Source organism: Galbibacter marinus (assembly GCF_000300875.1).
Taxonomy (GTDB): Bacteria; Bacteroidota; Bacteroidia; order Flavobacteriales; family Flavobacteriaceae; genus Galbibacter; species Galbibacter marinus.
The window spans coordinates 57,672-115,342 of sequence record NZ_AMSG01000007.1 but is presented as its reverse complement, the minus strand read 5'-3'; the positions used below and the strand labels follow the sequence as shown (position 1 = coordinate 115,342).

The window sequence follows — 57,671 nt, the reverse complement described above, 5'->3', positions numbered from 1 at the left end:
ATTGAAACCGTACAACATCTTAAAAAAGCAGGAATGAAACCACCTATTTGTGTAGGCATTCACGCCGTTTTTTCAGGAAACGCCTATCAAGATTTATTGGATTCCGGAGTAGAAAAAATAGTGACTTGTAATACCATCCCACACTCTTCAAATGGAATAGATTTAAGTGATATTATGGCAAAAGAGGTAAAAAAATTAATGCACCATATATGAGAAAACAAGGCTTTATAGTACTAATCACTTTATTCAGCATCACAATGACTGGACAAACTGAAATGCTCATTGGGCAGATTTCAGGCAGAGTTGTTATTCGGGAAAACTTTGATGAAAATGGTTCTTTTTTAAATAAACAAACTTTCAAAGCCAGTGAAACAATAAAGAAAAATGGATACTATGAAATTGAGGTAGTTACGGAATTGTTTGATAAAGACAAAAAATTGACCGATAAATACACCACAACCTATCGCTGTAAGCCTGATGAAGCAAGTGTAGTGGTAATGGCTTTCCCGTTTTCCAATCCAAAATCAAAGAAAACAGAAATCAACACCACTTCAAAGAAATTTAAAGAACTATACAATTTGGATAATCTGAAAAATATTGAATTGGAAATGAGTTTTGACTCGGGCTTGTTGAATTTTTTCGGTTCAAAAAGCATCATAAAAATTTACGATCGAAAATTAGAAGCTGGCAAAAACACTATTAAATCAAAAATAAATATTAAGGCCTATGCCTGGGGTATTCGCATCAAGCAATTCAATTATACTGTTATTGAAAAATTAAATGAAAAAGGATTATTGACTTTTCAGAAATTTTCAGAAGCAGATAACAGCTATTTTACAATAAACTATAAATAAAGACAGATGAAAAATTACGATACACTTTCTGAAGCCATAAACGATTTACAGGGAAATAGCTATACATATGATTTTAACCTAAAACCAGAATGTTTGGAGTGTGCCTCACTAAAAATTGAAATACACCCAGAAGATTTTAATGTTGACGAGATGCATCGTTTTGAGGGTATGAGCAGTACCGACGATAATAGTGTGCTTTATGCTATTTCATCAAAAAATGGGATTAAAGGACTTTTGGTAGATGCCTATGGCGTCTATGCCGAAAACATTTCGGAAGCTATGAGAAAAAAATTACGATAACACTTAAACAAGACAATAATGGAAAATCACGAACACCACAATCACGATGAAATGGACCATTCTAAAATGGACCATTCGAAGATGAAACACAAAAAAGAAGACCATTCTAAAATGAACCACAAAGGTGGGGACCATTCGGGTCACAATCCGGGTCACGGTCAAATGGGCCACGACCATCATAAAATGATGATTGCCGATTTCAGGAAACGGTTTTGGGTAACCTTAATCTTGACCATTCCCATCCTCATCATCTCCCCGATGATCCAAGGGTTTATTGGGTATGAGTTCCTGCTTCCCGGAAACCAATATATATTATTTGGCCTTTCTTCTGTAGTGTATTTCTATGGCGGCTGGCCATTTATTACCGGATTTTGGTCCGAAGTTAAAAAAGGTGCACCAGGGATGATGACCCTTATTTCTATGGCCATTACCGTGGCTTACGTTTATAGTTCGGCAACCGTGTTCGGCTTAGAAGGAGTTGATTTTTTCTGGGAACTGGCTACCCTTATCGCTATTATGTTGGTAGGACATTGGATAGAGATGAAAAGCGTCTTGGGAGCATCAAAGGCCTTACAGCTTTTGGTAAGTATGATGCCCGCAGAAGCCCATAGGGTAAAGGGTGATACCATAGAAGATATTCCGTTGGAAGATTTGTTAAAAGATGATGTCATATTAGTAAAACCAGGTGAAAAGGTGCCTGCTGATGGTATTATAACAGAAGGCACCAGCTACCTGAATGAATCTATGCTTACTGGGGAGTCCAAACCAGTTAAGAAAGAAATAGATGATAAGGTTATTGGAGGTTCGGTAAACGGTAATGGCAGCATAAAGGTAAAGGTTGAGCATACAGGAAAGGACAGTTATCTCAACAAGGTGATCACAATGGTTGAAGAAGCACAAAAGTCCAAATCAAAAATGCAAAACCTCTCGGATAGAGCTGCAAAATGGCTTACCTATATCGCATTAGGTATTGGATTTGGCACATTGGCGGTTTGGCTAATTTTAGGCTTCCCTTTTGTGTATGCTTTGGAGCGTATGGTAACGGTAATGATTATTGCGTGTCCGCACGCTTTAGGTCTTGCCATTCCATTAGTGGTCGCTATTTCTACTGCGGTTTCTGCACAGAATGGATTATTGATTAGAAATAGAACAGCTTTTGAAGAATCCCGAAAAATAACGGCATTATTATTCGACAAGACTGGAACATTGACCAAAGGTGATTTTGGTGTAACAAGGGTTGAGTCGGTCAATCAGAAATATCCACCTAAAGAAATTTTGAGGCTTTCAAGTGCATTGGAACAGAGTTCTGAACACCCTATTGCGGTTGGAATAATTAAAAAAGTAAAAGAAGATGAAGTTATTATTCCGAACCCTGAAAACTTTAACGCAATTACCGGTAAAGGAGTCGAGGCGAACGTAGAAGGGAAAGAAATAAAAGTTGTAAGTCCCGGATATTTAAGGGATGAAAAAATAACTATTCCAGAGGATGCCTATAGCGATGCCGCAGAAACTGTTGTTTTTGTCTTGATTGATGGAAAACTGGCAGGATACATAGCATTGGCGGACGAAATTAGACCGGAATCTGCCGATGCCATCAAAATTTTCAAAAAGAATAATATAAAAGTTTTAATGGCTACCGGTGATAATGAAAGAACTGCCAAAGCTGTTAGCGATAAACTCGGCTTGGATGGATACTACGCCGAAGTTTTGCCACATCAAAAAGTGGAAATAGTAAAAGAATTGGAAAGTAAGGGAGAGTTTGTGGCAATGACAGGAGACGGAGTGAACGATGCACCGGCTCTGGCTCAAGCCAATGTAGGTATTGCAGTAGGTTCTGGCACAGACGTAGCCGCTGAAACCGCGGATATTATTTTGGTAAACAGCAACCCACAAGATATTGCTAACTTGATTTTGTTCGGTAAGGCTACATACAATAAAATGATCCAGAACCTTGTTTGGGCAACGGGATACAACGTTATAGCCATTCCGTTAGCTGCTGGAGTGCTTTATTCTACCGGTTTTGTTTTGGGCCCAGCCGTTGGAGCTGTACTTATGAGTTTAAGTACGATTATAGTGGCTATCAATGCGCAATTATTAAAGCGAAAAATCGGTAAAAAATAAATGGACAAAAAAGAAAAACTCAACAGGATATTTTTAATCCTGTTGAGTTTATTTGTAGTGATGTTGGGCTATGGTATTTTATTGCCAACCCTTCCCTACTATACCGAAAGATTAGCTTTAGGAGATAACCTAGATACTGATTCGATTAACTTTCATATTGGTTTTTTGACCAGTATTTATCCGCTCTTCCAGCTTCTTTTCGTTGTACTCTGGGGCAGGCTATCCGATAAATACGGCCGTAAACCCATTATCATTGTTGGGCTAATCGGCTTTGTAATTATGCAATTACTTACCGGTCTTGCTACATCATTGACGATGCTATATGTTGCTCGCATCTTTGGTGGTATTTTCACGTCATCAGTTATTCCAGTTAGCAACGCATATTTGAGCGACATTACTTCTGAAAAACGAAGAACAAAAATAATGGGTTGGTCGGGTGTTGCCATTAGCTCTGGTGTTATTTTTGGCCCTGTCATTGGTGGCTTTCTGTCTCAAACTGACCTTCATTTAAAATATACGATAGGTCTGCTGCATTTAGACCGATTTTCAGTACCCTTTTTGTTTGCCGCTCTTCTAGGACTTATAGTCTTATTTGTAGTAGCAAAATGGTTAAAAAACACCACTCGCGTACATACGTTCACAACACAAAAAGCGAGCTTGCGATTCACATTTACCAAATATTTTGTCGTATTACTTGGTCTGTCGTTTGTCATCCAATTTGTAGTAACGCTGTTTGAAACTGTCTTTTCAATATATGGGAAAGATGAATTAGGATTTAACAGTAACCAAATAGGTATTGGTTTTATGCTATGTGGTTCAATAATGGCTGTTTTACAACCTTTGTTCGCTACTTACGGAGAGAAGTTTTTATCCACAAAGAAACAAATTGCATTAGGGTTGTTTATATCTGGATTATCCTTAATTGTCTTTCCCTTTTTTAAGAATGAATACTTGGTATATGTGTTAATCGTTGTTTTCGCTGCTGGAGGTGCTATGGTAACCCCAAATTTACTTTCTGCGGTCTCATTAATATCAAAGCAAAATACTGGCAGGAACATTTCTATTCAGAGCTCTACTAATAGCGTTGGTCAAATTCTAGGGCCTGTTTTAGGGACTTGGTTACTCGCAGGTGGTTTTTACTACCCTTTTATAATTGCTGGCAGCATTGTCTTGGCTGTTATTGGTTTTTTATTCTTTTTCAAAAATCCACCATAAAAAAATAAGCACATAACCATATTTATTGATAATTAACCCAAATCTAAAGCCCCAAATATTTTATTTTAGCCCCCAATGAAATCGTCATTTCGCCATCGCGGACAAAGTGTTTGAAACCGTCAATCAATCCAGCTAATTTTAAACGCTGTCTGATGAAGTTATCCGTTCTACCCAATCGCTTCGCAATTTCGGTAGGTGCATATTTCTCACTTAGGTAAGCAATCGCCTCGGCTTCTTCGGTAGGCTCGACATCCTGCCTTTGCAGGTTCTCGATAATCTGAACTTCCAGAACATCATTGTTATCATAAGTTCTAACGATACAGGGTACGGTCTTTTTTCCTGCCAGTTTGCTTGCACGATATCGGCGTTCGCCCATCACGATGACGTAATGGCCATTTAGTTGCCTTACCGTGATTGGCTGCAACACACCGTGCTTTTCGATACTCTCAGAAAGCTGCTGCAAGGCATCATCATTAAAAGTTTTTCTGGGCTGTTCAAGGTCAGGCTAGATGTTGCCCAATGGTAAGTTCTGAATTTGAAGTGCGGATGTTTTCTTTCCACTCACTTCTTTCTTGGCAGTAGATTTCGCTCTACTGCGCTTCTTTGTGGTACTCGCTTTTGTTGTCATAATACTCAAATTTTTGATTAAACAATATTTGAGCAGAAACCAAACGGAAGATAAAATCTTGGCTCAAAAGGAAACGGAATAAATAAGTAGAGGAAGAAGCGTTGGCTTTATGCCGTAGTCTTTTGATGGAAGTATTTTACGAGTTTACCTTGCGTGTATATTGTATGGTAATATACCCCTCTAACGAAGAACAGAGGTTGAGAAAACCTAAAATTTATTGATCCCCAATACGGAAAATAGGATTTGGTATCAAATGAAAGGATATAGTATTAAAGTCAATTCGGTTCTGAAAAAAGGTAAAATGTTGTACCTATGTTGTACCCAAGGTCAAAAAGCGTGAAGAAAACCCGCATTTATAAAATGAAAAAGCCGAAGATTTCTCTTCGGCTTTTTGTGCGGGTGAAAGGAGTCGAACCTTCACACCTTGCGGCACTAGATCCTAAGTCTAGCGTGTCTACCAATTCCACCACACCCGCCTGTGTGTTTTGTGGGTGCAAATATAAATCTATTTTTTAAAAATCAAACTTAATAATTAAAAAAATCTTCTTTTTTTGGTACATTTGAAGTTGTAACAATTTACTTCATGGAAAATTTAAAGTCGTATATCAATACGAACAAGGATCGATTCATTTCTGAACTCATAGAATTATTAAAAATGCCATCCGTAAGTGCTGACCCTGCATACTCTCATGATGTGCTAAATACTGCCGAAGCCGTTAAAGTCGCTTTGGATAAAGCAGGTTGCGATTATGTTGAGGTATGTGAAACTCCTGGTTATCCTATTGTTTATGGAGAAAAGATTATTGATAAGACCTTGCCAACAGTATTGGTGTATGGGCATTATGATGTTCAACCACCAGACCCTGTTGAACTCTGGGATTCTCCGCCATTTGAACCTGTGATAAAGAAAACAGAACTACATCCAGATGGTGCAATATTTGCACGAGGTGCCTGTGATGATAAGGGTCAGATGTATATGCACGTTAAGGCTCTAGAGTATATGACCCAAAACCAGCAGCTACCTTGTAATGTGAAATTTATGATTGAAGGTGAAGAAGAGGTGGGTTCTGAGAGTTTAGAATGGTTTATATTAAACAACCGTGAAAAGTTAAGTAACGATGTTATTTTGATCTCAGATACTGGAATGATAGCCAATGATGTGCCTTCAATAACTACTGGTTTAAGAGGGTTGAGTTATGTCGAGGTTGAAGTGACCGGCCCCAACAGAGATTTACATAGTGGACTCTACGGAGGTGCAGTAGCAAACCCAATTAATATTCTAAATAAAATGATCGCTGGGTTGCACGACGAGAATATGCGAATTAAAGTTCCAGGCTTTTATGATAAGGTCGATGAGCTATCAGTTGATGAACGAACTGAGATGGCAAAGGCACCCTTTTCTTTGGAATCCTACAAATCAGCTATAGGAATTGAAGATGTTTATGGGGAACATGGTTATACAACCAATGAAAGAAGCAGTATCCGTCCTACTTTAGATGTTAATGGTATTTGGGGTGGATATATTGGGGAAGGAGCCAAAACAGTTATTCCAAGTAAAGCATATGCTAAAATATCAATGCGACTTGTACCACATCAAGATTGGAAGGAAATCAGCGAATTATTCCAAGCCTATTTTGAGAGTCTAGCCCCCAAGGGAGTAAAGGTAGTTGTCAAGCCACACCACGGTGGCTATCCATATGTTACACCTATTGATAGTCTTGGATATCAAGCTGCAAGTAAAGCTTATCAAACTACCTTTGGAAAGCTTCCAATCCCGCAAAGAAGCGGAGGTAGTATTCCAATTGTGTCATTGTTCGAACAGGAATTAAAAAGCAAAACCATTTTAATGGGGTTCGGATTAAACAGTGATGCCATTCACTCTCCAAATGAACACTACGGTATTTGGAATTACCTTAAAGGGATAGAGACCATCCCATACTTTTACAAATATTTTACTGAATTAAATCAGTAAACAAGTACTTAAGATATCAAAATACACCATTTTCATTACGCTCCCTTATCATGAGGGAGCGTTATTATAATTACCTCATGTTGGTAGAATATTACCCAGTTTTAAATGAAAAATTGTATTATCCATCAATAATTGTCAAATTTGGATCTATAAATTAAATTGTAATGTTTTCACAACAAGTTTATATCAGTAGAAGAACTGAACTAAAAAAGAATTTAAAAAAAGGAACAGTCTTGCTTCCAGGTAATGGTGAAAGTGGGATGAATTTTAAAGATAACTGGTATCCTTTTCGCCAAGACAGTACTCTTTTATACTACACGGGTATAAATATCCCTGACGTCTATTTTGTATTGGACATTGAAAATGACCAAGAAATACTTTTTGGAAATGATCCTACTCCAGAAGAAATAGTGTGGATTGGGCCGACTACACCACTTAGAGAATTTGCAGAGGCTTCTGGAATTAAAAACATAAAACCTTTAAGTGAATTAGCGGATTATTTCGCTAAAGGAGCTCCGACTAATAAAATTCATTATTTGCCTCCATATAGAAGTGAGACTAGTGTAAAACTGCATAAGCTCCTCGGTATGCCAATAGCAGAGGTCAATTCTAAATGTTCTGTTTCCTTGATAAAAGCTGTGGTCAAACAACGTGAGGTTAAGCAACTAGAAGAAGTTGAGCAATTACGTAATGCTGTTAATATTACAGCTCAAATGCATACCTACGCTATACAAAATGGTCGAGCAGGGAAAACCGAAAAACAAATTGCAGGAGACCTTCAAGCAATTGCAATTGGTGGTGGTGGAAATATATCTTTCCCAATTATACTTACCGCCAATGGACAATATCTGCACAATCATGCTTCCGAAAAAAAGCTCATTGATGGAGAACTCGTTTTATGTGATTGTGGAGCCGAAACTGCTATGGGTTATGCAGGAGATATGACAAGAACATTTCCCGTTTCAGAGCGCTTTACTGAATTACAAAAACAAGTATATAATATTGTTCTTGATGCGCATAACACTGCCATTGAGGCGCTAAAACCTGGGATAAAATTCTTAGATGTTCATCTACTTGCTTCCAGCAGATTAGTAGAAGGTTTAAAAGGTTTAGGCCTAATTAAAGGAGACACTCAAGAAGCTGTGTCAAAAGGTGCACATACATTGTTTTTTCAATGTGGTTTAGGGCATATGATGGGGTTAGATGTTCACGATATGGAAAATCTTGGCGAACCTTATGTAGGATATACAGATACACTTAAGAAAAGTGATGTCTTTGGATTAAGGTCCCTAAGACTTGGAAAAGAACTTCAAGAAGGCTTTGTGATTACCGTTGAACCAGGATTGTATTTCAATCCTTATCTGATAGATGCGTGGAAGGCAGAACAAAAGTTAAGTGAATTTATCAACTATAGCGAAGTGGAGAAGTTCAAAAACTTTGGAGGGGTGCGCATAGAAGAAGATTTTTTAATTACTTCAACGGCAAGTAAATTATTAGGGGATCCCTTGGCCAAAACCGTCTCTGACGTTGAAGAGTTAATAAATACCTCTAAATAATAGTAACATAAAAAGGCGGTCCATTAAACAATGTTAATAAAATTCAAATACCTTATCTGTGTTTTATTCCTTAGCTGTTTTATAGCACAGGCGCAAGAGGAACTTACTTTGGAAGCAATTTATAATTCCTCCAAATACAGCACTCAATACCACAGCCAAATTTTTTGGATCTCTAAAGGCGACGCGTATATCACCATTGCTACCAATGAAAATGGAGGAAAACAGCTGATAAAACACGCTAGTAAAAATAATAATAAAAGTATATTTTTATCTTCACAAGCCTTGACTCCAATTGGAGCTACCAAAGCCTTAGATGTGGAGGCATTTAGTTTAAGTGATGATCAGTCCAAGGTTTTGATTTTTACCAACTCAAGTAAAGTATGGCGATCTAATACAAAAGGAGACTATTGGATATACGATTTTAAACAGTCCAAACTAAGCCAGATCGGAAAACAATTTCCATCCTCTTCTTTGATGTTTGCAAAATTCTCCTGTGATAACAACAAAGTAGCCTATGTGGCTGATTTTAATATTTTTATCGAAAATATAAATACGGGGCTTATTGAGCAACTTACCACTAATGGCAGTACTACGCATATTAATGGAACTTTTGATTGGGTTTATGAAGAAGAGTTTGGAATGCGAGATGGGTTTTCTTGGAGTCATGACGATGAACATATTGCCTTTTGGCAATTAGATGCCTCTGATACGGGGACCTTCTATATGATCAATACTACGGATTCATTGTACTCAAAACCTATTGCATTACAATATCCAAAAGTTGGACAACCACCTTCCAAAACTAGGGTAGGTGTCATAAATACCGAAGATGGAGCCATAAATTGGATACCTATTCCTGGAGATCCAGTCCAACATTATCTCCCAGGCATGCAATGGGTGAGTGAAGACTTGTTGCTTATTCAACAAATGAATAGAAAACAAAATCAGCTTATTATTTATAGTTATAAGGTAGATTCAGGTGAACTCAAAAAGGTGTATACCGAAAACCACAGTGCTTGGGTAGATTTGCGATATCCGGATGTGTCTTCAAACCACTGGGGCGGTAATGAATTGTTGTTAACAGATTCCAATAAATCCTTTTTGAGAATGACAGAAACGGATTCGTGGCGTCATGTATACAGAATAAATATAGCCACAGGTGAGCAAACCTTATTGACACCTGGAGAATATGATGTAGCTACAATTTACGCTCTTTCAGATAATGAATTGTATTTTAGTGCCTCTCCTGATAATGCTACACAGCGGTATTTGTACAGTGTGCCTCTTAATGGAAAAGGAAAATTAAGAAGATTAACACCGCAGGATTATAGTGGGGTTAACACCTATGATATTTCACCAAACGCAAAGTTTGCCATCCATAAGCATAGCAATACTGAAAGACCAACTACAGTACAATTAGTACGTTTGCCTAATCATCAGCTTGTCTCAGAATTAGTGACTAATGATCATTTAAATGAGTCACTAAGACAATTAGATTTACCTACGACCTCTTTCTTTAAGGTCACCACTGAAGAAGGAGTAGAAATCGATGGGCGTATTACCAAGCCCGCTGACTTTGATTCAAATAAAAAGTACCCAATCGTTTTTAATGTATATGGAGAGCCATGGGGACAAATGGCCATTGATAGTTGGATAGGAATGTTTGATATTTACCTAGCAAGTAAAGGCTTTGTAATTATAAAAATGGATAATCGAGGTACGCCTTCTCTAAAGGGTAGTCAATGGAGGAAATCCATCTACAAAAAGGTGGGGGTAATCAATACTCGTGATCAAGCACTTGCCGCCAAGCAAGTCTTGAAATGGCCTTTTGTTGATAAGGATAGAATTTCCGTATGGGGGTGGAGTGGAGGAGGTTCCATGACTCTTAACCTGATGTTCAAATACCCAGAGATTTATCAAACTGGAATTTCAATCGCTCCAGTTTCACATCAATTGTTATATAACAATGTATATCAGGAGCGGTATATGGGGCTCTCTACAGAAAATTTAGAAGATTATATCGCAGGCTCACCTGTGAGCTATGCAAAACATTTGGAAGGAAATCTGCTATTAATTCACGGCACTGGAGATGATAACGTTCACTACCAGAATGCAGAATACTTAATCAATGAGCTAATACGTAACAACATACAATTTGACATGATGTCTTATCCAAATCGTTCACATGGTATTTATGAAGGTGAAAATACCTCCATTCATCTCTACACACTGATTTCTAATTATCTGTTAGAACATAACAAAGAATAGCTAGCAAAACAGTGTTGTTTTTACTAGAAAACCGAGGTATCCCCTCGGTTTTCGCAAATTAATAGTTGTCAGAGAGATAGTTGAGTCTAGAATTTCACCAATAATTTAGCCTTAACAGTGTCAATATTTTCTTTACATTTACTGTTGCTATGTCAACAGAAATACGCTTGAACAAGGCTTTTAAAAATGCCATTACTATCCCTTTTGACGATAACTCTAAATTTATAATTTTTAGTGATTGCCATCGTGGTGATAATAGTTTTGCTGACGATTTTGCCAACAATAGAAATACCTATTTCCACGCCCTTAAAGAATACTACAAAAACGGCTTTACCTATATTGAATTAGGTGACGGCAATGAGCTGTGGGAAAACCTCCACTTTAAAAGTATTTTCGAGGCACATAAGAATGTTTTTCTTCTGCTTAAGGAATTTCATGATGATAACCGGCTGCATATGGTGTACGGTAACCATGATTTGATTTATAACGATCAACAGGAAATAAAAAAGCATTATGATAGCTGGAGGGATCCCAATTCTGGAGAGCAAGTTCCATTAATGCCAGGGCTTAACTATCATGAGGCTATCCTGCTTCGCCATGCTAATACAGGACAAGAGATTTTTATGGCGCATGGACATCAAGCCGATTGGTGGAACCACCGATTTTGGCCCTTGAGTAGGTTTATGGTTCAAGTACTGTGGAGGCCTTTACAAGTAGTTGGGATATCAGATCCCACCAGCCCAGCAAAGAATAATAAGGAGTTATTTAGGGTAGAAAGACGAATCAAGAAATGGATCTTAAAAAACGATTCTACGATGACCATCACTGGTCATACTCATAGACCGAGATTTCCTGAACCAGATGAAATTCCATTTTTTAATGATGGGAGCTGTGTTTTCCCTCGTAGTATAACAGGAATTGAAATAGAGCGCGGAACCATTTGTCTAGTGAAATGGTATGTGGATACTACCGATCAAGGTTTTCTTCAAGTTGTACGGACTGTTTTAGAAGGACCGAGAAAATTAAGTGACTACCAACGGTAAAAAATCCTATAGATTATTAGAACTGATACGGATTCCTATTGCTATTGGCAATAAGAGATCGTCCTTAATAAACAATGACGAAATAACTCCATAGGTTTAACAAAAAATAAAAAATTTCGGGTAAATTACTGAAATATTGGTAAATTGCTTATGGAAACAAATAGTGTCTAGGGAGTCCTTTATAAGCATTTTAACCGTATATACTCCAAAATGTTTTCTAAGGAATTGATACCCATGGAGAATCTGGTTAGTATACCAAGGCTCTTTTAATTTAAAACCCTTAGATCACTATTTTGTTTGAAACCATAATGTGATGAGAAAAATAGTATTTATTATAGGAGTGGTTGCTCTTTTTGTTGGATGTAAGGGAGCTGCCGTAGGTGGTGGTCAAGGAGCTTCCGATTTAGAAAGACAAACTGTAAAATACCTTGCCTTAGGGGATAGTTATACACAAGGAGAAAATGTTTGTGAATCCTGTAGCTTTCCTATGCAACTCATGGAACGAATAGCCAAAGAGGAAAAGGTAAAGGTGAAGACTGAAGTCGTAGCTCAGACTGGTTGGACTAGCGCCGATTTAATCAGTGGACTGCGTTTGAAGCAACTTGGAAGCGATTATGATCTTGTAACCCTGCTCATAGGGGTAAACAATCAATATCAGAATAAAGATATAGCCTCATATGAATTGGATTTATCTAGTTTATTACTTAGAGCTGTTCAATACGCAGGCGGTGATAAGAATAAAGTGATTCTAATTTCCATACCTGATTATGCCTATACTCCAGAGGGACAAAGCAGTCCAGACCCCTCTAGCATAAGTTCCGCTATAAATCAGTACAACGAGGTTGCTAGAAAGTTAGCTGCTGCAAATGGAATTACCTTTGTGAACATTACAGATATCAGTAGGCAAGGCTTGGCCAATACAGATTTAGTTGCGGAAGATCAACTACACCCATCGGCTACGGCCTATAGCAGTTTTGTTTCAGAAATTCTCTTTGAAATTAAGAAAAAGCAATTGTTTTAGTCTACTAGACCTCTGGAGCTAACTCTACTTCAAGACCATTGAGTTCCTCGGTCATTTGTATTTGACATCCTAAACGTGAATTGTCTTTAACGTTAAAAGCCTCCGCCAACATGAGATCCTCATCATAGCTCATCTCAGGTAATTGGTGATCAGAGGTTACATAGCATTGACAAGAAGCGCACATTGCCATACCTCCACATACGCCAATTGTTCCCTCAGGAGCCAATTCATAAGATCGGACCACCTCCATTAAATTCATTGCCATATCAGTGGGCGCATCTACCTGGTGTACTACACCATCTCTATCTTTTATCTTTATCGTAATATCAGACATTCGTTGGAATTTTAAGCTGGTAAAATTAAATAAAACTTTTTATAGTCTACTAATTTGCTAGAGAATAATTTTTAGTCCGTATATCTGTTGTTTTAAGAAATGGATTTCACTACCGCTTTTTCTGCTTCTTTTCTACTTCCATCAAAGCCATCTACACCGCTAACAGTGGTGTATTTAAGGATGTATTTTTTGTCAGGGAAAATACGTTGGTAAGCACTTTGGCACATTAGTGTCGCTTCATGGAATCCACAAAGGATAAGTTTTAATTTACCTGGGTATGTGTTCACATCACCAATGGCATAGATTCCTGGAATATTGGTTTGATAGTCCAAAGCGTTATTTACTTTGATAGCATTTTTTTCAATTTCAAGCCCCCAGTTTGCGATCGGTCCAAGTTTTGGTGATAACCCAAAGAGTGGAATAAAATGGTCTACTTGTAAATCAAAGGTTTCGTCGGCTTTCTTAATTTCAATGGATTCTAATGAATCTTTTCCTTTTAAGCCTGTAACTTCAGCTGGGGTTATTAGCCTAATTTTACCTAGTTTGGTAAGCTGCTCTACTTTTTCTACAGAATCCAGCGCACCTCTAAATTCATTTCTTCGGTGTATAAGTGAAACTTCTTTAGCAACATCAGCTAGGAAAATAGCCCAATCCAATGCAGAATCTCCACCACCAGCAATAGCAACTTTCATATCTCTATAAAGCTCAGGATCACGAATAATGTATTCCACTCCCTTGTCTTCAAAATCACCTATATTTCCAAGCTGTGGTTTACGAGGTTCAAAACTTCCTAGTCCTCCAGCAATAGCAACTACAGGAGCTTGGTGTTTTGTACCTTTATTTGTGGTAACAATAAAGCTGCCATCATCTTGCTTTTCGATGGTTTCCGCTCTTTCCCCAAGGGTGAAACCAGGCTCAAAGGCCTCTATTTGCTTCATAAGGTTATTGACCAAATCACCAGCTAACACCTCGGGGTATGCTGGGATATCATAGATCGGTTTCTTAGGGTAAATCTCAGCGCATTGGCCTCCTGGCTGTGGCAAAGCATCGATTAAGTGGCATTTTAATTTTAAGAGGCCAGCCTCGAAAACGGCAAACAATCCAGTAGGGCCAGCTCCAATGATAAGTATATCTGTTTTAATCATGAAAGCAATCTTTGTACAGGGTTATAAATCCTGTGCTATTACATTAATTATTTAAATCTAGCTGTACTATATAGGACCATTTCCAAAATGTAAATTTCTTGGAAACTAAACATATCTATCTTCAGAACCTTAGACAATTTAAAATTGATCGATGTCCAGATTCAATTACAGCTACTGTGTTTTATTCAATGTTAATGACCTTTTCTATTTGAGGGACATATTTCTTAATGGTCATCTCCACACCAGTTTTAAGGGTCATCTGATTGACACTACAGCCAACACATGCTCCTTCAAGCCGAACCTTGACAAATTTATTGTCGTCTATGGAAACAAGGCTGATATTCCCTCCATCACTCTCTAAGAAAGGTCTGATTTCTTCTAGCGCCTTTTCTACATTTAATTTGATTTCTTCGGATGTCATCTTTTTAAACTGATTAATTTTTAACGGCCGAACAACCTGCCATGGTCGTTATCTTAATGGCTTCTGTAGGAGGTAGACTATCATTTCTTCTAACTACCTCTTGTACTATACTTTGAGTCAATACTGTAAATGCATCTTCAAATGGAGTGTTTTCTTGTAGCGCTGCTGGTCTACCAGTGTCTCCAGCTTCCCTCACACTTTGTATAAGAGGAATTTCACCTAAGAATGGGACTTGTAAATCAATTGCTAATTCCTTAGCTCCTTCTTTTCCAAAGATGTAATACTTGTTATCTGGTAATTCTTCAGGTGTGAAATATGCCATATTCTCTACGATTCCTAAAACTGGAACATTAATGCTTTCTTGTTGAAACATTGCTACTCCCTTTTTAGCATCGGCCAAAGCAACATGCTGAGGTGTACTTACAACAACGGCTCCTGTAATAGGCAGTGATTGCATAATACTCAAATGAATATCACCAGTCCCTGGAGGTAAGTCTAATACCAAAAAGTCCAACTCTCCCCATGCAGCGTCAAAGATCATTTGATTCAATGCTTTCGAGGCCATAGGTCCACGCCAAATTACTGCTTGATTTGGTTGAGTAAAGAATCCTATAGAAAGTATTTTAACTCCGTAATTTTCGACAGGTTTCATTTTAGATCGTCCATCAACATTTACTGCCAATGGTTTTTCATTGGCCACATCAAACATTATTGGAGCAGATGGACCATATATATCTGCGTCAAGTAAACCAACTTTAAAGCCCATTTTTGCCAAAGTAACTGCTAAATTAGAAGTAACAGTGGACTTTCCAACACCTCCTTTACCAGAGGCAACAGCAATAATATTTTTGATGCCAGGGATATCCTTACCTTTAATCTGAGGTTTTTCTTGAGCTTCTACCTTAATATTGACCTTAACCTTAGCCTTTTGGTATACTTTATCATGAATGGTTTTTAAAATTTCAACCTCTGTTTTCTTCTTGGCTTGAAGGCTTGGGTTGTTTATGGTAATATCTACAACCACCTCATCTCCAAAGATCATTACATTGGTTACAGCACCACTTTCAATCATGTTTTTTCCTTCTCCTGGGGCAGATATAGTTTCTAAAGCTTGTAAAACTTCTGTCTTGTTGATTTTCATGTAATTTTTTTTCAGCAATTCTTATTCTATCATTCGAGTTTAAAATACAAAAATCCTTAGGAAATTCAATGAAAAGACGCTAAATCAGCTTAGTGTCCTTATAACCTTTTTTAAACTCATTCTAAATTACAAAGATACACATTAAATATTATTTGGATGGTAATTGAAGATTTAATATACAAGGTTATAAGGCATGAGGATTTCTAGTATTTCCATTGGAAATTGAATTAAAGAAGCTGCATTCAATTTAATAATTAATCAAATATTATTGCCATAAATTAGCAATAGGAACAGCGCTTAAATTTTCCCCAAATCCACCAGCGGTTTCTGTTCCTGTATATAGGACAATACCTCTTTTAAATCGTTTTCCAGCTAGTTTAGCTAAAGCTGATAGTCCTTTAAAATCCTCTTGTTTCAAGGAAGCTTTTGATTTAATTTCAACACCATAGAGTTGCTTTCTGTGATCCTCGATCACCAGATCGACTTCAGCGCCTTTGTGTTTGCTAAAATGCATTAGTTTCAAAGGATATGGTGCCAACTGATCTGCTTTACAATCTCCATAGCAATAAAGTTTTCCAAAAGATGTCCGGCTTGTGTTCTATTTGTTAATAGGTTTTCTCTTTCATTGGTCATGCTGCATAATAATCCTGTATCATTTAAAAATATTTTAGGTGATTTGACAAATTGTCCTTCTGCATCTGGTGTCCATGCAGGGATTTTCACAATAAGAAATACTTGTTCAAGTAAAGTCAAATACCGCTGAGTTGTGGTGTTTTTTATTCCGGCTATTCGAGATATATCTGACATGTTTAACGTACTTCCAACCCTAGAGCCCAATAGATTTAGAATCTTTGGTATTTGAGCTAATCCTTCAATATTTGCTAGACTTCGTATATCCTTTTGTAAGATAGAATCTAAATAAGAATTAAACCATTTTATTCTTCTGATGTCTGAATCTCTGTGTAGCATTTCTGGGTAACCTCCACGTTTTATGAGTTCGATAAGTTCTTCCCATGGAGTTTGGATAGATTTAAATCTTTTTTCTAAATCCAAGAGGATAGGCAGGAAGTTACTTGGTTTACCTTTAATTTCATCCACTGAAAATGGCCATATGTTGTTAGTTTCAATTCGTCCCGCAAGAGAATCTGCAACTTTAGGACTTAATATTACCTCTGCAGACCCGGTAAGAATGACTCTTCGATTGCGATTTTCATCAATTAATTTTTTTAAACTTAAAAATAGTTCAGGGGCTCGCTGGATTTCATCAATAATTACATTATCTCCCATGTCTAACAAAAATCCCATCGGATCTTTCTGCGCAGCACTTAGAAGTGTTGGGTCATCTAGCGTTAGGTAATCCCCATTAAAAACCCCTTCTTTTTGAAGCTGTTGACAAAAGGTTGATTTGCCTGTTTGTCGTGCTCCTGATATCATTATAACCGGTGTGTCTTTAAGGGCTTCTCTAACTTGAGTATGTATAAATCTTTTTTTCATAATGGTATGAAATCAGACCCAAAACACAAAATATTCTTCAAAATAGTTCAGTTGAAGGGTAAAATTGTATATCCTAATGGGTAAATATGTGCTCTTGCGTGGGTAAATTTGTAAACTTTACCGGGTAATTTTGGAAAAATAAATCATTAATAAACAATACTTCATGTAAGTCTCTTATAATTCCTTTGATGGATCCCAAAGGTAGTTTTCAAGATTCTGAATTTGATTGTCTTTTACTATAATTCCTTCACTCTCCAGAAGTTGTTGCATGAGGTTTGTACCCTGAAAATGGTGTTTTCCAGTCAATAAGCCTTTTCGGTTGACGACTCTATGAGCAGGAACATTTTCATTTTCGCTGTTTCCGTTTAGAGCCCATCCTACCATACGTGCGCTCTTTGCAGCACCTAAGTATTTTGCTATGGCGCCATAGGTAGTTACTCTGCCATAAGGAATGCATCTTGTTACTTTGTAAACCTGTTTAAAAAAGTTTTGCTCCATCTGTTTGTGAAATTATTCTGTACCCTTCCAATGGATTACATCTAATAGGTGATGTAAAACAAGCGAATAAGGGTGATAATTAATAAAAGCCCCATTAGTCCACTTAGGATGTAATCAGAGTACCTAGAAAAATTATTGGTCTTATTCTCGAGCTTGTCAAAATAGAACACGTACATGTACAACATGGCAAAAGTGCCAAGTCCTGATGCTATCACAAAAACTAAGATGTCCCACAATTCGAATTTAATCCATCCAGAGACGTTCCAAGCAGCATTCATGCCACAGAAATAGGCGATAGGGAGGACGTTTAGAGCTGCAATAAGCATGCCTTTAAAAAAGGTACGTACTCTATTGCTTTCAATGGTTAACTGGTGTACCTTATGCTTGTTTTTGTGTTTGTTCTTTTTGGCAAGAACAAAGAAATATATAGCGAAAAATGCAAAAACTACTAATGCAATTTTTAGCAATAGATCAATTACAAAGGGATTTTTATACAGGTATTTTGAAATAATTACACCTAAGTAAGCTTGCATTGACACCACTGTAGATGCACCAACGGCAAACACTATACCATTGGTTTTACCTTTCTTCGCGCTTGTTTTCGCAGCCGTAATATTGACAAGTCCTGGAAAGACTATCGCCATCAGTGAGGCTGAAAAAGTAGCGAAGAAAAGTATAATTAAATGCGACATTCTCTCGGTTTAAACTTTAGGTATGTAATTGGTTTATTTTGTTCAAGATACTGTTTTTCGTAGAAAGTTTGAATAGCAGTAACTTCTTTTGGACTTCCTTCATTACGATAAATGTGGTGATTTGCATAGCAAACCTCCCAATTAAGACCATGTAATAGTCCCAAGGTATACCCGTGCATAAACTCGCTGTCGGTTTTAAGATGGATAAATCCATCGCGATGTAATATTTTCTTATAGCGGTTTAAGAACTCGAGATTCGTTAGTCTGTGTTTGGTGCGTTTATACTTGATTTGAGGGTCTGGAAAAGTAATCCATATCTCTCGAACCTCTTCGAAAGCAAAAATGTATTCAATAAGTTCTATCTGCGTTCTAATAAAGGCGACATTGTTTAAGTTTTCTTCAACTGCAGTTTTTGCTCCTCTCCAAAATCGTGCACCTTTGATATCAATACCGATATAGTTGATATTTGGATTATTTTTTGCCAAAGCTACCGTGTATTCACCTTTTCCACATCCAAGCTCTAGGATGATAGGATTGTTATTGTTGAAGAAGTCCTTGCCCCACTTCCCTCTTAAAGAAAATTCTTCACCCACCAACTCTTCTCTGCTTGGTTGGATAACGTTAGAAAATGTTTCATTTTCTTTAAAACGCTTTAATTTATTTTTACTCCCCACTACAATTATTTAATTATTTGGCAAAATTAAGGAAATCTTTAACAGCGAAAAATTTTGTTCTTTTGAAGTTATGGAAAATAGAAAACGAATTCTTGTGGCGCCTTTAAATTGGGGTTTGGGACATGCGACAAGATGTATTCCCATTATAAGGGCGCTTTTGGATCAAAATCTTGAGCCTGTTATTGCTTCTGATGGCGATGCCTTAGCGTTATTAAAGAAGGAATTTCCACGGCTTGGTTTTGTTGAATTCCCTTCGTATAGAATACAGTATGCCGAAAAAGCACGTTATTTTAAACTAAAAATGCTCTGGGATACTCCTAAAATTCTAAAGGCGATAGCCTTGGAGAAAAAGCAGACCAAACAGTTAGTAGAAACTTTGGGTATCTGTGGTATTATATCTGATAATCGCCTTGGCGTATCATATAGTGATGTTCCCTCTGTTTTTATCACCCATCAATTGAATGTACTCACGGGAACCACGACTTGGATTAGCTCCAAAATCCATCAAGAAATCATCAAAAAATTTGATCAGTGTTGGGTGCCAGATGTAGCAGGCGATCCAAATTTAAGTGGCAAATTAGGTCATTTGAAAAACCAAAACCCTAAGGTAAAATACATCGGTGCAGTAAGTCGGTTAAATACTTTAGAAAACGAGAAAATCTATGACTTAATGGTGCTAATTTCAGGGCCAGAACCTCAAAGATCAATGTTAGAAGCCAAACTACTACAACAACTCTCGAGGTACTCTGGAGAGGTTATTTTTATAAAAGGTAAAATAGAGGCCAAACAAGAGGTAATTAAAAAAAACAATATTCTGCTTTACAATTACATGAATACTTCGCAGCTGGAAAAGGCATTTAATCAAAGTAAGCTCGTGTTATCAAGATCTGGATACACGACCATTTTGGATTTAGCGAAACTCGGTAAGCGCGCATTTTTTATTCCAACCCCTGGGCAGTATGAACAGGAGTATCTAGCCAAGCGTTTAGAGCAAGAGAAGCTTGTTCCATATTGTAAACAAGACGATTTCGAACTTAAAATGCTAGATCGCGTTGCTGGTTTTAGAGGCCTAAGTGCAGTGGATGCTGAGCTAGACCTTAGTGCTTTCTTTAGTCTTTTCAAGAGTGAAAGAGAACTCTGAACCAACGCCATAGACACTCTCCACATATATCTTTTCTTTATGCGCCTCAATGATGTGTTTAACAATGGCTAACCCAAGCCCAGAGCCGCCTTCTTTTCTACTTCCACTTTTATCAACTCTATAGAATCGTTCAAAAATCCTTGTCAGGTTTTGACTCTGAATTCCTTCACCGTTGTCTGTTATGCGGACAATAACTTTATTTTTAACAAGGTCTTCAATGCTAACTTCCGTTGTGCTAGAAGCCTTGGAGTACTTAATGGAATTCACCACTAGATTAGAAACGACTTGTTGTATGCGTTCGCGATCTGCATGGACCATAATGGGCTTTTTGTATACTGTATCAAAGGTCAGCGTGATGTCTTTTTTATGGGCCTTCATTTCCATCATATCGAAAACTCCTTGAATGAGTTCTACTATATCAAAGTTTTCCAGCTCCAAGTGTAAATCTCCGGCCTCTAGACGGGTAATCATATCTAGGTCTCGTACGATATAAATCAATCGTTCAACACCTTTACTGGCTCGAACTAAATATTTTTTGCGAATCTGCTTATCATCCATTGCGCCATCTAAAAGCGTAAGAATATAACCTTGTACTGTGAATAGCGGGGTTTTAAGTTCATGGGATATATTTCCTAGGAATTCTTTGCGATACCCTTCCCTGATCTTAAGGGTTTCAATTTCAACCTTTTTATTGTTAGCAAACTTTTCAATTTCCTCGGTTAAGGTTTGCATATTTGTGGTTACTGGTTGATCCTGAAAAGAAGTGGACTCTAACAATGAGACATCATCGTAGATCTTTTTAACTCCTCTATAGATAAATCGTTCTACTCTATATTGAAGTACTATAAAGGATAACGCAAAGATGCATAGTGTTAGGAATGCAATCATCCAAAACAAGCTCAAGTCCATGTAATGGAAAAATAACAAGAGGCATAAATTTAACAATGTAATAATGCCAGAGGATCGCAGAGCAAAGCGGTATGACTTTTTTAATTTTCTTTTCAAAGACCTTTATTAACTTTTTAATTTAATACAACCAAGAAGAGAACCATTAATTTATAGTGATTGGTTTTCTGGATCAATTATAGGACAAATTTGTAGCCTACTCCTTTGACAGTTTTAAAGTGATCATCCCCGATTTTCTCTCTTAATTTTCTAATGTGAACATCGATAGTTCTACCACCGACAATTACTTCATTTCCCCAAACTTTATCTAGTATTTCGTCCCTTTTAAAAACCTTCCCAGGACGACTCGCAAGTAAAGAAAGCAATTCAAATTCCTTACGTGGGAGGATTATTTCTTTTCCAGATTGCACGATTTTGTATTCATCTCTGTTGATAGTGATGTTACCAACATGTACCATGCTATCTGCAGGTCCATCTTCCTCTTTGAGTCTTCTTAGTAAGGCCTTAACCTTGCTTATGAGTAATTTTGGTTTAATAGGTTTTGTGATGTAGTCGTCTGCTCCAGCGTCAAACCCAGCTACCTGAGAGTAATCTTCTCCTCTAGCGGTTAAAAAGGTAATTATGGTGTCCTTAAGATCTGGAGCTTTGCGAATCTGTTCACAAGTTTCAATACCATCCATCTCAGGCATCATAACATCTAAAATAATCAGATGTGGCCGTTCCTTTTTAGCCTTGGTGATGGCCTCATGACCATTTTTGGCTGTGGTTACATTATACCCTTCTGAGGATAAATTGTAGCCAACAATTTCCAAAATATCCGGTTCATCATCTACCAAGAGGATTTTAATTTCTCCTTTTTTCATTGTGATTTATTATTTGATTAAACAGTATGATACAGTTTATATGTGTTCTATAACTAAAAGATTTTTAAACAATTATTAAAATCTAATACTGATTATTACTGTCCAAAAGTAAAGATAATATTAATTAATTAAAGCACTTAACATTCATTTAATATGATAACCTAAAGGTAACATAAACTCGGTTGATCTTTAACCTGAGGGTAACTTCAAAGTTCGATATCGCTCGTTTATTTGCAACGGAACAATTTTAAAATGTTCTCAATTGTCAGAAATGAAAAACATTGAAACAAAATTTAAATCAAAACCAAAATGAAGAAAATCAAATTATTACCCGTTGTTACTTTGGTTGCAATTCTTATGACAGCTTGTTCGAGTGATGATGATAACTTTAATCCTGATCCAGATCCAGGGCCACTAGGAGAAGAGATCACCAAGACTGGAAAGATTTCTGAAAATGAAACTTGGACCGCTGAAAACATTTATGTTTTAGACGGTAAGGTAGTAGTTAGTGAAGGTGCTACTTTGACCATTGAACCAGGGACCATTATAAAAGGTGCTGAAGGTCAAGAATCTTTGGCCTCTGCGCTAGTTGTAGATCAAGGAGCTAAATTAATGGCAGAAGGTACGCCTAGTAAACCGATTATCTTTACCTCCGTATTAGATGGTATAGAGCAAGGTCAAACTACTGGAACCTTATCGGATTCAGATGTAGGATTATGGGGTGGGATTATTGTTTTAGGTAAGGCACCTATTTCTGTAAACGGAGATGTTCAAACAGCTCAAATCGAAGGAATTCCTGCTACTGAAGATTATGGACAGTATGGAGGAACTGATTCTGCTGATAATTCAGGTAGCTTGAAATATATCTCTATCCGGCACGGTGGTATCACTATCGGAGCGGATAACGAAATCAACGGACTTACCCTTGGAGGAGTAGGTTCTGGTACTTCTATTGATCACATAGAAGTTGTTGCAAACCAAGATGATGGTATTGAGTGGTTCGGTGGAACTGTGAATGTGACCAATGCCTTAGTATGGTCACAAGGAGATGATGGTTTCGATGCTGATCAAGCATGGAGTGGAACACTTAGCAATGGAGTTGTTATTATGGGTGGGGAGTCTGGAACAGCTTTGGAATTAGATGGACCAGAAGGATCAGCTGCTACTGAAGCAGGATTTACAATGGAAAATATCACTTTAATAGGTGCTGGTACCTCAAGTAAATATGCTGATCTAAGAGACGGACTTATTGTTAATCTCAATAATGTTTTTGCCTATGGTTTTGGAGCGGATGCTACAGTAAGTATCAATGGTGCAGACACCGCTGCAGAATTGGCTAGTGATCGTATCGCATTCTCAGATTGGGAAATTGTATTACCAGAAGGAATTACTATGGATCAAGTTTTCACAGGAGATTACAATGAAGGTGATGAGGTTAAATTCCTGAACAACGCACAAGCCGTTGGATCTCAAGGAGGGGTAGGAGCGAATATGGACGTGTTTAGCTGGACTTTTGCTGCGACAAAAGGAGCTATTCCTACTGCTCCATTAGGGACTACAATCACTAAAAGTGGTAGTTTGACTGCGGATGAGACTTGGACTGCTGAAAACATATATATATTAGATGGTAAGGTAGTAGTTAGTGAAGGTGCTACCTTAACTATCGAACCTGGAACCATTGTTAAAGGAGCAGAAGGACAAGAATCTTTAGCCTCAGCACTAGTAGTAGATCAAGGTGCTAAACTAATGGCAGAAGGAACTGCAGATGCTCCAATTATCTTTACTTCCATATTGGATGGAATTGAACCCGGGCAAACTACAGGAACCTTATCTAGTTCAGATGTGGGTCTTTGGGGAGGTGTGATAGTTCTAGGTAAGGCGCCTATTTCTGTAAACGGTGATGTTCAAACGGCTCAAATCGAAGGAATTCCTGCTACTGAGTCTTATGGACAATACGGTGGGTCAGATCCAGCGGATAATTCAGGAACTATAAAGTATATCTCTATCCGTCATGGTGGTATAACCATTGGAGCAGATAATGAAATTAACGGCCTAACCTTAGGCGGAGTAGGTTCAGGAACTACTATTGACCACGTTGAGGTTGTTGCTAATCAAGATGATGGTATAGAGTGGTTTGGAGGGTCAGTTAATGTGACAAATGCACTTGTTTGGTCTCAAGGCGATGACGGTTTTGACGCTGATCAAGCTTGGAGTGGAACACTTAGTAACGGAGTGGTGGTTATGGGAACTGAATCTGGAACGGCTTTAGAATTAGATGGACCAGAAGGATCTGCTACTACAGAGGCTGGATTTACCATGGAAAACATCACTTTAATTGGTGCAGGTACCTCTAGTAAATATGCTGATTTAAGAGACGGACTTATCGCAAATCTTAACAATATTTTTGCTGTAGGATTTGGAACTGACGCTACCGTTCATATAAATGGGCCAGATACAGCTACAGAATTGACCAATGATCGGCTTGTTTTTTCCAACTGGGAATTAGTATTAGCTGAAGGGTTAACCATCGATCAAATTTTTACAGGAGATTTCTCCCCTGGGGATCAAGTGAAATTCACCAATAATGCTACAAATGTTTCTTTAAATAACGCTACTGTGGGTGCTGACATTTCAGTGTTCGCGTGGACGGACGCTTTTGCTGCAGGAGTTCTTAATTTAAATTAGAACTTAAAAAATAATTATAAAAAAGATGTCCAAAGGCTGGTTTATAGGCTTTTGGACATTTTGTTGAAAAGAAAAGAATTGAAAAGAATAGAATGAAAATTAAACACAAAAGAATGATTAATAAAAAACTCTTATTAGTCGCAATAGCATCCATGTTTATTCAGTTTGCTTTTGGACAACAAGGGACCGTAAGGGGAAAAATAATGGATGGTGAGTTTAATGATGTGCTTCCTTTTGCAAATGTATCAGTGAGTGGAACAACCGTTGGAACTACCACAGATTTTGATGGAGATTATACTTTAGACCTAAATGAGGGCACCTATACTTTATTGTTTTCCTTTGTGGGGTATTCCTCCCAGCAGGTCACAGAAGTTGTAATTGAAGAAGGAAAAACAACAGAAGTAAATATAACTTTACACGCTTCCTCAGCGGTATTAGATGAGGTTGTTGTTACCACTACAGTGAGGAAAAACACAGAAGCTTCCGTGTTGAATCTTCAAAAGAATTCAGTTACACTTATGGATGGGTTGTCTTTGGAGTCCATTAAAAAAACAGGTGCTAGTGACATCGCTTCCGCAATAAAAAGTGTTCCTGGTGTCTCTGTACAAGACGGAAAATATGTTTATGTTAGAGGATTGGGTGACCGATATACCAAATCAATTTTAAATGGTATGGATATCCCTGGACTTGACCCTGATAAGAACACGGTGCAGATGGATATTTTTCCTACTAATATACTTGAAAATGTGATCGTATTAAAATCCGCATCTGCCGATTTACCTGCAGATTTTACAGGAGGTGTTGTGAACATTGTAACTAAGGATTTTCCAACGCAAAAACAGCTTTCATTTTCAGCATCCTTGGGATATAATCCAAGCATGCATTTTAATGAAAATTACTTGAGTTACCAAGGGGGAGCTACAGATTTTTTAGGGTTTGATGATGGAACAAGAGATTTGCCATTTCCAGAAAATGCAAATATACCTAGTCCTTCAGATTCCAGAAATAACAGTGTTTTGGATGACTATACTCGTTCGATAGAATCTAATATGGCCGCAGAGAGACAAACTTCAATGCCTGATTTTAGCTTAGGGTTTAGTTACGGAAATCAATTCAACGTAGGAGATGATAATGTCCTTGGAGTCATTGCTTCACTAGATTTTAAAAATTCCACTGAATTTTATGAAGGTTTTGAAAATGGTGTATATCAAAAATCTGCTGAAAGTGACCAATACGAATTACGTTTTGACAGAAGACAGCGTGGAGATCTAGGCCTAAACAATGTGCTGGCCTCCGCATTAGCTGGACTTTCTTATAAAACTGGAAGGTCGAAATATAAATTGAATCTCTTGCATATTCAAAATGGAGAGAAAAGAGCGGCTTTGTTTAATCAAAGAACAGAAATTTCCAATGCGATAGATGTAAAAAAGGACAATCTTGAATACACCCAACGTTCGGTGAGTAATGTGCTATTGTCTGGAAAACACACCTCTGAAGATGCCACCTTTACCACTGAGTGGAGTTTGTCTCCAACCTTTAGTAGTGTTCAAGATAAAGATGTTCGTCTTACCACTTTTATTATCAATCCTGATGGTTATAGTATTAGTTCTGATGCTGGTTTCCCAATTCGTTTATGGAGGGATCTAAAAGAAATTAACGCTGTAGGTAAAATCGATTTCACTAAAAATTACACATTATTTGATAATAAGTCGGTCTTTAAGTTTGGTGGATTATATAGTTATAAGCAACGTGATTACAGTATCCATAATTATGATATTGCCTTTTATAACTTCTCCACTTCTAGTTTAGAAGGTGATCCAAATGCTATACTTAGACCAGAAAACATATGGAATACAGATAATAATTCTGGCTCTTATTTAAGAGGAAATTTCCAGCCTGCCAATACTTTTGATTCCAATCAAAATACTGCTGCTGCTTATGTATCCAATGAGTTTAAAGTAACTGATAAATTTAGGGCTATATTAGGGTTAAGAGCTGAATATTTCACCACCTATTTTACAGGACAAAACAATACAGGAACTGAGAACTACGATGATGTTAAAACAATCGATGAGCTTGATTTCTTTCCCTCAGCAAACTTTATTTACGAGTTCAAGGAGAATCAGAACTTTAGACTTTCCTATTCTAGAACTACAGCAAGGCCTAGTTTCAGAGAGCTTTCCGTCGTTCAGATCCCTGATCTACTTACGGGAATAATGTTCTTGGGGAACCTTGATCTAAAGCCTACATATATTGACAATTTTGATTTTCGATTTGAAATCTTCGGCGATGCAGCACAGATGTTTGCGATAAGTAGTTTCTATAAACGTTTCAAAGATCCTATAGAAATTGTGGCTTATGATATAACAGCTCCTAACCAGTTCACACCGCGTAATTCGCCATCAGCTGAGGTTATAGGTGTTGAGGTAGAAGCTCGAAAAAACTTCGGTTTTATTTCGGAGGGTCTTAGTGATCTATCTCTAAACTTAAATGTATCTGTAATCGATTCAAAAATTGACATGGCAAAAGGAGAGGATCAAGAATATGATTCAAGGAAGATCTTTGCAAGAGATGGCGAGGTTATTGAGGATACTAGAAACTTACAAGGTCAATCACCATTTCTGGTCAATACTGGACTTAACTATAATAATAGAGAATTAGGTTTAGAGACAGGAGTGTTCTATAACGTGCAAGGTAAAACTTTAGAGGTAGTAGGATTTGGGCAAAATCCTGATGTTTACACTCAACCCTTCAATAGTTTGAATTTTAATATCTCCAAAACTTTCGGTAAAGAGCAAAACTCTAAAATTAGTTTTAAACTGTCCAATATTCTAAATGATAAGAAAGAAAGCTGGTATGAGTCCTATGGAGCAGCCAGTCAAAACTTCTCTTACAGAGATCTTGGAACTTCTTTTTCTTTGGGATATAGTTTAAGCTTCTAACGAGATAGTACGGTTTTGATTATTTTTAAATGAAGGTTGCCTTTGGCAGCCTTTTTCTAATTTACGAATTTAATGATGAAACCAATTTTTTTTAAGATAATTCTATACTTTACAAAAGCATAGCGTGACAATGAATATGTCCTTACTATTTTGTGTATTTTTGTCGGGTTAAATAAAGTTTATGGATCCCCACGCTATTTTTAATATTCAATCTGATAAGGACTTTAATAAAGTGGCTTTGGAGGTATTTGGATTTCAGTATAGAGCTAATGAAACCTATCAAGAATTTTGTAACCACCTTGGTATAACACCCAAAGAGGTAACTCAAATTGAGCAGATTCCATTTTTGCCAATCGAATTTTTTAAATCCCGAAAGGTAACTTGTCATACGGATTCAACAGATATTATTTTTACAAGTAGTGGTACCACTGGAAGTATAACGAGTAAGCATTACGTTACTGATTTGGGGGTGTATGAGCAAAGTTTTAGGCAAGGATTTACTCACTTCTACAGTGAAATCAAAGACTATACAGTGCTAGCTTTGTTACCATCTTATCTTGAGAGAACAGGCTCTTCACTTATTTATATGGCCAATGATATGATTAAGCAGTCAGGGGCAAAGGACAGTGGTTTCTATTTGCACAACATTGATGAGCTTGCAATTCGATTAAAGGAGCTGGATCAATCAGGAAAAAAAATCCTACTAATCGGTGTATCATTTGCCCTTTTAGATCTTATTGAGAAGCACCAGTTTTCCCTTAGAAACACTATTGTCATGGAGACCGGGGGGATGAAAGGAAGGAGAAAGGAACTCATCCGTAGTGAGCTACATCAATTACTAAAAAATGGTTTTGGCCTTGAACATATCCACTCGGAATATGGAATGACGGAATTACTCTCACAAGCATATTCAAAAGGTGATGGAGTTTTTGGTTGTCCACCCTGGATGAGAATTATCATAAGAGACCCAGAAGATCCTTTGAGTTTATTGCCAGCTGGCAAATCCGGAGGGATGAATATTATCGACCTTGCTAATTTGAATTCCTGTTCATTTATTGCCACACAGGATTTAGGAAAATTAAAAGGAGATTCCTTTGAGGTAATTGGTCGTTTTGATCACTCCGATATAAGGGGATGTAATTTGATGGTACTATAAGACACTATAAGTTATATAAGTAATTCTTTTTTTGGCAGAATCCCTTTTGAAAAATAACCTGAAAAAAATCTGTATATTTACAATAATGAGCCATTTAGTAAAAGGAAGGCCCAAAAGGAAATGAGTTTTTGTTAAAATTAAATATCATTTGAATCAAAATCTGCAATTATGCCGTAATGTTATCATGAAATTGCGGTGGATAGGATAAAAAGCTTAATTTTGATTTCGCAATAAAGGAAAAGGAAAATGAGGCAAAAAATAACGCTAAAAGAGATTTCAAGACGATTCAATGTGTCGATATCTACTGTTTCTAAGGCGCTGAAAGACAGTCCAGAAATTAGTGAAAAGACCAAGGAGATTATTCAGGCATTCGCAAAAGAGCACCACTATAAGCCTAATAATATTGCCTTGAGTTTGAAGAATCAAAAAACTAAAAATCTTGGAATCATCCTTCCCGAAATTGTCCATTATTTTTTCTCCTCTGTGATCACAGGAATTGAACGTTTAGCCACGGAAAAAGGATATAATGTAATTGTTTGTATCTCAAACGAATCTTTTGATAAAGAGGTGATTAATATGCAAATGCTTGCCAATGGAAGTATAGACGGATTTATCATGTCTCTTTCGATGGGAACAGAAAACAAACAAGATTTCCACCATATTAAAGAGGTTATTAACCAAGGAATGCCAGTGGTTATGATCGACCGTGTTACCGATCAGGTCGAATGTGACAAAGTTATTATTGATGACTTCCAAGGGGCATACAATGCGGTAACCTATTTGATTGAATCGGGCCGTAAGAATATCGCTCTTATCAGTATGCCAGATTATATGAGCGTTGGTAATTTGCGGACTCAAGGCTACCGAAAAGCTTTAGAAGACAACGGAATTGAAGTGGACGATAATTTAATTGTCAAGGTCGAAGATCCCTATGGAGGATCAGAGGTTATAGAAGATTTACTTGTAAACCATACCGTTGATGCCGTGTTCGGGGTAACGGAGTTCTTTGCAGTTTCAGCCATGAAAATAGCGCAAAAAATGGGCAAATCAGCCCCTGAGGATATCTCTATTATAGGATTCACTGATGGCATTATCTCCATAAGTAGTAGCCCTTCGCTTACCACCGTAAGTCAAGGAGGTGAAGAAATTGGTGAGAAAGCCGCTGATTTACTAATTAAGCGTCTAGAGGATCCTGATTATGAAAATAGGCCTTTTGTCACTGAAATTATCAAATCTAGTTTAGTAAAACGAGAGTCTACTCTTTAAGATTACCATCCAAAATCAGCCTTTAGCGATTCCATTCGCTCTAAAGCTAGATCTTTGGTGGCAAAATCAATTTCACTCATGCCAAAAGCCTTTTCATAGGTGCGAAGAGCCTTTTTTGGTTCCCCTAATTGCTCCAAATACTCCGCTTCCCAGAAGAACCCAAGCATCGTATTTGGATATTCACTTTTGGCAATTTTGCTCAATTCTTTTATGGACTCTAAGTCTTCTTTTTTCTTGGCCCCAGCATAAATAGCCATCATGTCATTTAGACTAACCTGTTTTTTAAATCCAAATAAGGTTTCAATAGTGGCGTATTTTTCAGTCAAATACTCAATAATAGGGCCATTGTAGGTAAGGATCTCTTGTTTGTATTCTTTCACGCTTATAGGTTTATAAACTTTAAAGAACTGGTCAAAAGCTATCGGAATACCAAAAGAAGCAACAGAATAATGATCAGCATTCTGAAAATTGTTATAGTAGAAATGTAATTGATCGTTGTTATATCCTTTTGTCTGGTTGTGAAACACTTCAATGCGTTGTTGATTTTCAGTTTCGTCTTCATTTGCTGTTGCTAGGTAGTAAAATACCATTTGTTCTAATTCGCTTAAACGTTTAGGAACTTTACTCTCCATTAGTGGGGCAAAGGAAGGTGATAATTCTATATAAGCGTTAAAGAGCGGTGATTTCTTAAATAGGAAATAATTGGTGAAATTGGCTGTGATACCATGGCCTATAATAGCCTTAAAATTAGCTAAATTGTAATTCTTAGCTACCATTGGAATGAGTTCCATGCCGATGAACTCAAAGAACGCATTTCCTTTTTTATCCGGAAAACCGCTGTCTGGATTGTAATAACAATCTTCATATCGGCTTTGTCCCTGATCAATTCCCACAATAATACACTGTGGCATTTTATCCTTATGAGTGTAGAACTTTACATTTCCAACTGTAATGTCAAATAGGTAATCAGCGTCTAAAACGACCACAAGGGGATAGGTCTTCTCTGGGCTGTAATCTTCGGGTACATAAAGTTTTATGTTTCGTTTCTCAGCGAGTTTAATGGACTCTATAGAAGTTGATGTGACTTGAGCAAGGCTAAAGTATGTGCATAGCAATATTAAAATGCTTGCCAGGGCATTCTTTTTCATGATACATAAGATTTGGAATCGGAAAGATAAGAAATTATTTGTTTTTATTAATTATCGGGAGTAAAAGAAATGAGATTGCTCCAAAGAGAACCACCATGATCGTTTGTGAAGACCACATGATCCACCCAAATGCGTCTCCCGTAGTTTTACTTATCCCGTAAATCAAAAGGATGTTGCTAACAGCAATAGGGTATAAACCTATTCCACCATTGGTGGCAGTCATAGCAAAGGCACCTGCAACAAAGGCAGCTAAGATAGCGCTTACTGGAAGATCAGCTGTTTGTGGGATGGAAAATTTCACCACCCAAAACATGGCGATATACAATACCCAAATCGCAATGGTATAGATGATAAATAAACCCTTATTTTTCATCTGAAAAACGCTACTTACACCTTCGATTAAGCCTTGAACTATGTGTTTAATCTTTAATAAAATCCCACTTTTAGCTTTCTTTATAAAGAACAAGAATAGGCTTCCGAAAATCAGCAATCCAACACCCAATGCGATGAGTTTGATGTAATTGATTTGTTTTGCGGCAAAATAATCAAGAATGATCTCAGTCTGTAGAATCCCTGTGATAAGAACAATTAGCAGTAGCATAATTACATCAATTACACGCTCAGCTATAATTGTTCCAAATCCTTTTTGGAATGGGATATTTTCATAGGTGCTGATAGTGGTGGCTCTTAGTAATTCACCAGAGCGTGGAATTCCTAAATTGGCTAAATAGGCTGTAAATATAGCCATAATGTTGTTGATCAGTCGTGGTTGATAGCCTAAAGGTTTTAGTAACAAGTTCCATCGGACTGCTCTACATAGATGACTTAGAAGCCCCAGTATAAGGGATATGATAACCCAGAAGTAGTTGGCCTCTTTGATGGCTTCTACTATGTTTTTTCGATCCTCCGCTGAGGTTATCGAATATGAATAACCGATTAAAAAAACTCCCAGCAATAGTGGGAGTGTATTTTTAAGTATGTTTTTTAATCTGGAATTCACCTTACTTTAAAGAATTATCATTTTCGTTAGGGAAAATAATGGAAGGTTTAAAGTGCTTGGCCTCCTGGAAATCAAGCGTGCCGTAGGCGATAATGATAATGATGTCTCCGCGTTGAACACGTCGTGCAGCAGGCCCATTTAGGGTGATTTCCCCACTGTTTCGATTGCCTTTAATGGCATATGTTTCAAGACGCTCACCGTTGTTCACATTAACGATCTGTACCTTTTCTCCTTCAATGATATTGGAAGCCTCCATCAATGCTTCATCGATGGTGATACTACCAATGTAGTTAAGGTCTGCTCCTGTGACCTTTACTCTGTGTATTTTGGACTTTACTACTTCAATTTGCATGCTACAAAGGTATTAATTTAAAGCAATTGTATCTATAAGTCGTATGTCATTTGCATATACGGCCACAAATAAACGATAATGCTCGCCATTTTTTTTGACTTTAACAGATTTTAGCGTTTTTTGATCCGCTATTTCTACGTATTCTAATTCAAAGTCCTCGTGGTTTACGAATTGATCATTAATCCAATCAAGAGTTTGTTGGATGCTTTGAGTGCTGAATTTTTCTTTTGCCTTTGAAATGGTTTTATAAATAAAAGCAGCTTTATTTCTCAAATCTTTTGGGAGGCGTTCGTTTCTCGAACTCATTGCTAGCCCACTACTCTCTCTAGTAATGGGGCATTCTATGATTTGAACATCTAACTGCTCTTTTTCTGTAAGCTTTTTAATTATCTGAAGTTGTTGGTAGTCTTTTTCACCAAAATAAGCCCTATCTGGGGTTACAGTATTGAAAAGTTTTTTGACTATAGTGCCGACTCCATCAAAGTGGCCAGGTCTAAATTTGCCTTCCATTTGGAATTCCAAGCCGTCAAAATCAAATTTTTCGGAGGTGATATCATCTTGGTACATCTCTTCTGCTGAAGGAGCAAAAATGATGATCTGATCATTGAGTTCTTCTAATAAACCAACATCCTTATCTAATGTTTTGGGATATTTGGCTAAATCTTCAGGATTATTGAATTGCGTCGGGTTGACAAAAATACTGACAACGACAAGGTCATTTTCCTCTAAAGCGCGTGATACTAAAGAGAGGTGTCCCTTGTGTAATGCACCCATAGTAGGGACTAATCCGATGGTTTTGTGATTGTTTTTCTCTGCGCTCAGCTGAGAAATTAATGCTTCTTTTTGTTTAAAAACGCGCATCAGTTTTAAAATTAACAGCCTGCAAAGCTATATAAATTAAACGAATTAGGCATATTTTTTGTATTTTTGCGTGCTTTAACCTTTAGTTGAAAGTAATAAATAGATTATATGACAGACAAAAGAGTATTATTTGTCGCTTCTGAGATGGTTCCTTATTTGCCGGAAAACGAGGTCTCCTCAATGGCTTATGAGAGTCCTAGGATGGTGAATGACAGAGGTGGACAGATACGAATCTTTATGCCCAGATTTGGAAACATTAATGAAAGAAGGCATCAACTACACGAGGTAATTCGTCTATCCGGAATGAACCTTGTTGTCAACGATATGGATATGCCTTTAATTATCAAGGTAGCTTCCATACCAAAGGAGAGAATTCAAGTTTATTTTATCGATAACGAAGAATACTTCAAACGCAAAGCGACCTTTTCAGATGAGGATGGAAATCTATTTCCAGACAATGATGAAAGGGCTATATTCTTTGCAAAGGGTGTAGTAGAGACTGTTAAAAAACTCAACTGGAATCCTGATATTATTCATGTTCACGGTTGGATGGCTTCTTTGTTGCCATTATATCTTAAAAAATACTACGCTGATGAGCCACTTTTCACAGGGAGTAAAATTGTAACATCGGTTTACAACAAAGGTTTTGAGGGTACGTTAGATAATGGAATGCTAGATAAGATTAAATTTGATGGTATTGATCAAAAAGATGTTGCTTCACTAGAAACGCCTAACTACAGTAACTTGTTGAAAGTGGCTGTTGATCATTCGGATGCGGTAGTGGTTGCTTCGGAGGAATTACCTGATGATTTAAAAAAGCATATTGACTCGCTTACTAAACCAGTGCTGCCTCATGTTCCTATTTTTGAATTTGAGGAAGCCTACATAAATTTTTACCAGAGCAAAGTATTAAGTTAATCCAGAGGATTCGAGATGATAAAAAATATTTTAAAAAGCAATGTTTTAGTAACACTACTTGTGATGAGTGGTGTTATTTTTTTTACGGCTTGTGAGCGTGACTACAATACCATTGGAGTTGATATTGTGGATGATGGTTCTACCAATATCAATAAGATCAGTTATGATGTCAAGGCGTATAACAGAAAATTATCAGCTGTAAGAACAGATGGATTGAGTGGTTATCAATTGGCAGATTATAAGCATCCAATTTTTGGAGTTCAAAAAGCCTCTTTTGCCTCTCAGTTATCACTTCCAAGTTCCAACCCGACCTTTGGAGATGTTTCACAGGCAAATGAAGACTCCTCTGCTGATAACCAAGAAAATGAAGTGGTCACTGAGGTATACCTTCACATACCATTTTATAGTACTCTTGTTAGTGATACCATTAGTGATGATTCATCTAAACCTAAAGATTATAGGGTGGATTCCATATTTGGAAATATAAATGCAACTTTTAATTTAAAAGTTAATGAGTATACCAAATATTTAAGAGTACTAGATCCAGAGACAAATTTCCAAGAGGCTAAAGCGTATTATTCTAATGAAGATCCTACTGAATTTATTTCTACGGTGCTCTTTGATGGCGATGTTGAAATTAATCAAGAAGAATTGCTTTACTTTAATAATGAAGATGATCCAAATACACCAGATGAGGATGAATCTGAAGTTCCTTCTGAAAGATTAGCACCTAGGCTTCGTATTGCGCTTAATACACAATTTTTCCAGGAGAAGATAATAAATAATGAAGGCAAAAGTCCATTGTTAAGTGCTAATAATTTCCAGGAATATTTAAGGGGTGTATACGTGAGTATGGAAACCGCCAATAATGATTTGGCGATGCTACTCGATGTTTCTAATGGTTATATAGAGGTTCACTATCAATATGATAATACTGATAGTGAAGGAGAGGCAATTGTTTCTGAAAAATCCGTAAAACTTTCCCTTAGCGCCAATACAGCAAACAAAGTAAACTATTTAAGTAATGATCCATATCCACAACAAATTGCGGATCAGTTCACCAATCAAGACGCCTCGAGATTGTATATTCAAGGTGGCGCAGGGTCTATAGTGGAGGTTGATATATCAAATGGAAGTGGAGATGCGCTTAATGAGCTCCAAGAAGCCAAATCAAAAGGATGGCTAATCAATGAAGCCAACTTGATTTTTTATGTGGATGAAACAGCAATAGGTCAGGGTGGAACAGAGACCCTTCCAAAGAGAATTTACCTATACGATTATCAAAATGAACGACCGTTAATCGACTATACTGTTGATTTAAGCCAGAATACGGGGGTCGATTCTACGAGCTACGCTATCTTCGACGGCAGATTGGATGAGGAGAATAGTGTTGGACCTCGGTATAAATTTAGAATCACAAATTATATCAATAACCTCATTAAAAATGATTCTTTAAATATCAAACTTGGATTAAGCACTACGAACAGTATTTTAAATGCGGCAAGTGTTTCTGCAATATTAGAGTCTGATTCACGTTTAATAAAAGTTCCTCAAGCCAGTATACCTAATTTTCAAGGAACAGTCCTTTATGGAAATAATGTTCCTAATGATGTAAGTGATAAAAAACTTAAATTAGAAATATACTATACTGAACCTGAAAAATAAACCGATTTAAAGAAAAATTTTATGTGTGGAATAGTTGGATATATTGGGGGCAAGCAAGCCTATCCAATAGTGACCAAAGGTCTTGAACGTCTCGAATACAGAGGATATGATAGTGCAGGCATCGTACTTTTTGATGCCGAAGACATTAAACTTTGTAAAACCAAAGGTAAAGTAGCCGATCTGAAATCTAAAGCAGAATTAGAAGGAGTAACTTCTGGAAATATCGGCTTAGGACATACCCGATGGGCTACTCATGGTGTTCCAAATGATGTAAACGCACATCCTCATTACTCAAACTCTGGAAATCTTGTAATTATCCATAACGGAATTATTGAGAATTATGGGGCTATTAAAAAAGCTCTGCAAAAAAGAGGATATCATTTTGAATCTGATACCGATACTGAGGTATTGGTCAATCTAATTGAAGATATTAAACTTAACGAAGGTGTAAAGCTTGGGAAGGCAGTTCAACTCGCCTTAAACCAGGTGATTGGAGCCTATGCTATCGCGGTGTTTGACAAAACCAAACCTGATGAAATTATAGCCGCTAAGTTAGGAAGCCCACTAGCTATTGGAGTTGGAGAGGATGAGTTTTTCATCGCCTCTGATGCGTCTCCATTTATTGAGTTCACCAATAATGCTATTTATTTAGAGGATGAGCAAATGGCTATTATCAGACGTGGTAGGGATGTAAAGGTTCGCCAAATTAGAGATGATAAAGCAGTTGCACCTTATGTTCAGGAATTGCAACTCAATTTAGAACAGATCGAAAAGAATGGCTATGACCATTTTATGTTGAAAGAAATCCACGAACAGCCTGATGCTATTAAAGATACCTATAGAGGTCGTCTACTTCTCAATGATGGAATCATTAAAATGGCTGGAATTGAAGATAATATAGAGCGCTTAACTAGTGCTCAACGAATTATCATCGTTGCCTGTGGAACTTCATGGCATGCTGGTCTTGTGGCTGAATATATTTTTGAAGATTTAATCCGAATTCCAGTTGAGGTAGAATATGCTTCCGAATTTCGATATAGAAACCCAGTGATTACTCCTAATGATGTAGTGATTGCAATTTCGCAATCAGGCGAGACGGCAGATACCCTGGCGGCTATTAAACTTGCAAAAGAAAAGGGAGCTTTCGTATTTGGGGTTTGTAATGTAGTAGGATCATCTATTGCTAGAGAAACCCATGCTGGTGCATATACCCATGCTGGTCCTGAAATTGGGGTAGCTTCCACCAAAGCCTTTACAACGCAGATCACGGTACTTTCTTTGATCGCTCTTAAATTGGCTCAATTTAAAGGAATGCTATCAGCTTCACAACTACGTGAGTACATCGCAGAAATGGAGGCTATTCCTGCAAAAGTAGAGGAGTGCCTAAAGGTAGATGCTCATGTGAAGTACATATCATCAATGTATAAGGATTCACCTAACTTCCTATATTTGGGAAGAGGGTATAATTTCCCTGTTGCTCTAGAGGGTGCTTTAAAACTTAAAGAGATTTCTTATATCCACGCAGAAGGATATCCGGCAGCAGAGATGAAACACGGGCCTATTGCTTTAATCGATGAGCATATGCCAGTGGTAGTTATTGCCACTAAAAGAGGACACTATGAAAAGGTTTTAAGTAACATTCAAGAGATAAAATCTAGAAAAGCTAAGATTATTGCCGTAGTAACTAAAGGAGATACTGAGGTAAGAGAAATGGCTGATCATGTAATTGAGGTTCCAGAAACTTTGGAAGGGTTAACCCCTTTAATTACGACCATACCACTTCAATTGCTCTCCTATCATATTGCAGTAATGCGAGAGTGTAATGTGGATCAACCACGTAATTTAGCAAAATCCGTTACAGTGGAGTAAAAAATATTAATTCCGTAATTTTTAAACTAAATAATTTCGGAATTGAAAAAATATGTATATTGTTCTTATCTAAATCAATCTAAAACTAATGATTATGATAAGAACAATTTTTTTTGTACTAAGTATACTATGTAGTGGTGTATGCTTAGGACAAATTACCATTCAAGGTAAAGTAGTGGACGCCCACAATCAACCTATTCCTAGCGCATCGCTACAGGTGGTTGGACAAACTCAAGGTGTCGCAACAGATTTCGACGGTAATTTTTCACTTCAATTAGAATCTTTGCCAGCGAGCATAAGAGTATCAAGTATTGGGTTTGTTACGCAAACGATTTCGTTGTCTGATTCAGAAACCCTTGCCATTGTACTTGAAGAAGAAACGATGAGTTTGGGTGAGATTGTAATCTCTGCATCAAGGACACCAGAACGTATTTTTGAATCACCAGTGACTGTGGAAAGATTTGGTTTAAAAGAAATCAAAAACACGGCCTCAGTAGATTTTTATGATGGTCTTGAAAACCTAAAAGGGGTTGATATCAATACCAACAGTTTAACCTTTAAATCTATTAACACTAGGGGATTTGCCTCCTTTGCCAATACCAGATTCGTCCAATTGGTAGATGGGATGGATAATTCAGCTCCAGCTTTAAATTTTACCCTAGGAAACTTACTAGGGATGACGGAGATTGACGTTCAAAGTGTTGAGCTTTTACCTGGAGCATCCTCCGCACTCTATGGAGCAAATGCCTTTAATGGGATATTGTTTATGAGAAGTAAAAGTCCGTTCGATTTTCAAGGGATCAGCGCCTATGCCAAATCAGGATTAACCTCTCAAAAAGCAGCAGGCGACAATATATTTTGGGATTTAGGAATTCGAGCTGCTAAAAAGTTCTCAGATAAATTCGCAGCGAAAGTTAATTTCTCCTATTTAGAAGGTACGGATTGGTTTGCGGTGAGTCAGGAAAATGTCTTGATGCCAGGGACTGGGCGTGAGCAAATCGATTACGATGGTTTAAATGTCTACGGTGATGAGGTAAGTACCAATATTCAAGCGGTCGGTCTAGCCTTAGCCGAAGCTGGTATTATTCCTTCGGGAGCAGTCAATTTGCTTCCAAGTGAGAATGTGAGCAGGACAGGGTATTTGGAAAGTGACCTTACCGATTATGAAGCTCAGAGTATCAAATTTGATGGAGCACTTCACTACCGTCCATTTGCCGATGATTTGGAATTTATATATCAAGTTAAAGTCGGTAAAGGGGCTACAATCTATCAAGGTGCTAATCGCTATTCCTTAAAGAACTTCTTTCTTCAACAACATAAAGTTGAGGTGCGCAATGATAATTTTTTCTTACGAGCTTATATGACCGATGAAGATGCTGGGGACTCTTACGATATGCGTTTTACGGGAATTAATATCAATAGGTCTTGGAAAAGTGATCAACAATGGTTCGGTGAGTATGCAGGAGCCTACATTCAAGCTACATTAGCGGGAGCATCAAATGACCAAGCACACCAATTGGCTAGACAGACAGCTGAAACGGGTAGACTGATTCCTGGAACACCAGCCTTTGAAAGAGCATTGAACTCAGTGACCACTAATCCTGACTTAGCAACAGGGTCACAATTTAGAGACGGATCCCAATTGTATCATGCTGAAGGGAACTACAATTTTTCGCATTTGATTGATTTTGCGGATATACAAGTAGGAGGGTCCTACAGGACCTACAGGTTAAACTCATTCGGTACTATTTTTACAGACTACGACGGTCCTATTAGTTATAGTGAATTAGGGTTGTACACTCAAATTCAAAAGAAACTAATGGATGAACGCTTGAAGCTAACTGCTTCACTTCGTTATGATAAATCAGAATTATTTGACGGACAGATGACACCTAGATTTTCGATAGGTTATACAGCAGGAATTAAAAGAAATCACAACTTTCGGGCCTCTGTCCAATCAGCCTTTAGAAACCCGACAACTCAAGACCTATATATTGGTTTGGATGTAGGTAGAGCTATTTTGGTGGGATCATCAAAGGACAATCTAGATCGTTATGTTAGAGATTTTCCTGTAAATAATCCAGCTGCAAATGGAGGGAATGCTACTGCTACCATTAGCGCTAGAGCAGCCTATGAGAATTCCTTTTCTGTCGCCTCGGTAGAACAAGGAGCACCAGTTTCCTCAGGTGTGGAGCTAGTAGAACCAGAAAAAGCGATGGCTTATGAAGTTGGGTATCGCGGGCATTTTGGAAAAGTGACCGTTGATTTGAACGCTTACTTTACAGACTATAATGATTTTATTGCTTCACAGAATGTAATAGCACCTTTGTATGGGGAGGTAGGTGATAACTCACTTTCACTTCTTGCATTACAAAGTGGAGATTATAAGGTTTTTCAGGCCTATACCAATGCCGATTCACAGGTGCAATCTTACGGTGCTTCTATTGCCGTGGCAAGTAAAGTGTTAAATGGATTTGATATTAGTGCCAATTATACCTTTGCCGATTTTGAGCAAGATGATCCCGAGTTTAGAGCTAGTTTTAATACACCTAAGCACAAGTTTAAAGCCTCTTTCGGGCATACAGAGCTGGTTAAAAATTTTGGTTTTAACGTTAGTTACAGATGGAGTGATTCATATTTCTGGCAATCTAGTTTTGGTGATGGAAACATCCCATCGATCTCAGTATTGGATGCGCAGTTGAATTATACTGTGCCTAAAATTAAATCCATTTTTAAAGTTGGTGCAGCCAACTTATCTGGGGAAGAGTACTATACTGCTTACGGTACTGGACATGTTGGTACACAGCTTTATGTTTCATGGACAATAAATAACTTTTAAGCTAAAGTAAAAACGAAGATTATGAAAATCAATACAATAAGATATATACCCTATGTAAGCTTACTAGTTATGATATCTCTGGTAAGCTATAGCTGTAGTTCAGATGATGATACAGCATCTACTCAAGAACCAGAGATCGTTTATTCTGCTGGTGAGGCTGACTTTTCAACTTATGTTTCACTAGGAAATTCACTGACCTCTGGATATACAGATGGAGCTTTGTTTGTTGCTGGTCAACAAAATTCACTTCCGAATATTCTGGCTTCCCAATTTTCTGAAGTTGGTGGGGGAGAGTTTACCCAACCGTTAATGGCAGATAATTTAGGAGGTGTTGTAATGGCAGGAACAACGATTCAAGAACCAAGACTGTACTTTGATGGAGCAGGCCCAGTACGCCTACCAGTTTCACCGACCACGGATGTTTCTACTACCTTAACGGGAACCTATAATAATATGGGTGTACCTGGCGCTTTAAGTTATCATTTGTTGGCTCCGGGTTATGGAAATATCGCGGGCTTACAAACTGGACAAGCTAACCCGTATTTTGTCCGCTTTGCTTCAAACCCATCGACAAGTATACTTGCGGATGCATTAGCACAACAACCGACATTTTTTTCTCTTTGGATAGGGAATAATGATGTTTTAGGTTATGCCACCTCTGGAGGTACAGGCATTGATCAAGCGGGAAATATGGATCCTACAACTTACGCTTCTAATGATATTACCGATCCAATGGTTTTTGCTAATGTATATACGACTCTTGTCGAGCAATTAAGTAGCAACAACACCAAAGGTGTAGTAGCTAATATTCCTGATATTACCGCAGTTCCTTTCTTTACTACTGTGCCGTATAATCCATTAAATCCAGAGAATCCTGATTTTGGAGCTCAAATACCAATGTTGAATTCTATTTTTGGGGCCTTGAATCAGATTTATGTGGCTATGCAAATGCCAGAGCGAACCATTGTGTTTTCAGAGCAAGAGCCCAATGCAGTGGTAATTAAAGACGAATATTTAACGGATATTTCTCTTCAGATTGAAGGCGCGTTAAATGCAAACCCTGGTTTTCCAACTTTTTTAGCACAATTTGGGCTGCCTGCTCAAGCTGCTCCTATGGTTGCTAAATTGCTAGGTAGCATGTATGGTCAATCTAGACAAGCCACAGAGCAGGATTTGTTTGTCCTTCCAAGTAGTAGTACTATAGGGACATTAAATGTGGATGCGATGCAGGGTTTAATGGGAATGGGGCTTAGTGAACAGCTTGCTGGACAATTTTCCGTAGAAGGGATTACCCTTCCCATGGAAGATAAATGGGTTTTGGTTCCACAGGAACAAACAGCTGTTAAAAATGCAACTCAAGCCTTTAATGCGACTATCGCATCGGTGGCCGAGTCTAAAGGATTAGCCTTTGTAGATGCCAATGCTATTTTAAAAGCTGTGGCAGAAACTGGTGTGGCTTTTGATTCCTTTACACTTAAAGGAGATTTGGTTTTCGGTGGAGCTTTCTCTCTAGATGGGATTCACCCGACAGCAAGAGGATATGCCTATGTGGCTAATGCTTTTTTAGATGCAATAGAAAAAGCATATAACGCAAGTCTACCTCGTGTTCAGGCGGCGGATTATAATACGCTTTATCCAGCTCAGTTACCTTAAAGTATTGAAAAGGTTGAACAGGGATAAAATATAAAAATAAACACGCAATTTTAAAAAAATAAAACTGGTACGTTTATAAGTTCCAGTTTTATTTTTTTAAAATGCCATACTCAACATTTAGGGTTCGGACTCCAAATTCTCTAGCTTTTTGAATATCGTCTCCCATATATAAGTCTATTTTATTTTTATGGCGAGCATGCATTTTGTCCTTAACTAAATAATATCCGGGATATCCTTCTATTTTAAAAGGTGTATGTCTTGTAATCCCAAGTTTAATTAGATCTCTTGAAATAGCAATGGCAAGCATACCAGGTTCAAGTTTATCTCCCCACGCCCCTATAGACGGATTGCCAATAGTCTGTGCCTTGGTAGAGTTATATGCGGAGGCCTTCACCTTTCGTTCTACCCAAACATAGTTATCTGGGTTAATTTTTTGTTGAGCGTGGGCCTGGTAAAGACTAAGAAAAGCGCAAAACCCTATTACAATATATTTCATACATTGGTTTTTTTAACTATCATTAAAACGCTCATCAACTCGTAAAAGTATAAATGAATCAAATGTATACATAGCCAAAACAAATAATCCAATTGTAAGGATGCCAGAAATAATTGACTAAATTTGCAGAACACATAAAAGAAAGTGAAACTCTAAAATATTTTAAAATGGCTTTAGAAATAACAGATGCTACTTTTGATGAAGTAGTTTTAAAAAGTGACAAACCAGTTTTAGTTGACTTTTGGGCTGCTTGGTGTGGACCATGTAGAATGGTTGGACCAATCATTGACCAAATTAGCGAGGAGTATGATGGAAAGGCAATCGTTGGTAAATTGGACGTAGATGCAAATCAAGAATTTGCAGCCAAGTACGGAGTGAGAAACATCCCAACAGTTTTGGTTTTCCAGAATGGAGAGCTTGTAGGACGTCAGGTAGGTGTATCACCTAAAAATGCCTACACCGACGCTATCGACTCACTTTTATAGTAGAGACTAGCTATTAGAAGATATATACCAAAGAAGGTAAAAAAATTATAAAAATACCATTCAAAATATGTTTTTGGGTGGTATTTTTATGTCATGAAGTCTGAAATCAGTGGATTTAGTTTAAAAAAAGGTTTGAACTATTGCCAAAGCTTTTCTACTTTAGTATTTCAATAAACCATTACACTTATGGCATCCATATTTACTAAAATTATCCAAGGGGAAATTCCATGTTACAAAATTGCTGAAGATGATCAGTTCTTTGCTTTTTTGGATATCAATCCAAATACAGCTGGTCACACCTTATGCGTACCAAAGAAGGAGGTCGACAAAATATTCGATTTGGATGAGCAGACATATATGGATCTTATGGCCTTCTCTAGAAGAGTAGCAATTGGCATAAAGAAGGTTGTTGATTGTAAGCGTATAGGGATGTCTGTAGTTGGTTTAGAGGTGCCTCATACCCACGTGCATCTTATTCCTTTAAATGCTATGAATGATGTAACCTTTCAAACTAAGGTTAAACTTACAGAAGAAGAATTTCAAGATATTGCCAGTAAGATTCGAGCTGCGCTATAGGTTATATCACATTATTTACAATTACATATACTGCAATTCCCACCACCGCTATAGCCAACAGGGTAATGACTGCTAAACGGGTTAGCTTAAAATAGCGAGTTGGAGATTCAATAGACTTAAGGTAAAATTCTCGAACTCTCTCAATATCATCAGTCCATCGTACTGGATAAATATCTGTATTACAATTTTGGCATTTTATACTATCGGTGATCTCACCAGTGGCTTTTTTATACCAAGGGCTTTCAACATGTTTTTGATAAAAAGTCAACATTAAGCCTTCGTTTGAAAAACATTCAGGACAATTGTTAGTCAGTGTGGTTTGTTTGATCTCTTTTTGTCTAATTTTCACGATGTATAAATTTACCTGTTATGGTGTTGTCTTTAACACAATTTGCATTTTAGTCCCCTTACCTACAGTAGAGGCAAAAACTCTAACTCTACCATTGTGATAGTCTTCAATTATTCTTTTTACCAAGGATAAACCAAGTCCCCACCCTCTTTTCTTTGTCGTATACCCTGGCTCAAATATTTGATGGAAATCATTTTTCTGAATTCCTTTTCCAATATCAATAACGTTAATTTTGACAAATTTCTTATCCAATACTACCTCTATTGTAAGCCTGCCCTTTCCCTTCATTGCGTCAATAGCATTCTTAATAAGGTTTTCTATAGTCCAGCTATAGAGCTGTCGATTAATGTCACAATATATAGGAATTTCGGGGGATTTAAAATCAAATTCCACAAGTTTTGAACTTCTTAGTTCTAAATACTGAAATGTTTTGTAGGTTTCAGCAACGACATCTGATTTCTCTAATGCCGGTACTGACCCTATTTTAGAAAAACGTTCTGTAATTACCAATAGACGGTCGATGTCCTTTTCAATTTCTGCGGTAATCTCTGGGTTTACATTTTCAGCCTTTAAAAGCTCACTCCAACCCAAGAGTGAGGAAAGTGGTGTTCCAATTTGGTGTGCTGTTTCCTTGGCCATTCCTGCCCATAGCTTATTTTGATCTGCTACTTTGAAGGTTCTATAAAAGAAATAGACCACTGCAGCAAAGAGAAATATCACCAATAGAAGAGCCATAGGATAGTATTTCAGATTGTTTAGCACATCTGAATTACCGTAATATAACGTGCCATATTTGGTGTTTCTAAAGGTGACATCTATTGGAGGGTTTTCCGTGGTGAACTGTTGTATCTTTCGCTGAATATACACACTGTCATCAACCCTGTTTTCCGGGAGGTTGTTGGAGGTAACCTCTCCTTCATTTCCAACGTATATAATTGGGGTACTGGTATTGTTTTTCATCACCGCTAAGGTGACATTACCCATATCCCGATCCAAATCTGTAGTTTGAATAAACTCACCCAGCGCCTCGGCCCAAATGGTCATTTTGGCCCTCTCCTCCTCCTTAAAACGCTGAAAAAACACATAGGTATTCCATAATACTGAGGTCACTATGGCAATAGAAGATATGATGAGTATCCAACGGGTGGTTTTTTTCAATAGTTAAAATTTAAATTCGACTGTATCACTAAAGATAAAGCAAAAGATGTAAATTTATTGCATTCGAGGAAACTTTCGAAGCATTTTTAATTGCAAGCAAAATTCGAAACCCCCTAAATTCAGTGCTGTTTTTCAAGCACGGGGCTAAGTTAGTTTGTATTATTTAAGGCCATAGTTATTTTACATTATTTTTGTTTAAAACTCGTATATGTTGACCATTGATCCAAAAGAAATATCCACTGCTAAATTACATTCCTATTTATTAAATGCTATCGCTCCAAGACCCATAGCATTTGCCAGTACTATTGATAATAAAGGAAAAGTGAATTTATCGCCTTTTAGCTTTTTCAATGTATACAGTTCCAACCCTCCGATTATGATATTTTCAGTAAATAGGAGGGTAAGGGATAATACCACCAAGCACACTTTGGAAAATATATTACAAACCAACCAAGTGGTCATTAATATTGTTGATCATACCATAGTTCATCAAGCTTCATTGAGTAGTACAGAGTACCCAAAAGGAGTTAATGAGTTTATAAAGTCAGGTTTGACAATGCGTAAGTCAGAAGTTGTCAAACCATATAGGGTAGCAGAATCTCCTGTGCAGTTTGAGTGTAAAGTAAATGAGGTTATTGCCTTAGGAGATCAAGGAGGAGCTGGGAATTTAATTATTGCAGAGGTTCTGAAAATCCACATTCGCCCCGAGGTTTTGGATGAAAACAATGCGATCGATCCGCTAAAAATTGATTTGGTGGCACGTATGGGAGGTGATTGGTATACCCGCGCTAGAGAAGGAATGTTTGAGGTGCCTAAACCGCTAAGATCAAAAGGCATTGGTGTGGATCAGATTCCTGAGTTTATAAGAAATAGTAACACATTAACAGGGAACGACCTTGGGAGGCTCGCCAATGTAGAGCGATTACCTTTAAAGCAGGAAGTGGAAGATTATATCTCAGAAAACATGAAGGTTCGAGAGCTCTTAAGTGGTGATGATCGAAGTCAAGTTCACCAAAGAGCAAAAGAATTAATTGAACAAAATAAAGTAGTAGAAGCCTGGAAACTATTACTGGCAAAGTAATTAATTTTTTTACCTTTGAAAACGAATTGTCAGAATGTCAATATTAATGTAAATTCATCTGATTTTTTGTGGAAATTAGTGGATTTGCAATATAAATTAAAGTTAGGATATGGAATTACAAGGAAGAATTAAGTTGATTGATGAGACTAAAACCTTCGGAAATAACGGTTTTAGAAAAAGAGAGGTGGTCGTTACCACAGAAGAGCAATACCCACAACACATCATGGTTGAGTTTGTACAAGATAAATGTGATTTGCTTAATGCTTATCAGCCAGGGCAACAGGTTAAAATAAGTATCAACCTAAGAGGAAGAGAATGGACAAATCCACAAGGTGAGACTAAATATTTTAATTCTATTCAAGGATGGAGAATTGAGAATCTTGAAGCAGCACAAGGGGCTTCACCTGTGAATCATCCTCCTGTATCTCCACAAGATGCCTTTGAGCCAGCAAATGATTTCAAAGAAGATGAGCATGACGATCTGCCGTTTTAATAGGGGGGATTCAACCAAAAAATAGATTGTCGTAAGGATTGACTATAGTTAATTCTTAGGTGATCAACATCTAAAATAAGAAGAAAGCCTCGATATTATTACAATATCGAGGCTTAATTTTGTGGTTTTAGGTTTGCCAATGCTGTAAATTCAAAAAAGCAATGATGAAAAAATTTGTTTGCAAAGGCACTTCCAAAGTAGGGATAAAAAATGGATAATACCAATAAAATTTTCATTTTTAATGTTATTTTACTAAAATATTTAACAATACCTTGATACATTATGGTTTTTCTTACAGAAAACATGAGATTTCCTCCGGTTGATAGTGCAACAGAGGAAGGTGTAGTAGCTGTTGGTGGAGACTTATCAACCAAACGGTTGATAGAGGCTTATTCAGAGGGAATTTTTCCTTGGTTTGATCATGGTTCTTTAATCATGTGGTGGAGTCCTGATCCTAGAATGGTGTTGCCTCCATCAGAGGTGAAGGTGTCAAAAAGTATGCGCAATATCTTTAACAGACAAGTTTTTAAGGTGACCTACAATAAGGCATTTGACCAAGTGATTAGACATTGTGCTTCCATCTCTCGTAAAGGACAGGATGATACTTGGATCACTCAAGAGATGATTCAAGCCTATAATGCGCTTTATCAAAAAGGTATTGCTAAATCTGTTGAGGTTTGGTACAACTCTGAGCTTGTTGGTGGACTCTATGGTATAGACTTAGGCCATGTGTTTTGTGGAGAAAGCATGTTTTCACTAATGAGTAATGCTTCCAAAATAGCACTGATTAGTCTTTCCAATACCTTAGAGGCGAAAAAATATCATCTTATCGATTGCCAGATGTATACTGATCATTTAGCTTCCATGGGAGCAAGAGAAATCCCGAGAAAAGACTTTATAAAAATTCTAAAAAGTACTAAGTCAGACTTTGAATCTCCTTATATCTAAAACAGTCAATTTGATGGTCATTCACCATCCCTGTAGCCTGCATATGAGCATAAATTACCGTAGAACCTACGAATTTAAACCCTCTTTTTTTTAAGTCCTTACTCAAGGCGTCCGATATGCTAGTTGTAGCTGGAGCTTCTTTGTAATGTTTTACTTGATTTTGGATTGGTTTTCCATCCACAAAATTCCAAATATAGGCGCTAAAACTTCCAAATTCCTCTTGGATGGCCATGAACTGTATGGCATTTGTGATGGTCGCCTTTATTTTCAATTTATTTCTTATAATACCAGGATTTTGTAACAGCAATTCATACTTTTGCTCACCATAATTAGCGATTTTTTTATAGTCAAATTGATCGAAGGCTTCTCGGAAGTTTTCGCGTTTTCTCAAGATAGTAATCCAGCTCAAGCCGGCCTGAAAAGTTTCGAGAACTAAAAACTCAAACAGCGTTTGATCATCATACACCGGAACACCCCATTGTTGATCGTGATAAGCTTCATATAGTGGGTCTCCTTCGCACCAGCCGCATCTTATTTTCTTTGCTTTTACGGTTGAATTATCCATGATTTTTTATTGATTTAATTTGAGTATATAAATTGCTTTTTTACTGTAAGGTTCCTAAGAAAAAGGGTCTAATGTATCAAAGATAATTGAAGAATTAATAGCATGGAAGTAATCGTTGATAATCTTATTGAGAAAGCCCTTGAAAGTGCGGTTTCATACAAGGAGTATAGAGCGGATTTGGACAGCTTAGTTGAGTCAGTAAAATCCGGAAACCCAGATCAAAATGATGAGTATCTGGAATATCGTTTGTTGAATCAACAGCGCATGAAAAGATTGGATAAGAGTTTTAAACTTAGTGAATCAGTTCTTGCCAAATTAAAAGAAGTTGAGAGCCCGGTTATTTGGTTAGTTTTAATTGAAAACTGGTGTGGGGATGGAGCTCAAAGCTTACCTGTGCTTAACAGGATGGCTGAAGCCTCACCAAATATTTCATTGAAAATAGTGCTCAGAGATCAGCATCTTCCACTTATGGATCAATTCTTAACCGATGGAGGGCGTTCTATTCCTAAGCTGATTATGTTGGACGAAATTACAGGAAATATACAAGATACTTGGGGGCCACGACCTACCAAAGCTACCGCTATGTTTAATGCACAAAAATTAAAATTTGGAAAAATAACTCCTGAGTTTAGAACAGAACTTCAAAGGTGGTATACCAAAGATAAAGGGCTTAATGTGGTTAGTGATATTCTAAAAATATTAGCCTTGGAATAAGTAGGTGATACTTCCTACTTGTTCTTCTGAGCCAGGTTTGGGATCAAACCTTGATTGAAGAGCGTATTTAATAGCGTTTTCAACTAGGCATCCATTCTTGGTATTAGAGCTAGATTGGTTATAAGTCGCATCGATCACTCTTCCGCTGGAATTAACCTTGACGTTTATAACCACCTTTCCAAAGCTCTCACAGGTATAGACCGGATTAGCCAAATAACTATGCATGCGATCTACCATAGAATAGGTGATGGTCGTACGTCTTTTTACATTTATTTTAGGCGCTTCACCTCTTCTTTTAATGGCCTCTAGTCGTTCGCGCTGTTCTTTAAGTTTTTCAGCATACTCACTTGCAAAGCCTCCTTGGTTTGAGAGCTCCCCAATTTCAGAATTATTGTAGTCTGGATCCTGGCTAGCGGCCTGCTGGGCTTGTTGTTCAAGTTCCTCAAGGGTTTTGAAGTTGTCCAGTTCATCGGCATAATCACTTTTCATCGCCTGATTATAAGCCTTGTGTGTTTCTAGCTCTGTCATGGAAAGCTCCTCTGTTGGGATAACTTCTAAAAACTCTTCATCAAAACTTAGCTCGTATAAAAACTCCTCTTCTTGTTTAGCGGCCATTTGGATGTTGAGTAGGGTTAGTAAGAATAAACCCATTAAACAACAAGTAATAATTAAGGATAGTTGTCTGTTGCTTAGCTGATCAAGCTTATCCAAAATATTGGAGGCTGCGTCCTTTATTTTAACGGATGCTTCTTTTAGCTTTATGAGAATTGATTCTAGATTCATGGCAATGACTTGGCTAGCTAAAGATAAAAATAAAATTTATTATGACTCTAGCAAGCTGTTAAATGTGTTCGGGTCTATTGCATTATCTACGTTAAAATCACCTATTTTGGTTCTCCGAAGTACAGAAAGATAGCCGCCTGAATTCAATGATTTGCCAAAATCGTAGGCTAGAGAACGGATGTAAGTACCTTTGCTACAAGTAACTTTGAAGTACACCTTTGGAAATTCTATTTTGGTAATTTCAAAACTACTTATTTCAACAGTCCGAGGTTGAATATCCACAGACTTACCTTCTCTAGCGAATTCGTATAAACGTTTTCCATCTTTTTTTAAAGCTGAGAATACTGGGGGGTATTGTTGAATCTTACCTATGAAGCTATGTGTCGCATCTTGAATCATTTCCTCTGAGATATGATCAATATCAAAGGTTTGGTCTATTTCAGTTTCCATGTCATAGGAAGGTGTTGTGGCGCCTAATGTAACGCAACCAGTATATTCTTTAACCTGTCCTTGAAGTTCTGCAATTTTTTTGGTAGACTTGCCTGTGCAGATCAATAATAGTCCTGTAGCAAGAGGATCCAGAGTTCCGGCATGTCCTACTTTTATTTTCTTTAATTTATAGGCCTTTTTTATATCCCATTTTATTTTGTTAACCGCTTGAAAGGACGACCAACCCAATGGTTTGTCAATCAGTAATGTCTGTCCTGTTTGTAGTTCTTCTAAGGTCATTATATGCTCAATGGACTAATGAAATAGTGTATTACTAATAATAGGATACCTACAAAAATGCGGTAGTAACCAAAAATTTTGAAGCCGTGTTTACTCAGATATCCAATAAAGGTTTTAATAGCAAAAAGTGCTACTATAAAACCGACAATATTACCTATGATAAGGAGTTCGATCTGTTCTGAATTTAAGGTCAGTCCGTCATTGAAATAATCAAAGCCTTTTTTAGCAGTTGCCCCAAGCATTGTCGGTACAGCTAAAAAAAATGAGAATTCAGCAGCAGCTGTTCTGGAAAGCTTTTGGGACATTCCTCCGATAATTGATGCTGCACTTCGAGAAACCCCTGGTATCATGGCTAGACATTGAAATAGTCCGATCTTAAATGCGGTTTTATAGGAGATCTCAGTTCCTTGTTCGTCACCAAACCAGTCATCTACTTTAATTAAAACAATACCACCAATAAGAAGAGATATTGCAACCACTAGAGGGCTCTCAAGAAGGGTGTCTATTAGGTCACTGAATAAAAGGCCTAAAACAACCGCTGGGATAAAACCTGCTAATAGTTTTAAATAGAAGTCTACTGATTGAAAAAATCGCTTAAAATATAACACTACCACCGATAGGATGGTTCCTAGTTGTATGACGATTGTAAATAGTTTTGTGAATTCATCATCCGCTATTCCAAAAAAGGACGATGTGATAATCATATGCCCAGTTGAAGAGACAGGTAAATACTCTGTTAATCCTTCAATAATGGCAAGAATAATTGCTTGTAAAGTATCCAATACGGTTTATTTTTTCTTTGTAGGGTTCAACATTATGGCGTAAACCTCAATTCCAAATCCAAGGAGAACCAAAGTAGGAGCCAAACGAATCCTTCTAAAGTTGAAAATGTCGGGATTGAACACATTAGGATCATCACTTCCACCTCCGCTCATTAGAATAAATCCAAGTACTATGAACGCTAAGCCAATAAACATTATTATATAATTCTTCTTCTGAAAAATAAACTCTTTTTGATCTGTATTTTGTAATTGTTTTTTTGCCATGTTGTTAGTAATATAAATCGTCTGTTCTTAGATTTAAAAATCGTTGGGTTGCAATATACGTACTTATCCACGTAATGATCACTCCGATGATAAATATTCCAACGAAAAGAGAGACAATTATGATGGGATCGGAGAGTAATTGTAATTGTGGCATGATGGAATTGATGTAGAATAGTAAACCTGCCATAGCTGCCATGGCTACTAGTGCTCCTACCATTCCGAGTTTTATGCTATTCCAAATGAAGGGGCGGCGGATAAATCTTTTGGTTGCTCCCACCATTTGCATGGTTTTAATGATGAACCGTTTGGAGTATACGGATAAACGAATAGAGCTGTTTATAAGTAAAACTGCGATAAGGGTAAAGACTCCTGAGGCAATAAGAATCCAAAAACTTAAGCGCTTTACATTTTCATTTAACATTCCAATCAGAGGCTTGTCATAAGCCACATCTGAGACGTAAACTTTGGAACCGATATCTTCCGCAATTTTCGCGATACTATCAGTGGCAACATAAGCCGCATTTAAGTGTACATCAATAGAATTTTGCAAAGGATTGTATCCTAGAAATTCTAAAAAATTCTCACCAATTTCTTTACTGTGAGCCTCGGCTGCTTCGTCTTTGGAGACAAAGGTGGCTGACTTAGTATATTCTGCCATAGCCAAGCTCTTTTGAAGTTGATTTATTTCGACTTCCTTTGCATTGTCTTTTAAAAAGACTGTTATTGCAACTTGTTCTTTAAAATGGTTGGCTAATTTGTTGGTATTGATCACCAAAAGTCCCAAACATCCAAGAAGAAACAGTACTAGTGCAATACTCAGTACTACTGAAAAATAAGAAGAAATAAGTTTGCGTTTCTGATAGCGCTCAAAAGATTTGCTCATACCCGAATTAATTGGATGTGTAAAAGTAATAAAGTAAATTTAATCTTGCTTAAGGATACGCATTAATCTTTAAACGTTTAAATGCTAAAAAAGTATGTAAAGTTATTCTACTTCAAGCCTATGAAGAAATAAGAAAATTTGTTGGGCGTGGAATCAACAAGAAAACATTTTAGCAGCAACGGAACTAAATTACTAAAAGTGAGTTTACAAGAGGAATTAAATAAAATAGAATTAGTTAAAAATCTGGGATTCATTGCCAATCAGGTGGTGGAGGGGTTTATAAGTGGTAAGCACAAAAGCCCTTTTCATGGGTTTTCCTCTGAATTTGCAGAACACAAAATTTATAACCAAGGAGAAAGTACAAGGCATATTGATTGGAAGCGTTATGCTAAAACTGATAAGCTCTATACTAAAAAATATGATGAAGAAACCAATTTGCGATGTCATATCATTATCGATAATTCATCATCGATGCACTATCCTACTTTAAAAAATCAATCTGCAACTAATTATAACAAAATTGGATTTTCTGTGTTGGCTGCGGCATCATTGATGAATCTACTCAAAAGACAACGTGATGCAGTTGGACTTAGTGTTTATTCTGATCGTTATGAATTTTATGCCCCAGAGAAAGGCAGTGAAAGGCATTTTCGAATATTGATACAGGCAATGGAACAATTGCTAGAACAGCCAACTGTTAGACGGCAAACGAATTCGTATACTTATCTTCACCAGATTGCGGAAAAGATTCAAAGGAGAAGTTTTATTGCTTATTTTACGGATATGTTTCAGACTCAAACGGACTCAGAACAACTTTTTAAAGCCCTACAACATCTGAAATACAATAAACATCAGGTGGTTTTGTTTCATGTAATGGACAAAGAAAAGGAATTTGATTTCCAATTTGAAAACCGTGCCAAAAGATTTGTGGATTTAGAGACCAATCAAGAGATTGATTTGTTTCCAGAACAAATACAACAGAATTACAAAAAGGCGATGGAGCAATACCAAGAAATGCTCAAATTACGATGTGCTCAATATGGCATAAAGTATGTCGAAGTGGATATTGCAAAAAATATTCATAAAATTCTTCAAGCATATCTAATTGAACAGCAGAAGTTTATTTAGGGACATAAAAATAAATTTTATTTTTTGCTAAAAAAGGTTTGCGCAATTAAAAAAGGGGTGTATATTTGCATCCGCATTAAGTAAAGGTCTGGTAGTTCAGCTGGTTAGAATACATGCCTGTCACGCATGGGGTCGCGGGTTCGAATCCCGTCCAGACCGCCAGAAAAAAGGAAAAGCTTCAATGAAAATTGAAGCTTTTTTTTACCCTTATATTTGGATATTTATTATGTATTCTGGATCAATCTCAAAAGGGATCAATCACAAAAGTTGTGTTTCCGACCAAATAATTTTTAATGTCATTACTGGTATTTAGCTAGAAGTTCGGAACTACTTTTAAATCGATTACTACGGAAATCTGCTTCAGATTGGTCGATTCGTTTATTCAACTCCTCATGGGACATTGGTTCATAAAGATTTTCAGAGGTATTCTTTTTTTCCTTTTTTTAATATTTTTTCGAATCTTGAGACGACATCATCACTCTGAAGTTTTAAGAACTCCTGTACAAAGGCTATTTTTCGAGTATCTAAATCCATAATTTAAGCTTTGATTTAAAGATACAAAATTATAAGTTCAGTCAATATTTCCATTACATGTATTAACCTATTACTTGATAACCTTAAGAATTTCATTTAGGTTTTCATTCGCTATTTCCTGACTTGTCCGCGGTGATTTTTACTAATTTTTAATCATCTGATACTATGCTTGTTAGTTTTTAATTTTTTGTAATTTGCTGACCTAAATTCCCAAATATGCTTAAAATCAGGCAAATTAAGTATTCCAAGGGTTCTACATCCGTTCAGGTTTACAAGATAGAGAATCGTAAACGTGTTATCCTTCGACATATCGGTACTGCGAGAACTGAAGATGATCTTAAAAATCTTAATACCCTTGCCAATGATTTTATTGAATAAACCAGTAAACAGCTTCTTCTTTTTAAGGAAGATGAAGCATCAAATAACATTTTAAATATTAAGCAAACAGAGTTTCTTGGAGTACATTATATGTTCTTTTATGATGTAATCCATAAGCTACTTATTTTTGCAGGATTTGATAAACTACGCAACCCATTTTTACTTGATCTAGTGCTTATGAGGATGTTTGAGCCAGCATCCAAACTTCGATCCGTTGCTTTGATTGAAGAATATTTTGGAATTAAGTATCGCCGACAACAGTATTATGAATCAGCTCCAAAATGGCTGACCTTAAAAACAAAGGCAGAATCAATCGCAGTAAATTTTGCAAAATCCCATTATGAATTTGACTATAGCTTGGTTTTTTATGACGTGACAACCTTATATTTTGAAACATTTAAATCAGATGATTTACGAAAGAATGGTTTTTCAAAAGACAACAAATCGCAACAACCCCAAATCTTAATAGGTTTGATGGTAACCAAAGAAGGCCTGCTGGTCTCTTACGATATATTCACAGGTAATACATTTGAAGGCCATACCTTCATCCCAATGATTGAAAAGTTAAATTAAAGAATCAGGTTAGTTCTTTTACTGTTGTAGCGGATGCTGCTATGATCAGTACAGAAAACAGTGAAGCGTTAAATAAAAAAGGGATTCATTACATTGTAGGTGGAAGGCTGGGTAATACATCAACAGCTTTACTTCAAGAAATTGATCGTGCTCTACCACGTTAGGATGGAAAGACTATTCGACTTAAAACTCATAATGGTTACCTGATTTGTAGTTTCTCCTCAGTCCGATACCGTAAGGACAAATATGAAATGGAAAAACAACTTGAGAAAGCCAAACACCTTATTGAAAATCCAGGAAAAAACAGAAAACTTAAGTTTACATAGGCCTCTGGAGAAAAGCTGGAACTTAATCAAAAGCTCGTTGAGAAAACACATAAGCTTCTAGGAGTAAAGGGATATTACACCAACTTACCAGAGCGTGTAGCTAGTAATAAAACAGTTATTGATCGTTACAGGGAATTATATAGGGTTGAACAGGCCTTTAGAATATCCAAATGTATATATTAACGTATAACTTTTAGATTGAAATAAACATCCAAAAGCGATTTACAGACACGACCTATCTTTCATTACAAGGAAGAGCCTATTAAGTTACATGTGCTGATATGCTTCATCGCGCTTTTTATCTCCAAGCATATAGAACTAAAAACTGGGGGCTGAATAAAAATTTTTGTACATGAATGTAAAAAAATAATCGATGCCCGGTTACTGAACAAAATAACCAATAAAGAAATCAGAATGAGGGCAAAAAACAACCCTATTATTATGGATATTTTATCCAAATTGGACCTGCTGACCTAAAATGGGCAAGTCAGGACCGAGATTCGGCAGTAGATACAGTATACTGCCGTTATTTAGATTAGTTTATTATTGTGTTTCTATTTTAATCTTTTAATACCTTATATCTAAATATCAACAAGGCTACTCCCATCGATGTGATTTGGAGATAAGAATCAGCCCAGTTTGTTTATAGGCACTTTTATTTACTCAATTCGCATTTTGCTAAAATTTATACTATCACTCAGACGATTTTGCCTAAAATCAACGCGAAATTGAATATGACAATGGCGTATTTTTCATTTTTTACAACCTTTTTATTGAGTTTTTTAGTCCAAAGTCACAACTTAAGTGTAAAATTAACATTTTTAAGCAATATAGTTCATGTAGATTATCCCATTCTTTCCTAATAGCTAAAAATCAGATAATTAACCTTTAAAATAATCCTATTTTAGTCGAAATTTAGATCGATTTTATCCCTTATTTCTCCTGCCTAAAGGCTAATGTAACATAGTGTAATGTATTTGTAACATGCAATTGTTCGCCAGACTAATTAACAGATATATTTGAGACAATTGTTTTAAGGAATAATTAACATATGCTTCTTTTAAAAGTAGTGCTACTCCTTAAATACTTAAAATTTTTATTTCAGTATAAGGAATTAAAGTAACCCATAAAGAAGGAAAACCAATTTAAATAATTAAACTAATCCACCAAAAATGAAACACTTTTACACAACATCACACCCAGAATCTTCTTTTCAAAAAATGGATAAACCCATCTGGAATGATTCAAGAACTATCGCTTTTTTGTATCGCTAACTACTACAACGTTATAGGTTGTAATTGGTCAGTTATCTGAAGCGATGTCTAATCATTTTATCAAGAGTTTAAAACATTTTAATATGAAAATAAATTTACTAAGTTGCCCTAACCGGACTATTACTATGGTTTTGGGGCTTTTGATTCTATTTCTTTTTTCTCCCACCCTTTACGCCAGCGACAGCGTACAAAACACTATTACTGGACGGGTTGTTTCTTCAGAAGACAACCTCGGTATTCCAGGTGTAAACGTGCTTATTAAAGAAGTGCCTGGGGTCGGTGCAGTTACGGATATGGAAGGAAATTATTCGATTAATGCACCTTCTGATGCTACACTGGTCTATAGTTATATTGGCTTTAAGACTGTTGAGCGAAAGATCAACAATCAGTCTGAGATTAATATAATCATGGATATTGATTCACAAACCTTAGAAGAAGTTGTTATAGTAGGATATGGTGAGCAAAAAAAAGAAGCAGTTGTTGCCTCTATTGTAGAAGTAGGTGGTGAAGT

At 37.0% G+C, this 57,671-nt stretch carries 53 protein-coding genes, 2 tRNA genes and 2 pseudogenes (2 of these 57 cut by a window edge); 30 read left to right on the top strand and 27 right to left on the bottom strand.

All coding sequences use genetic code 11. From position 1 onward, the window contains the following. The 5 genes in view from I215_RS07345 to I215_RS07325 are tightly spaced (at most 18 nt apart) and all read left to right on the top strand, a layout consistent with a single transcriptional unit that may run on beyond the window. A protein-coding gene (locus tag I215_RS07345; protein WP_008991332.1) for a ribose-phosphate pyrophosphokinase crosses the window boundary here: on the top strand, positions 1-213 show its 3' portion. Its footprint begins 681 nt before the window's first position; only the last 213 of its 894 coding nucleotides appear in the window; its start codon lies off the left edge, out of view; its stop codon occupies positions 211-213. After that, positions 210-854: a hypothetical protein gene (locus tag I215_RS07340; protein WP_008616394.1), complete on the top strand. Its 645-nt coding sequence runs from the start codon at positions 210-212 to the stop codon at positions 852-854. Before I215_RS07345 ends, I215_RS07340 begins: the two co-directional genes overlap by 4 nt. A gap of 6 nt (positions 855-860) precedes the next feature. Beyond that, complete coding sequence (locus I215_RS07335) at positions 861-1,154, top strand: hypothetical protein (protein ID WP_008991331.1); 294 nt, start codon at positions 861-863, stop codon at positions 1,152-1,154. A gap of 18 nt (positions 1,155-1,172) precedes the next feature. Continuing rightward, entirely contained in the window at positions 1,173-3,275 is a 2,103-nt protein-coding gene (locus I215_RS07330; protein WP_008991330.1) for a copper-translocating P-type ATPase, read from the top strand. Further along, positions 3,276-4,490: an MFS transporter gene (locus tag I215_RS07325; RefSeq protein ID WP_008991329.1), complete on the top strand. Its 1,215-nt coding sequence runs from the start codon at positions 3,276-3,278 to the stop codon at positions 4,488-4,490. A 43-nt stretch (positions 4,491-4,533) separates the two neighbouring features. Here I215_RS07325 and I215_RS07320 read toward each other — a convergent pair. From I215_RS07320 to I215_RS07315, 3 genes and pseudogenes are all read right to left on the bottom strand, one after another. Beyond that, positions 4,534-4,974, bottom strand: a pseudogene (locus I215_RS07320) (ParB/RepB/Spo0J family partition protein); the annotation flags it as partial. Positions 4,975-4,995: 21 nt separating this feature from the next. Further along, complete coding sequence (locus I215_RS16575) at positions 4,996-5,118, bottom strand: hypothetical protein (RefSeq protein ID WP_262486273.1); 123 nt, start codon at positions 5,116-5,118, stop codon at positions 4,996-4,998. 394 nt (positions 5,119-5,512) lie between these two features. Continuing rightward, positions 5,513-5,594 (bottom strand) — tRNA-Leu (locus tag I215_RS07315). 107 nt (positions 5,595-5,701) lie between these two features. Between I215_RS07315 and I215_RS07310 the strand changes: the two genes are divergently transcribed. From I215_RS07310 to I215_RS07290, 5 genes are all read left to right on the top strand, one after another. Next, positions 5,702-7,090 carry a dipeptidase gene (locus tag I215_RS07310; protein ID WP_008991327.1) on the top strand — a complete coding sequence of 463 codons (1,389 nt, stop codon included), beginning with the start codon at positions 5,702-5,704 and terminating at the stop codon, positions 7,088-7,090. A 164-nt stretch (positions 7,091-7,254) separates the two neighbouring features. Then, the gene (locus tag I215_RS07305) at positions 7,255-8,646 is read left to right on the top strand and encodes an aminopeptidase P family protein (RefSeq protein ID WP_008991326.1); all 1,392 of its coding nucleotides are present in this window, start codon (positions 7,255-7,257) and stop codon (positions 8,644-8,646) included. Between the two features lie 30 nt (positions 8,647-8,676). After that, positions 8,677-10,914 carry a S9 family peptidase gene (locus tag I215_RS07300; RefSeq protein ID WP_008991325.1) on the top strand — a complete coding sequence of 746 codons (2,238 nt, stop codon included), beginning with the start codon at positions 8,677-8,679 and terminating at the stop codon, positions 10,912-10,914. Positions 10,915-11,063: 149 nt separating this feature from the next. Continuing rightward, on the top strand, positions 11,064-11,957 hold the full coding sequence (locus tag I215_RS07295; protein ID WP_008991324.1) for a metallophosphoesterase: 894 nt from the start codon (positions 11,064-11,066) through the stop codon (positions 11,955-11,957). Positions 11,958-12,270: 313 nt separating this feature from the next. Continuing rightward, on the top strand, positions 12,271-12,978 hold the full coding sequence (locus tag I215_RS07290) for an SGNH/GDSL hydrolase family protein (RefSeq protein ID WP_008991323.1): 708 nt from the start codon (positions 12,271-12,273) through the stop codon (positions 12,976-12,978). A 4-nt stretch (positions 12,979-12,982) separates the two neighbouring features. Here I215_RS07290 and I215_RS07285 read toward each other — a convergent pair whose 3' ends face one another. The 9 genes from I215_RS07285 to trmB form a co-directional block, all read right to left on the bottom strand. Next, a complete protein-coding gene (locus tag I215_RS07285; RefSeq protein WP_008991322.1) occupies positions 12,983-13,312 on the bottom strand; it encodes a 2Fe-2S iron-sulfur cluster-binding family protein in 330 nt (109 codons plus the stop codon). A gap of 92 nt (positions 13,313-13,404) precedes the next feature. Continuing rightward, the gene (locus tag I215_RS07280; RefSeq protein WP_008991321.1) at positions 13,405-14,457 is read right to left on the bottom strand and encodes an NAD(P)/FAD-dependent oxidoreductase; all 1,053 of its coding nucleotides are present in this window, start codon (positions 14,455-14,457) and stop codon (positions 13,405-13,407) included. 181 nt (positions 14,458-14,638) lie between these two features. Next, entirely contained in the window at positions 14,639-14,878 is a 240-nt protein-coding gene (locus I215_RS07275) for a NifU family protein (RefSeq protein ID WP_008991320.1), read from the bottom strand. A gap of 13 nt (positions 14,879-14,891) precedes the next feature. Continuing rightward, entirely contained in the window at positions 14,892-16,019 is a 1,128-nt protein-coding gene (locus I215_RS07270; protein WP_008991319.1) for an Mrp/NBP35 family ATP-binding protein, read from the bottom strand. Between the two features lie 265 nt (positions 16,020-16,284). Continuing rightward, complete coding sequence (locus I215_RS15705) at positions 16,285-16,533, bottom strand: hypothetical protein (RefSeq protein WP_008991318.1); 249 nt, start codon at positions 16,531-16,533, stop codon at positions 16,285-16,287. Positions 16,534-16,538: 5 nt separating this feature from the next. Beyond that, positions 16,539-17,513, bottom strand: a complete 975-nt coding sequence (locus I215_RS07265) for an ATP-binding protein (protein ID WP_008991317.1) — start codon at positions 17,511-17,513, stop codon at positions 16,539-16,541. 174 nt (positions 17,514-17,687) lie between these two features. Then, positions 17,688-18,011, bottom strand: coding sequence for an MGMT family protein (locus I215_RS07260; RefSeq protein WP_008991316.1), 324 nt, complete (start codon positions 18,009-18,011; stop codon positions 17,688-17,690). Between the two features lie 41 nt (positions 18,012-18,052). Further along, on the bottom strand, positions 18,053-18,703 hold the full coding sequence (locus I215_RS07255; RefSeq protein WP_008991315.1) for a LysE family transporter: 651 nt from the start codon (positions 18,701-18,703) through the stop codon (positions 18,053-18,055). Next, a complete protein-coding gene (gene trmB, locus I215_RS07250) occupies positions 18,691-19,377 on the bottom strand; it encodes a tRNA (guanosine(46)-N7)-methyltransferase TrmB (protein ID WP_008991314.1) in 687 nt (228 codons plus the stop codon). Before trmB ends, I215_RS07255 begins: the two co-directional genes overlap by 13 nt. Before the next feature lie 70 nt (positions 19,378-19,447). Between trmB and I215_RS07245 the strand changes: the two genes are divergently transcribed. Next, positions 19,448-20,518 (top strand): glycosyltransferase, encoded by a 1,071-nt coding sequence (locus tag I215_RS07245; protein ID WP_008991313.1) that lies wholly within the window; start codon positions 19,448-19,450, stop codon positions 20,516-20,518. Here I215_RS07245 and I215_RS07240 read toward each other — a convergent pair. Continuing rightward, a complete protein-coding gene (locus I215_RS07240; protein ID WP_394330794.1) occupies positions 20,468-21,406 on the bottom strand; it encodes a sensor histidine kinase in 939 nt (312 codons plus the stop codon). The two genes, I215_RS07245 and I215_RS07240, sit on opposite strands and share 51 nt — an antisense overlap. Before the next feature lie 194 nt (positions 21,407-21,600). Further along, positions 21,601-22,287 (bottom strand): response regulator transcription factor, encoded by a 687-nt coding sequence (locus I215_RS07235; RefSeq protein WP_008991311.1) that lies wholly within the window; start codon positions 22,285-22,287, stop codon positions 21,601-21,603. A 309-nt stretch (positions 22,288-22,596) separates the two neighbouring features. Here I215_RS07235 and I215_RS07230 point away from each other — a divergent pair, with 309 nt between their 5' ends. The 4 genes from I215_RS07230 (at position 22,597) to I215_RS07215 (ending at position 30,336) form a co-directional block, all read left to right on the top strand. Continuing rightward, positions 22,597-24,972: a hypothetical protein gene (locus tag I215_RS07230; RefSeq protein ID WP_008991310.1), complete on the top strand. Its 2,376-nt coding sequence runs from the start codon at positions 22,597-22,599 to the stop codon at positions 24,970-24,972. Positions 24,973-25,085: 113 nt separating this feature from the next. Next, positions 25,086-27,914 (top strand): TonB-dependent receptor, encoded by a 2,829-nt coding sequence (locus tag I215_RS07225; protein WP_040459994.1) that lies wholly within the window; start codon positions 25,086-25,088, stop codon positions 27,912-27,914. Positions 27,915-28,095: 181 nt separating this feature from the next. Further along, entirely contained in the window at positions 28,096-29,070 is a 975-nt protein-coding gene (locus tag I215_RS07220) for a LuxE/PaaK family acyltransferase (RefSeq protein ID WP_008991308.1), read from the top strand. A 246-nt stretch (positions 29,071-29,316) separates the two neighbouring features. Next, on the top strand, positions 29,317-30,336 hold the full coding sequence (locus I215_RS07215; RefSeq protein ID WP_008991307.1) for a LacI family DNA-binding transcriptional regulator: 1,020 nt from the start codon (positions 29,317-29,319) through the stop codon (positions 30,334-30,336). Positions 30,337-30,338: 2 nt separating this feature from the next. Here the strand turns inward: I215_RS07215 and I215_RS07210 are convergent, their stop codons facing one another. Genes I215_RS07210 through panC form a run of 4 tightly spaced genes read right to left on the bottom strand, consistent with a single transcriptional unit; the run spans position 30,339 to position 33,697 of the window. Beyond that, positions 30,339-31,484 carry an alpha/beta hydrolase gene (locus I215_RS07210; protein ID WP_008991306.1) on the bottom strand — a complete coding sequence of 382 codons (1,146 nt, stop codon included), beginning with the start codon at positions 31,482-31,484 and terminating at the stop codon, positions 30,339-30,341. Positions 31,485-31,518: 34 nt separating this feature from the next. Beyond that, the gene (locus tag I215_RS07205; protein ID WP_008991305.1) at positions 31,519-32,484 is read right to left on the bottom strand and encodes a lysylphosphatidylglycerol synthase transmembrane domain-containing protein; all 966 of its coding nucleotides are present in this window, start codon (positions 32,482-32,484) and stop codon (positions 31,519-31,521) included. A 1-nt stretch (position 32,485) separates the two neighbouring features. Continuing rightward, a complete protein-coding gene (gene panD, locus I215_RS07200) occupies positions 32,486-32,836 on the bottom strand; it encodes an aspartate 1-decarboxylase (RefSeq protein WP_008991304.1) in 351 nt (116 codons plus the stop codon). 12 nt (positions 32,837-32,848) lie between these two features. Further along, complete coding sequence (panC, locus tag I215_RS07195) at positions 32,849-33,697, bottom strand: pantoate--beta-alanine ligase (RefSeq protein ID WP_008991303.1); 849 nt, start codon at positions 33,695-33,697, stop codon at positions 32,849-32,851. Positions 33,698-33,805: 108 nt separating this feature from the next. On the opposite strand from panC, the gene I215_RS07190 reads away from it, so the two are divergent. The 5 genes from I215_RS07190 (at position 33,806) to I215_RS07170 (ending at position 42,641) form a co-directional block, all read left to right on the top strand. Further along, positions 33,806-34,615 (top strand): glycogen/starch synthase, encoded by an 810-nt coding sequence (locus I215_RS07190; protein WP_008991302.1) that lies wholly within the window; start codon positions 33,806-33,808, stop codon positions 34,613-34,615. Positions 34,616-34,678: 63 nt separating this feature from the next. Beyond that, positions 34,679-36,280 (top strand): DUF4270 domain-containing protein, encoded by a 1,602-nt coding sequence (locus tag I215_RS07185; RefSeq protein ID WP_237738939.1) that lies wholly within the window; start codon positions 34,679-34,681, stop codon positions 36,278-36,280. Between the two features lie 21 nt (positions 36,281-36,301). After that, entirely contained in the window at positions 36,302-38,149 is a 1,848-nt protein-coding gene (gene glmS, locus I215_RS07180; RefSeq protein WP_008991300.1) for a glutamine--fructose-6-phosphate transaminase (isomerizing), read from the top strand. An 88-nt stretch (positions 38,150-38,237) separates the two neighbouring features. Next, positions 38,238-40,988 (top strand): TonB-dependent receptor, encoded by a 2,751-nt coding sequence (locus I215_RS07175; RefSeq protein ID WP_008991299.1) that lies wholly within the window; start codon positions 38,238-38,240, stop codon positions 40,986-40,988. A gap of 21 nt (positions 40,989-41,009) precedes the next feature. Beyond that, complete coding sequence (locus I215_RS07170) at positions 41,010-42,641, top strand: SGNH/GDSL hydrolase family protein (RefSeq protein WP_008991298.1); 1,632 nt, start codon at positions 41,010-41,012, stop codon at positions 42,639-42,641. An 88-nt stretch (positions 42,642-42,729) separates the two neighbouring features. On the opposite strand, the gene I215_RS07165 is transcribed toward I215_RS07170, so the two are convergent. Further along, positions 42,730-43,137, bottom strand: a complete 408-nt coding sequence (locus tag I215_RS07165; protein WP_008991297.1) for a 3D domain-containing protein — start codon at positions 43,135-43,137, stop codon at positions 42,730-42,732. Positions 43,138-43,271: 134 nt separating this feature from the next. On the opposite strand from I215_RS07165, the gene trxA reads away from it, so the two are divergent. Together trxA and I215_RS07155 are read left to right on the top strand one after the other, a co-directional pair. Continuing rightward, on the top strand, positions 43,272-43,622 hold the full coding sequence (gene trxA / locus I215_RS07160) for a thioredoxin (protein ID WP_262486274.1): 351 nt from the start codon (positions 43,272-43,274) through the stop codon (positions 43,620-43,622). Between the two features lie 186 nt (positions 43,623-43,808). Further along, on the top strand, positions 43,809-44,198 hold the full coding sequence (locus tag I215_RS07155) for an HIT family protein (RefSeq protein WP_008991295.1): 390 nt from the start codon (positions 43,809-43,811) through the stop codon (positions 44,196-44,198). Position 44,199: 1 nt separating this feature from the next. Here I215_RS07155 and I215_RS07150 read toward each other — a convergent pair whose 3' ends face one another. Together I215_RS07150 and I215_RS07145 are read right to left on the bottom strand one after the other, a co-directional pair. Continuing rightward, a complete protein-coding gene (locus I215_RS07150) occupies positions 44,200-44,547 on the bottom strand; it encodes a hypothetical protein (protein ID WP_008991294.1) in 348 nt (115 codons plus the stop codon). Between the two features lie 18 nt (positions 44,548-44,565). Continuing rightward, positions 44,566-45,705 carry a sensor histidine kinase gene (locus tag I215_RS07145; protein WP_008991293.1) on the bottom strand — a complete coding sequence of 380 codons (1,140 nt, stop codon included), beginning with the start codon at positions 45,703-45,705 and terminating at the stop codon, positions 44,566-44,568. A 208-nt stretch (positions 45,706-45,913) separates the two neighbouring features. Here I215_RS07145 and I215_RS07140 point away from each other — a divergent pair, with 208 nt between their 5' ends. The 3 genes from I215_RS07140 (at position 45,914) to aat (ending at position 48,227) form a co-directional block, all read left to right on the top strand. Further along, on the top strand, positions 45,914-46,786 hold the full coding sequence (locus I215_RS07140; RefSeq protein WP_008991292.1) for a flavin reductase family protein: 873 nt from the start codon (positions 45,914-45,916) through the stop codon (positions 46,784-46,786). 109 nt (positions 46,787-46,895) lie between these two features. Further along, positions 46,896-47,279: a DUF3127 domain-containing protein gene (locus tag I215_RS07135; RefSeq protein WP_008991291.1), complete on the top strand. Its 384-nt coding sequence runs from the start codon at positions 46,896-46,898 to the stop codon at positions 47,277-47,279. A gap of 303 nt (positions 47,280-47,582) precedes the next feature. Next, positions 47,583-48,227, top strand: coding sequence for a leucyl/phenylalanyl-tRNA--protein transferase (gene aat / locus I215_RS07125; RefSeq protein ID WP_008991289.1), 645 nt, complete (start codon positions 47,583-47,585; stop codon positions 48,225-48,227). Here the strand turns inward: aat and I215_RS07120 are convergent. After that, on the bottom strand, positions 48,196-48,792 hold the full coding sequence (locus I215_RS07120) for a DNA-3-methyladenine glycosylase I (protein ID WP_008991288.1): 597 nt from the start codon (positions 48,790-48,792) through the stop codon (positions 48,196-48,198). The genes aat and I215_RS07120 overlap by 32 nt on opposite strands. A 102-nt stretch (positions 48,793-48,894) precedes the next feature. Between I215_RS07120 and I215_RS07115 the strand changes: the two genes are divergently transcribed. After that, positions 48,895-49,506, top strand: coding sequence for a thioredoxin family protein (locus I215_RS07115; RefSeq protein WP_008991287.1), 612 nt, complete (start codon positions 48,895-48,897; stop codon positions 49,504-49,506). On the opposite strand, the gene I215_RS07110 is transcribed toward I215_RS07115, so the two are convergent. From I215_RS07110 to I215_RS07090, 5 genes are read right to left on the bottom strand one after another with little or no spacing between them, the layout of a single operon-like run. Then, the gene (locus I215_RS07110) at positions 49,492-50,289 is read right to left on the bottom strand and encodes an energy transducer TonB (protein WP_008991286.1); all 798 of its coding nucleotides are present in this window, start codon (positions 50,287-50,289) and stop codon (positions 49,492-49,494) included. The genes I215_RS07115 and I215_RS07110 overlap by 15 nt on opposite strands. 39 nt (positions 50,290-50,328) lie before the next feature. After that, positions 50,329-51,018 (bottom strand): tRNA pseudouridine(55) synthase TruB, encoded by a 690-nt coding sequence (gene truB, locus I215_RS07105; RefSeq protein WP_008991285.1) that lies wholly within the window; start codon positions 51,016-51,018, stop codon positions 50,329-50,331. Beyond that, complete coding sequence (locus I215_RS07100) at positions 51,018-51,800, bottom strand: undecaprenyl-diphosphate phosphatase (RefSeq protein ID WP_008991284.1); 783 nt, start codon at positions 51,798-51,800, stop codon at positions 51,018-51,020. The genes truB and I215_RS07100 overlap by 1 nt, the downstream gene beginning before the upstream one ends. A 6-nt stretch (positions 51,801-51,806) precedes the next feature. Further along, positions 51,807-52,064 (bottom strand): DUF3098 domain-containing protein, encoded by a 258-nt coding sequence (locus I215_RS07095; RefSeq protein WP_008991283.1) that lies wholly within the window; start codon positions 52,062-52,064, stop codon positions 51,807-51,809. A 4-nt stretch (positions 52,065-52,068) separates the two neighbouring features. After that, the gene (locus I215_RS07090; protein WP_008991282.1) at positions 52,069-52,947 is read right to left on the bottom strand and encodes a cell division protein FtsX; all 879 of its coding nucleotides are present in this window, start codon (positions 52,945-52,947) and stop codon (positions 52,069-52,071) included. A 198-nt stretch (positions 52,948-53,145) separates the two neighbouring features. Between I215_RS07090 and I215_RS07085 the strand changes: the two genes are divergently transcribed. The 4 genes and pseudogenes from I215_RS07085 to I215_RS07065 all read left to right on the top strand — a co-directional run. Continuing rightward, positions 53,146-54,075 carry a DUF58 domain-containing protein gene (locus I215_RS07085; RefSeq protein ID WP_008991281.1) on the top strand — a complete coding sequence of 310 codons (930 nt, stop codon included), beginning with the start codon at positions 53,146-53,148 and terminating at the stop codon, positions 54,073-54,075. Positions 54,076-54,160: 85 nt separating this feature from the next. Next, positions 54,161-54,237: transfer RNA gene (locus tag I215_RS07080), tRNA-Asp, on the top strand. Between the two features lie 588 nt (positions 54,238-54,825). Beyond that, a pseudogene (locus tag I215_RS16735) lies at positions 54,826-56,363 on the top strand (IS1634 family transposase). Positions 56,364-57,243: 880 nt separating this feature from the next. Then, positions 57,244-57,671 carry the start of a SusC/RagA family TonB-linked outer membrane protein gene (locus tag I215_RS07065; protein WP_008991278.1) on the top strand. The gene runs 2,731 nt beyond the window's last position, so the window shows 428 of its 3,159 coding nt (coding positions 1-428); the start codon lies at positions 57,244-57,246; the stop codon falls past the right edge of the window.

Coding starts and splice junctions, on each gene's coding strand:
- I215_RS07340 (WP_008616394.1), top strand. CDS start 210: ATGAGAAAACAAGGCTTTATAGTACTAATCACTTTATTCAGCATCACA.
- I215_RS07335 (WP_008991331.1), top strand. CDS start 861: ATGAAAAATTACGATACACTTTCTGAAGCCATAAACGATTTACAGGGA.
- I215_RS07330 (WP_008991330.1), top strand. CDS start 1,173: ATGGAAAATCACGAACACCACAATCACGATGAAATGGACCATTCTAAA.
- I215_RS07325 (WP_008991329.1), top strand. CDS start 3,276: ATGGACAAAAAAGAAAAACTCAACAGGATATTTTTAATCCTGTTGAGT.
- I215_RS16575 (WP_262486273.1), bottom strand. CDS start 5,118: ATGACAACAAAAGCGAGTACCACAAAGAAGCGCAGTAGAGCGAAATCT.
- I215_RS07310 (WP_008991327.1), top strand. CDS start 5,702: ATGGAAAATTTAAAGTCGTATATCAATACGAACAAGGATCGATTCATT.
- I215_RS07305 (WP_008991326.1), top strand. CDS start 7,255: ATGTTTTCACAACAAGTTTATATCAGTAGAAGAACTGAACTAAAAAAG.
- I215_RS07300 (WP_008991325.1), top strand. CDS start 8,677: ATGTTAATAAAATTCAAATACCTTATCTGTGTTTTATTCCTTAGCTGT.
- I215_RS07295 (WP_008991324.1), top strand. CDS start 11,064: ATGTCAACAGAAATACGCTTGAACAAGGCTTTTAAAAATGCCATTACT.
- I215_RS07290 (WP_008991323.1), top strand. CDS start 12,271: ATGAGAAAAATAGTATTTATTATAGGAGTGGTTGCTCTTTTTGTTGGA.
- I215_RS07285 (WP_008991322.1), bottom strand. CDS start 13,312: ATGTCTGATATTACGATAAAGATAAAAGATAGAGATGGTGTAGTACAC.
- I215_RS07280 (WP_008991321.1), bottom strand. CDS start 14,457: ATGATTAAAACAGATATACTTATCATTGGAGCTGGCCCTACTGGATTG.
- I215_RS07275 (WP_008991320.1), bottom strand. CDS start 14,878: ATGACATCCGAAGAAATCAAATTAAATGTAGAAAAGGCGCTAGAAGAA.
- I215_RS07270 (WP_008991319.1), bottom strand. CDS start 16,019: ATGAAAATCAACAAGACAGAAGTTTTACAAGCTTTAGAAACTATATCT.
- I215_RS15705 (WP_008991318.1), bottom strand. CDS start 16,533: ATGCATTTTAGCAAACACAAAGGCGCTGAAGTCGATCTGGTGATCGAG.
- I215_RS07265 (WP_008991317.1), bottom strand. CDS start 17,513: ATGAAAAAAAGATTTATACATACTCAAGTTAGAGAAGCCCTTAAAGAC.
- I215_RS07260 (WP_008991316.1), bottom strand. CDS start 18,011: ATGGAGCAAAACTTTTTTAAACAGGTTTACAAAGTAACAAGATGCATT.
- I215_RS07255 (WP_008991315.1), bottom strand. CDS start 18,703: ATGTCGCATTTAATTATACTTTTCTTCGCTACTTTTTCAGCCTCACTG.
- I215_RS07245 (WP_008991313.1), top strand. CDS start 19,448: ATGGAAAATAGAAAACGAATTCTTGTGGCGCCTTTAAATTGGGGTTTG.
- I215_RS07240 (WP_394330794.1), bottom strand. CDS start 21,406: ATGATTGCATTCCTAACACTATGCATCTTTGCGTTATCCTTTATAGTA.
- I215_RS07235 (WP_008991311.1), bottom strand. CDS start 22,287: ATGAAAAAAGGAGAAATTAAAATCCTCTTGGTAGATGATGAACCGGAT.
- I215_RS07230 (WP_008991310.1), top strand. CDS start 22,597: ATGAAGAAAATCAAATTATTACCCGTTGTTACTTTGGTTGCAATTCTT.
- I215_RS07225 (WP_040459994.1), top strand. CDS start 25,086: ATGATTAATAAAAAACTCTTATTAGTCGCAATAGCATCCATGTTTATT.
- I215_RS07220 (WP_008991308.1), top strand. CDS start 28,096: ATGGATCCCCACGCTATTTTTAATATTCAATCTGATAAGGACTTTAAT.
- I215_RS07215 (WP_008991307.1), top strand. CDS start 29,317: ATGAGGCAAAAAATAACGCTAAAAGAGATTTCAAGACGATTCAATGTG.
- I215_RS07210 (WP_008991306.1), bottom strand. CDS start 31,484: ATGAAAAAGAATGCCCTGGCAAGCATTTTAATATTGCTATGCACATAC.
- panD (WP_008991304.1), bottom strand. CDS start 32,836: ATGCAAATTGAAGTAGTAAAGTCCAAAATACACAGAGTAAAGGTCACA.
- panC (WP_008991303.1), bottom strand. CDS start 33,697: ATGCGCGTTTTTAAACAAAAAGAAGCATTAATTTCTCAGCTGAGCGCA.
- I215_RS07190 (WP_008991302.1), top strand. CDS start 33,806: ATGACAGACAAAAGAGTATTATTTGTCGCTTCTGAGATGGTTCCTTAT.
- I215_RS07185 (WP_237738939.1), top strand. CDS start 34,679: ATGAGTGGTGTTATTTTTTTTACGGCTTGTGAGCGTGACTACAATACC.
- glmS (WP_008991300.1), top strand. CDS start 36,302: ATGTGTGGAATAGTTGGATATATTGGGGGCAAGCAAGCCTATCCAATA.
- I215_RS07175 (WP_008991299.1), top strand. CDS start 38,238: ATGATTATGATAAGAACAATTTTTTTTGTACTAAGTATACTATGTAGT.
- I215_RS07170 (WP_008991298.1), top strand. CDS start 41,010: ATGAAAATCAATACAATAAGATATATACCCTATGTAAGCTTACTAGTT.
- I215_RS07165 (WP_008991297.1), bottom strand. CDS start 43,137: ATGAAATATATTGTAATAGGGTTTTGCGCTTTTCTTAGTCTTTACCAG.
- I215_RS07155 (WP_008991295.1), top strand. CDS start 43,809: ATGGCATCCATATTTACTAAAATTATCCAAGGGGAAATTCCATGTTAC.
- I215_RS07140 (WP_008991292.1), top strand. CDS start 45,914: ATGTTGACCATTGATCCAAAAGAAATATCCACTGCTAAATTACATTCC.
- I215_RS07135 (WP_008991291.1), top strand. CDS start 46,896: ATGGAATTACAAGGAAGAATTAAGTTGATTGATGAGACTAAAACCTTC.
- aat (WP_008991289.1), top strand. CDS start 47,583: ATGAGATTTCCTCCGGTTGATAGTGCAACAGAGGAAGGTGTAGTAGCT.
- I215_RS07120 (WP_008991288.1), bottom strand. CDS start 48,792: ATGGATAATTCAACCGTAAAAGCAAAGAAAATAAGATGCGGCTGGTGC.
- I215_RS07115 (WP_008991287.1), top strand. CDS start 48,895: ATGGAAGTAATCGTTGATAATCTTATTGAGAAAGCCCTTGAAAGTGCG.
- I215_RS07110 (WP_008991286.1), bottom strand. CDS start 50,289: ATGAATCTAGAATCAATTCTCATAAAGCTAAAAGAAGCATCCGTTAAA.
- truB (WP_008991285.1), bottom strand. CDS start 51,018: ATGACCTTAGAAGAACTACAAACAGGACAGACATTACTGATTGACAAA.
- I215_RS07095 (WP_008991283.1), bottom strand. CDS start 52,064: ATGGCAAAAAAACAATTACAAAATACAGATCAAAAAGAGTTTATTTTT.
- I215_RS07090 (WP_008991282.1), bottom strand. CDS start 52,947: ATGAGCAAATCTTTTGAGCGCTATCAGAAACGCAAACTTATTTCTTCT.